Source organism: Photobacterium sp. NCIMB 13483 (genome assembly GCF_003025475.1).
GTDB lineage: Bacteria > Pseudomonadota > Gammaproteobacteria > Enterobacterales > Vibrionaceae > Photobacterium > Photobacterium piscicola.
Genome location: NZ_PYLV01000022.1, coordinates 1 through 57,671, shown reverse-complemented (window position 1 = coordinate 57,671; position 57,671 = coordinate 1). Strand labels below are relative to the sequence as shown.

General features: G+C 40.0%; 49 protein-coding genes and 10 tRNA genes (1 of these 59 running past the window's edge). 31 read left to right on the top strand and 28 right to left on the bottom strand.

The window, feature by feature from the left end:
• From C9I86_RS15640 to C9I86_RS15615, 6 genes are all read left to right on the top strand, one after another.
• A protein-coding gene (locus tag C9I86_RS15640) for an EAL domain-containing protein (RefSeq protein ID WP_107276880.1) crosses the window boundary here: on the top strand, positions 1 to 295 show its final stretch. Its footprint begins 941 nt before the window's first position; only the last 295 of its 1,236 coding nucleotides appear in the window; the start codon falls outside the window, past its left edge; its stop codon occupies positions 293 to 295.
• A 120-nt stretch (positions 296 to 415) separates the two neighbouring features.
• A complete protein-coding gene (gene pflA / locus C9I86_RS15635) occupies positions 416 to 1,156 on the top strand; it encodes a pyruvate formate lyase 1-activating protein (RefSeq protein WP_080158068.1) in 741 nt (246 codons plus the stop codon).
• A gap of 543 nt (positions 1,157 to 1,699) precedes the next feature.
• Entirely contained in the window at positions 1,700 to 3,454 is a 1,755-nt protein-coding gene (locus C9I86_RS15630) for a formate--tetrahydrofolate ligase (RefSeq protein ID WP_107276879.1), read from the top strand.
• A 336-nt stretch (positions 3,455 to 3,790) separates the two neighbouring features.
• Entirely contained in the window at positions 3,791 to 4,297 is a 507-nt protein-coding gene (locus C9I86_RS15625; protein WP_080158070.1) for a YfbU family protein, read from the top strand.
• Between the two features lie 279 nt (positions 4,298 to 4,576).
• Positions 4,577 to 6,961 (top strand): ATP-binding protein, encoded by a 2,385-nt coding sequence (locus C9I86_RS15620; protein ID WP_107276878.1) that lies wholly within the window; start codon positions 4,577 to 4,579, stop codon positions 6,959 to 6,961.
• Positions 6,951 to 8,231 carry a sigma-54 dependent transcriptional regulator gene (locus C9I86_RS15615; protein WP_080158072.1) on the top strand — a complete coding sequence of 427 codons (1,281 nt, stop codon included), beginning with the start codon at positions 6,951 to 6,953 and terminating at the stop codon, positions 8,229 to 8,231. Before C9I86_RS15620 ends, C9I86_RS15615 begins: the two co-directional genes overlap by 11 nt.
• Before the next feature lie 48 nt (positions 8,232 to 8,279).
• Here C9I86_RS15615 and C9I86_RS15610 read toward each other — a convergent pair whose 3' ends face one another.
• Together C9I86_RS15610 and C9I86_RS15605 are read right to left on the bottom strand one after the other, a co-directional pair.
• Positions 8,280 to 8,930, bottom strand: a complete 651-nt coding sequence (locus C9I86_RS15610; protein ID WP_080158073.1) for a DUF2057 family protein — start codon at positions 8,928 to 8,930, stop codon at positions 8,280 to 8,282.
• Between the two features lie 75 nt (positions 8,931 to 9,005).
• Positions 9,006 to 10,082 (bottom strand): porin, encoded by a 1,077-nt coding sequence (locus tag C9I86_RS15605; RefSeq protein WP_080158074.1) that lies wholly within the window; start codon positions 10,080 to 10,082, stop codon positions 9,006 to 9,008.
• 456 nt (positions 10,083 to 10,538) lie between these two features.
• Here C9I86_RS15605 and rlmA point away from each other — a divergent pair, with 456 nt between their 5' ends.
• From rlmA to C9I86_RS15590, 3 genes are all read left to right on the top strand, one after another.
• Complete coding sequence (gene rlmA, locus C9I86_RS15600; protein WP_107276877.1) at positions 10,539 to 11,369, top strand: 23S rRNA (guanine(745)-N(1))-methyltransferase; 831 nt, start codon at positions 10,539 to 10,541, stop codon at positions 11,367 to 11,369.
• A 90-nt stretch (positions 11,370 to 11,459) separates the two neighbouring features.
• Positions 11,460 to 12,416, top strand: coding sequence for a ChaN family lipoprotein (locus C9I86_RS15595; RefSeq protein ID WP_080158076.1), 957 nt, complete (start codon positions 11,460 to 11,462; stop codon positions 12,414 to 12,416).
• A gap of 394 nt (positions 12,417 to 12,810) precedes the next feature.
• Positions 12,811 to 13,119, top strand: a complete 309-nt coding sequence (locus C9I86_RS15590; RefSeq protein ID WP_080158077.1) for a DUF6172 family protein — start codon at positions 12,811 to 12,813, stop codon at positions 13,117 to 13,119.
• Positions 13,120 to 13,215: 96 nt separating this feature from the next.
• Here C9I86_RS15590 and yfbV read toward each other — a convergent pair whose 3' ends face one another.
• On the bottom strand, positions 13,216 to 13,665 hold the full coding sequence (gene yfbV / locus C9I86_RS15585) for a terminus macrodomain insulation protein YfbV (protein WP_045038210.1): 450 nt from the start codon (positions 13,663 to 13,665) through the stop codon (positions 13,216 to 13,218).
• Between the two features lie 336 nt (positions 13,666 to 14,001).
• Between yfbV and C9I86_RS15580 the strand changes: the two genes are divergently transcribed.
• The 4 genes from C9I86_RS15580 to C9I86_RS15565 all read left to right on the top strand — a co-directional run bounded on the left by C9I86_RS15580 (position 14,002) and on the right by C9I86_RS15565 (position 18,710).
• Positions 14,002 to 15,198, top strand: coding sequence for an acetate kinase (locus tag C9I86_RS15580; RefSeq protein ID WP_080158078.1), 1,197 nt, complete (start codon positions 14,002 to 14,004; stop codon positions 15,196 to 15,198).
• A 159-nt stretch (positions 15,199 to 15,357) separates the two neighbouring features.
• On the top strand, positions 15,358 to 17,505 hold the full coding sequence (gene pta / locus C9I86_RS15575; RefSeq protein WP_199190809.1) for a phosphate acetyltransferase: 2,148 nt from the start codon (positions 15,358 to 15,360) through the stop codon (positions 17,503 to 17,505).
• 137 nt (positions 17,506 to 17,642) lie between these two features.
• The gene (locus tag C9I86_RS15570; RefSeq protein WP_080158079.1) at positions 17,643 to 18,404 is read left to right on the top strand and encodes a sulfite exporter TauE/SafE family protein; all 762 of its coding nucleotides are present in this window, start codon (positions 17,643 to 17,645) and stop codon (positions 18,402 to 18,404) included.
• A 30-nt stretch (positions 18,405 to 18,434) separates the two neighbouring features.
• Positions 18,435 to 18,710: a SelT/SelW/SelH family protein gene (locus tag C9I86_RS15565; RefSeq protein ID WP_080158080.1), complete on the top strand. Its 276-nt coding sequence runs from the start codon at positions 18,435 to 18,437 to the stop codon at positions 18,708 to 18,710.
• A gap of 68 nt (positions 18,711 to 18,778) precedes the next feature.
• Here C9I86_RS15565 and yfcE read toward each other — a convergent pair whose 3' ends face one another.
• A complete protein-coding gene (gene yfcE, locus C9I86_RS15560; RefSeq protein WP_107276876.1) occupies positions 18,779 to 19,327 on the bottom strand; it encodes a phosphodiesterase in 549 nt (182 codons plus the stop codon).
• A 213-nt stretch (positions 19,328 to 19,540) separates the two neighbouring features.
• Here yfcE and C9I86_RS15555 point away from each other — a divergent pair, with 213 nt between their 5' ends.
• Positions 19,541 to 20,443: a TIGR01777 family oxidoreductase gene (locus tag C9I86_RS15555; RefSeq protein ID WP_107276875.1), complete on the top strand. Its 903-nt coding sequence runs from the start codon at positions 19,541 to 19,543 to the stop codon at positions 20,441 to 20,443.
• Between the two features lie 345 nt (positions 20,444 to 20,788).
• Here C9I86_RS15555 and C9I86_RS15550 read toward each other — a convergent pair whose 3' ends face one another.
• Entirely contained in the window at positions 20,789 to 23,296 is a 2,508-nt protein-coding gene (locus C9I86_RS15550) for an ABC transporter permease (protein WP_107276874.1), read from the bottom strand.
• Positions 23,289 to 24,011, bottom strand: coding sequence for an ABC transporter ATP-binding protein (locus C9I86_RS15545; RefSeq protein ID WP_107276873.1), 723 nt, complete (start codon positions 24,009 to 24,011; stop codon positions 23,289 to 23,291). Before C9I86_RS15545 ends, C9I86_RS15550 begins: the two co-directional genes overlap by 8 nt.
• Between C9I86_RS15545 and C9I86_RS15540 the strand changes: the two genes are divergently transcribed.
• The 3 genes from C9I86_RS15540 (at position 24,010) to C9I86_RS15530 (ending at position 26,736) form a co-directional block, all read left to right on the top strand.
• Positions 24,010 to 24,624, top strand: coding sequence for an arylesterase (locus tag C9I86_RS15540; protein WP_107276872.1), 615 nt, complete (start codon positions 24,010 to 24,012; stop codon positions 24,622 to 24,624). The genes C9I86_RS15545 and C9I86_RS15540 overlap by 2 nt on opposite strands.
• The gene (locus C9I86_RS15535; RefSeq protein ID WP_080158086.1) at positions 24,621 to 25,448 is read left to right on the top strand and encodes an SDR family oxidoreductase; all 828 of its coding nucleotides are present in this window, start codon (positions 24,621 to 24,623) and stop codon (positions 25,446 to 25,448) included. Before C9I86_RS15540 ends, C9I86_RS15535 begins: the two co-directional genes overlap by 4 nt.
• Positions 25,449 to 25,881: 433 nt before the next feature.
• Positions 25,882 to 26,736, top strand: coding sequence for a co-chaperone YbbN (locus C9I86_RS15530; RefSeq protein ID WP_080158087.1), 855 nt, complete (start codon positions 25,882 to 25,884; stop codon positions 26,734 to 26,736).
• Positions 26,737 to 26,810: 74 nt separating this feature from the next.
• Here the strand turns inward: C9I86_RS15530 and C9I86_RS15525 are convergent, their stop codons facing one another.
• Positions 26,811 to 27,221, bottom strand: coding sequence for an META domain-containing protein (locus tag C9I86_RS15525; protein WP_080158088.1), 411 nt, complete (start codon positions 27,219 to 27,221; stop codon positions 26,811 to 26,813).
• 145 nt (positions 27,222 to 27,366) lie between these two features.
• Positions 27,367 to 28,395, bottom strand: a complete 1,029-nt coding sequence (locus tag C9I86_RS15520) for an OmpA family protein (protein ID WP_107276871.1) — start codon at positions 28,393 to 28,395, stop codon at positions 27,367 to 27,369.
• Positions 28,396 to 29,104: 709 nt separating this feature from the next.
• Here C9I86_RS15520 and C9I86_RS15515 point away from each other — a divergent pair.
• Together C9I86_RS15515 and C9I86_RS15510 are read left to right on the top strand one after the other, a co-directional pair.
• Positions 29,105 to 29,770, top strand: coding sequence for a winged helix-turn-helix domain-containing protein (locus tag C9I86_RS15515; protein ID WP_080158090.1), 666 nt, complete (start codon positions 29,105 to 29,107; stop codon positions 29,768 to 29,770).
• Positions 29,757 to 30,194 (top strand): hypothetical protein, encoded by a 438-nt coding sequence (locus C9I86_RS15510; RefSeq protein ID WP_080158091.1) that lies wholly within the window; start codon positions 29,757 to 29,759, stop codon positions 30,192 to 30,194. Before C9I86_RS15515 ends, C9I86_RS15510 begins: the two co-directional genes overlap by 14 nt.
• 26 nt (positions 30,195 to 30,220) lie before the next feature.
• Here C9I86_RS15510 and cueR read toward each other — a convergent pair whose 3' ends face one another.
• Complete coding sequence (cueR, locus tag C9I86_RS15505; RefSeq protein ID WP_158258957.1) at positions 30,221 to 30,613, bottom strand: Cu(I)-responsive transcriptional regulator; 393 nt, start codon at positions 30,611 to 30,613, stop codon at positions 30,221 to 30,223.
• Positions 30,614 to 30,716: 103 nt separating this feature from the next.
• Here cueR and C9I86_RS15500 point away from each other — a divergent pair, with 103 nt between their 5' ends.
• Both C9I86_RS15500 and C9I86_RS15495 read left to right on the top strand, forming a co-directional pair.
• Positions 30,717 to 33,605 carry a cation transporter gene (locus tag C9I86_RS15500; protein ID WP_107276869.1) on the top strand — a complete coding sequence of 963 codons (2,889 nt, stop codon included), beginning with the start codon at positions 30,717 to 30,719 and terminating at the stop codon, positions 33,603 to 33,605.
• A gap of 199 nt (positions 33,606 to 33,804) precedes the next feature.
• Complete coding sequence (locus C9I86_RS15495) at positions 33,805 to 34,668, top strand: TraB/GumN family protein (protein ID WP_107276868.1); 864 nt, start codon at positions 33,805 to 33,807, stop codon at positions 34,666 to 34,668.
• Between the two features lie 323 nt (positions 34,669 to 34,991).
• Here the strand turns inward: C9I86_RS15495 and C9I86_RS15490 are convergent.
• The 8 genes from C9I86_RS15490 to C9I86_RS15455 form a co-directional block, all read right to left on the bottom strand.
• Positions 34,992 to 35,068 (bottom strand) — tRNA-Pro (locus C9I86_RS15490).
• Between the two features lie 244 nt (positions 35,069 to 35,312).
• Positions 35,313 to 35,388, bottom strand: a tRNA-His gene (locus tag C9I86_RS15485).
• Between the two features lie 9 nt (positions 35,389 to 35,397).
• Positions 35,398 to 35,474 (bottom strand) — tRNA-Pro (locus C9I86_RS15480).
• Between the two features lie 41 nt (positions 35,475 to 35,515).
• Positions 35,516 to 35,592: transfer RNA gene (locus C9I86_RS15475), tRNA-Pro, on the bottom strand.
• Positions 35,593 to 35,673: 81 nt separating this feature from the next.
• Positions 35,674 to 35,750, bottom strand: a tRNA-Pro gene (locus C9I86_RS15470).
• 135 nt (positions 35,751 to 35,885) lie between these two features.
• A tRNA-Pro gene (locus C9I86_RS15465) sits at positions 35,886 to 35,962 on the bottom strand.
• Positions 35,963 to 36,131: 169 nt separating this feature from the next.
• Positions 36,132 to 36,207, bottom strand: a tRNA-His gene (locus tag C9I86_RS15460).
• Between the two features lie 8 nt (positions 36,208 to 36,215).
• Positions 36,216 to 36,292, bottom strand: a tRNA-Pro gene (locus C9I86_RS15455).
• A 438-nt stretch (positions 36,293 to 36,730) separates the two neighbouring features.
• On the opposite strand from C9I86_RS15455, the gene smrA reads away from it, so the two are divergent.
• Both smrA and C9I86_RS15445 read left to right on the top strand, forming a co-directional pair.
• Positions 36,731 to 37,312: a DNA endonuclease SmrA gene (gene smrA, locus C9I86_RS15450; protein WP_080158094.1), complete on the top strand. Its 582-nt coding sequence runs from the start codon at positions 36,731 to 36,733 to the stop codon at positions 37,310 to 37,312.
• Positions 37,313 to 37,488: 176 nt separating this feature from the next.
• Positions 37,489 to 38,403: a DMT family transporter gene (locus C9I86_RS15445; protein WP_080158095.1), complete on the top strand. Its 915-nt coding sequence runs from the start codon at positions 37,489 to 37,491 to the stop codon at positions 38,401 to 38,403.
• A gap of 47 nt (positions 38,404 to 38,450) precedes the next feature.
• Here C9I86_RS15445 and C9I86_RS15440 read toward each other — a convergent pair whose 3' ends face one another.
• The 4 genes from C9I86_RS15440 to C9I86_RS15425 all read right to left on the bottom strand — a co-directional run bounded on the left by C9I86_RS15440 (position 38,451) and on the right by C9I86_RS15425 (position 43,151).
• Positions 38,451 to 39,065 (bottom strand): LysE family translocator, encoded by a 615-nt coding sequence (locus C9I86_RS15440; protein ID WP_080158096.1) that lies wholly within the window; start codon positions 39,063 to 39,065, stop codon positions 38,451 to 38,453.
• A 64-nt stretch (positions 39,066 to 39,129) separates the two neighbouring features.
• The gene (gene ybaK / locus C9I86_RS15435; protein WP_080158097.1) at positions 39,130 to 39,609 is read right to left on the bottom strand and encodes a Cys-tRNA(Pro) deacylase; all 480 of its coding nucleotides are present in this window, start codon (positions 39,607 to 39,609) and stop codon (positions 39,130 to 39,132) included.
• A gap of 199 nt (positions 39,610 to 39,808) precedes the next feature.
• On the bottom strand, positions 39,809 to 41,482 hold the full coding sequence (gene ushA, locus C9I86_RS15430) for a bifunctional UDP-sugar hydrolase/5'-nucleotidase UshA (RefSeq protein WP_080158170.1): 1,674 nt from the start codon (positions 41,480 to 41,482) through the stop codon (positions 39,809 to 39,811).
• Positions 41,483 to 41,792: 310 nt separating this feature from the next.
• Positions 41,793 to 43,151 carry a Na+/H+ antiporter NhaC family protein gene (locus C9I86_RS15425; RefSeq protein ID WP_107276867.1) on the bottom strand — a complete coding sequence of 453 codons (1,359 nt, stop codon included), beginning with the start codon at positions 43,149 to 43,151 and terminating at the stop codon, positions 41,793 to 41,795.
• A gap of 297 nt (positions 43,152 to 43,448) precedes the next feature.
• On the opposite strand from C9I86_RS15425, the gene C9I86_RS15420 reads away from it, so the two are divergent.
• Positions 43,449 to 45,332, top strand: a complete 1,884-nt coding sequence (locus C9I86_RS15420) for a methyl-accepting chemotaxis protein (RefSeq protein WP_107276866.1) — start codon at positions 43,449 to 43,451, stop codon at positions 45,330 to 45,332.
• A gap of 112 nt (positions 45,333 to 45,444) precedes the next feature.
• Here the strand turns inward: C9I86_RS15420 and C9I86_RS15415 are convergent, their stop codons facing one another.
• From C9I86_RS15415 to hemA, 7 genes are all read right to left on the bottom strand, one after another.
• Positions 45,445 to 46,704, bottom strand: a complete 1,260-nt coding sequence (locus tag C9I86_RS15415; protein WP_080158100.1) for an HAAAP family serine/threonine permease — start codon at positions 46,702 to 46,704, stop codon at positions 45,445 to 45,447.
• Positions 46,705 to 46,988: 284 nt separating this feature from the next.
• Positions 46,989 to 47,843 carry a 3-deoxy-8-phosphooctulonate synthase gene (gene kdsA / locus C9I86_RS15410; protein ID WP_199190808.1) on the bottom strand — a complete coding sequence of 285 codons (855 nt, stop codon included), beginning with the start codon at positions 47,841 to 47,843 and terminating at the stop codon, positions 46,989 to 46,991.
• 14 nt (positions 47,844 to 47,857) lie between these two features.
• Entirely contained in the window at positions 47,858 to 48,667 is an 810-nt protein-coding gene (locus C9I86_RS15405; protein WP_162841605.1) for a SirB1 family protein, read from the bottom strand.
• Between the two features lie 13 nt (positions 48,668 to 48,680).
• On the bottom strand, positions 48,681 to 49,061 hold the full coding sequence (locus C9I86_RS15400; RefSeq protein WP_080158172.1) for a SirB2 family protein: 381 nt from the start codon (positions 49,059 to 49,061) through the stop codon (positions 48,681 to 48,683).
• 5 nt (positions 49,062 to 49,066) lie between these two features.
• On the bottom strand, positions 49,067 to 49,921 hold the full coding sequence (gene prmC, locus C9I86_RS15395) for a peptide chain release factor N(5)-glutamine methyltransferase (RefSeq protein WP_107276865.1): 855 nt from the start codon (positions 49,919 to 49,921) through the stop codon (positions 49,067 to 49,069).
• Positions 49,921 to 51,009, bottom strand: a complete 1,089-nt coding sequence (prfA, locus tag C9I86_RS15390) for a peptide chain release factor 1 (RefSeq protein WP_080158103.1) — start codon at positions 51,007 to 51,009, stop codon at positions 49,921 to 49,923. The genes prmC and prfA overlap by 1 nt, the downstream gene beginning before the upstream one ends.
• A 45-nt stretch (positions 51,010 to 51,054) precedes the next feature.
• A complete protein-coding gene (gene hemA, locus C9I86_RS15385; protein WP_107276864.1) occupies positions 51,055 to 52,317 on the bottom strand; it encodes a glutamyl-tRNA reductase in 1,263 nt (420 codons plus the stop codon).
• A 214-nt stretch (positions 52,318 to 52,531) separates the two neighbouring features.
• Here hemA and lolB point away from each other — a divergent pair, with 214 nt between their 5' ends.
• From lolB to C9I86_RS15350, 7 genes are all read left to right on the top strand, one after another.
• On the top strand, positions 52,532 to 53,203 hold the full coding sequence (gene lolB / locus C9I86_RS15380; RefSeq protein ID WP_107276863.1) for a lipoprotein insertase outer membrane protein LolB: 672 nt from the start codon (positions 52,532 to 52,534) through the stop codon (positions 53,201 to 53,203).
• A 50-nt stretch (positions 53,204 to 53,253) separates the two neighbouring features.
• Positions 53,254 to 54,132 (top strand): 4-(cytidine 5'-diphospho)-2-C-methyl-D-erythritol kinase, encoded by an 879-nt coding sequence (gene ispE, locus C9I86_RS15375; RefSeq protein ID WP_080158106.1) that lies wholly within the window; start codon positions 53,254 to 53,256, stop codon positions 54,130 to 54,132.
• Positions 54,133 to 54,164: 32 nt separating this feature from the next.
• On the top strand, positions 54,165 to 55,112 hold the full coding sequence (locus C9I86_RS15370) for a ribose-phosphate pyrophosphokinase (protein ID WP_036793517.1): 948 nt from the start codon (positions 54,165 to 54,167) through the stop codon (positions 55,110 to 55,112).
• A gap of 248 nt (positions 55,113 to 55,360) precedes the next feature.
• Positions 55,361 to 55,951: an aminoacyl-tRNA hydrolase gene (gene pth / locus C9I86_RS15365; RefSeq protein ID WP_080158107.1), complete on the top strand. Its 591-nt coding sequence runs from the start codon at positions 55,361 to 55,363 to the stop codon at positions 55,949 to 55,951.
• A gap of 94 nt (positions 55,952 to 56,045) precedes the next feature.
• Positions 56,046 to 57,137: a redox-regulated ATPase YchF gene (ychF, locus tag C9I86_RS15360; RefSeq protein WP_080158108.1), complete on the top strand. Its 1,092-nt coding sequence runs from the start codon at positions 56,046 to 56,048 to the stop codon at positions 57,135 to 57,137.
• A 304-nt stretch (positions 57,138 to 57,441) separates the two neighbouring features.
• Positions 57,442 to 57,518 (top strand) — tRNA-Met (locus C9I86_RS15355).
• 50 nt (positions 57,519 to 57,568) lie between these two features.
• A tRNA-Leu gene (locus tag C9I86_RS15350) sits at positions 57,569 to 57,653 on the top strand.
• Positions 57,654 to 57,671 lie beyond the last annotated feature (18 nt).

Below are 57,671 nucleotides of genomic sequence, written 5' to 3'. Positions count from 1 at the left end.
CATTAGCTTTGTGCAAGCGATGCCAACAAATTACACCGCTAAAGTGATTATTGAGACTTGTTTATTATTAGCACATCGGCTTAATTTAACAGTGATAGCCGAAGGTGTTGAAGATATTACATTGTGGTTAAAGCTACAAAAAATGGATTGTGAACTCGCGCAAGGTTATTTTATTTCACCACCGTTACCTTTTAGCCAAATTCCAATTTGGCATGATCAATGGCAACAACGAAGCCAACAATTACTCAATAATTCAGCCTCCAAAGAGATACTAACTAAAACACAAGAGAGATGAATATCACCCACTCTTATCTGATCCATGCTAATGAGGGATCCTGAGTTTTTGCTATATTCACACCTCGTTTTGTAATAAAATAACATATAAATAAAACGCAGTATGCGGAGAAATAGAACAATGTCAGTAACAGGTCGTATTCACTCTTTCGAATCTTGCGGAACCGTCGATGGCCCAGGAATTCGGTTTATTGTATTTCTGCAAGGTTGCTTAATGCGTTGCCAATATTGCCACAATCGTGATACATGGGATACCCATGACGGTCGTGAAGCGACTATTGAAGAATTAATGCATGAAGCAAGATCATACCGTCACTTCATGAATGCTTCTGGTGGTGGTGTTACCGCCTCTGGTGGTGAAGCAATGCTACAACCAGAATTTGTCCGCGATTTCTTCCGTGCTGCACAAGCAGATGGAATTCATACTTGTCTTGATACCAATGGCTACATTCGTAAACATACCGATGTGGTTGATGAAGTATTAGATGCGACTGATCTTGTGATGCTTGATCTTAAACAGATGAATGATAGCGTTCACCAGAATTTGGTTGGTGTTTCCAATAAACGTGTGCTTGATTTTGCACGTTACCTACACCAGCGCGGTCAAAAGACATGGATCCGTTACGTAATTGTACCGGGCTACACTGATGATGAACAATCTGCACACCAATTAGGTGAGTTCATTAAAGACATGGATAATATCGAAAAAATTGAGCTGCTGCCCTACCACCAGCTTGGTGAGCACAAATGGGAAGCTCTTGGCTTTGAATACCCATTAACTGGGGTTAAGCCACCGAAAAAAGAGACAATGGAAAATATTAAAAACATTCTTGCAAGCTATGGTAAGAAAGTTATGTATTAAACAACTGTGTCATAGTTGTTAATACAAAAAAGAGCGGCTTATCTTTATCTCTAAGGAGTTAGATAAGTCGCTCTTTTCTATTTAAACTGAAAAGATAAAATAGTATTTATCGTGACAACGGTAAAATTGTGACAAGAAAAGAGATTAACAACACCATAATTAACAATGAGATTGGTACTGTATACTTCCACTTAGTTACAGGTTCTTGCATCATAACTTCCTTTGCTAAATTTACACCCTATTTGATCAGGGTCATTTTTATATGGCACATACTTTAAATGCAGAGCAAAAAACAACCAATAACTAATAATGAAATAATACATTCCATTATCAATGAAAACTAAAAACATCACCTCTTTATCTTCCACTAAATAGCAATAGCCCCTATAAAAAAACCATAAAAGGATATTTATCCATGATAAAATTATGGTATAAACCAAAAGCAAACGTTTGCGTTAATGCAAAAAGACAGATTTGCAGTTAAAAAAGCGTTCAATATCAGCATTAATATTACTCTATCTGCCTATGAGGAAATAAGCTCTCATGAAAAGTGACATCGAAATTTGCCGAGAAACGCGACTCACTCCCATTGATCGCATCGCCTTCAATGCCGGCATTGAAGCACAAGATCTTACGCCTCAAGGCAGCTTAAAAGCGAAAGTAAAACCCGCTATTTTAAAACGGTTAAGCAACAAACCTGAAGGTAAGCTCATTTTAGTAACGGCTATTACTCCAACCCCACTCGGTGAGGGTAAAACAGTAACAACCATTGGTTTAGCACAAGGGTTAGCTAAAATTAAGCGCTCAGTATTTGCCTGTATTCGCCAACCATCAATGGGGCCAGTATTTGGTATTAAAGGCGGAGCGGCAGGAGGCGGTTATAGCCAAGTAGCACCAATGGAAAAGCTCAACCTACACTTAACGGGGGATATTCATGCCGTAACCGCAGCGCATAATCTTGCAGCAGCAGCATTAGATGCTCGTCTATACCATGAATCACGCTTAGGCTACGACGGTTTTACTGCACATACGGATTTACCCGCCCTACGGATTGATATTAATAATATTAGCTGGAAGCGAGTAATGGATCATAATGATCGTGCGCTACGTATGATTACAGTTGGTCAAAATGAGCCAGGAAAAACCATTAATGGCCTTGAACGCCACGATGGATTTGATATATCTGCCGCTTCTGAATTAATGGCAATTTTAGCCCTTGCCACAGATTTAGCCGATATGCGTCAACGTATCGGAAAAATCGTGGTTGCTTATAACCTTGACGGTGAGCCTGTTACAACAGAAGATCTACACGTTGCAGGCGCAATGGCTGTCACTATGTGTGAAGCGATTGAACCGACGTTAATGCAAACCTTAGAAGGGGTGCCAACACTTATTCATGCCGGACCTTTTGCGAATATTGCTCACGGTAATTCTTCGATTATTGCCGATAAAATCGCATTAAAATTAAGTGAATTTACGGTGACTGAAGGCGGTTTTGGCTCTGATATGGGATTTGAAAAAGCCTGTAATATTAAAGCACAACAAGCACAGCGTGGTCCTGATTGCGCAGTCGTCGTTGCAACTTTGCGTGGCCTAAAAGCAAACTCAGGACTCTATGATTTACAGCCAGGGCAATCATTACCTGATAGTATTTTTGAACCGGATAGTACAGCTTTATTAGCTGGTTTTGAAAATTTACGTTGGCATATTAATAATGCCGCCAAATACGGTGTACCCGTTGTAGTGGCGATTAATCGTTTTCCACAAGATACTGATCAAGAACTTGAACAATTAAAACAACTGATTTTAACCACAACCTTTAATGTACATGTTGATGTTGCACTCAGTGAAGCTTTTGCCAAAGGTGGAAACGGTGCAGTTGAACTCGCCCATGCGGTGGTTAACGCTTGTAAAACACCAGCAAACTTCACACCACTGTATCGCTTGAATCAAACCATTGAAGAGAAATTAATGGCAGTGGCTGAAATTGGGTATGGCGCGAAAAATCTTGAGCTATCACCTTTAGCCACACAACAGTTAGCTAAGTTAAAAGCGCAAGGGTTTAATGATTTAGCGATCTGTATGGCAAAAACACCTTTATCTATTACTACAGATCCTCATATTAAAGGTGCACCAACAGATTTTACGGTTCCAGTAAGAGAGCTAAAATTATGTGCAGGAGCTGGGTTTATCTATGCTTTATGCGGTAATGTCATGACCATGCCTGGTTTACCTGAAAAACCTGCATTTATGAATCTTGATCTTGATGCTGATGGCAATATTATTGGCCTAAGCTAAAGTCATACCATTAAATACTCAGGTATCGGTGATCATCATGGTTACCGATACCCTGCCCCACATTGGCCACCAATTCAATTGCAATCCTATTTAACGATTAAGTAAACCTACAAAAATAGTGGTTTTTAATTAAAATCAATTAGATATGTTTTTTATCAACATATCAATTGGATAACATTCGTTAACAAAAAATAATCCTATTCGTGGTGTCAGATCATTTTATTTTACACTCAACCTGCTAATCTCACGCTCATAACAAATATTCCTTGTGCTCACTATCGCGATAAAATCACAACTGAGTGAGTGCAATCTATAAAAAATTTGAGGCTTACTACAATGGAAATGACTAACGCTCAACGTCTAATTCTATCGAATCAATATTACATCATGTCAAAACTTGCACCTGAAAATGCTGACAAATACCGTCGTTTACAAATGATCATTGAACGTGGTTACTGTTTACAGATGCGTGAGCTTAACAAAGACTTTGGTGAAGTTTCTGAAGATGAATGTAAACAAGTTCTTGAAATTATGGAAATGTACCATGCTCTACAAGAATCATTTAATTTAGAAGATTGCCGTTGTGATGGTGCTAAAGACATTGACCAGCGTCGACTACAATTTTTAGGCTTTGATGTAATTACTGAAGCTAAGTTAGTTAATTATGTTCGCTTTCTTACCAATGATGAAGGCCTATACCCACAGTTTCCTAAAAATGAACACCAGTTCAATAGTCATGTACCAATGCTAGACAAATACCTACGCATGCTGACTATTTGGCGCGCATGTCCACGCCATTACCACTTATCTTGCAGTGAAATCCAACAAATCATTACTGCATAAGTTTGATAAGCATTCACAATAAAACCGAGTTAATCAACTCGGTTTTTGTTTTTATTCTCATACAATGATAATAAAACACAAAACTGAAACGTGATCCATTGTTTAGGATAACACCACTCTCTCACACTAATAACAGCCGTTGTTTTGTTATAAAAACCATTAGTGATCATTTCTGTCGCTGACGTATAATTACGTCTACTTCTTCACGCTATTAATACGTAATCTAGCAAGGTTACATTTATTAGTAATATGCCATTTAAATTTGAATAGATAATAACAATGATTAGCTATGTAAAAAATAATACCATTGGTAATCGTCTGACCTCTGCCATTATATTAATGGCATTCTTAACGATCAGTGTCAGTGTTATTGCCGCATTAACATGGCAAAAATTAAGTCAACAAATAGGTACTATTGCTAATGATAATATGCCAACTTTACGATCAAGTTATCGTTTAGAGCGCAGTACGGCAGAATTACAAGCCGCATTAACAGCATTAGACATGAATACTAATCCGTTAAAGCATAAAGCGATTAAAAAAAATATTGTCTCTATTTTAACGGCGATTAGACAATCAATAGATAATATTTCAAGTTTATATTACTACCCCAAAATAAAATCGGGTCAGCAACTATTAGTTGCCAATATCGATAGCTATATCGCATTATTACAACAGCGAAATACCCAGCGATTAGCATTAAAACAAATAGAAAATACCATTAAATGGCTACATCAAGATTTAATTGATGAGTTACAACCACTGCGACTAGAAATCGAGTGGCAAATGATGCGATTACTGAATAGCCCTCAGAAATTACCGCAAGATCATGATACTAATATCAAAAATATCATGGCTGAGTTTTCTGTTATTCAAACCATTACCATCAATGTCAATGAATTACATCAACTGATAGAAGACAGCATTCTTCACCGTCAACATAATGACATCAATACCGCTTTTGATGCTATTGCTCAAAAAATATTACAACTCAATAAAATCAGTAAGCAATTAAATAATTACCCTTCGACAATTACATACCGTCAATTACAGCAAGAATTTACACAATTAGTGACACCTAATGGCCATCTTCAAAAGCTCTTAATCTTAGATAATATAAATAGTGTAAAGATCACTCAATCTCAGCGTGATATTCGAAATCAATTAACACAACAAGAAAATATAATTCAAACACTTGTGGGTCACGCTGATAATGCACTCGCAAAATTAAATGGCAAAACAAGACATTCGATCTGGATCAGTAATTTAGTTTTATTTGGTGTGGTATTTATTACCATTATTCTTAGTGTTATTTTATCAATTTATTTAGTGGGTCGTGGCGTAGTAAAACGCTTAAACCTTCTAGGTCAAGATTTACAAGCTATTGCCAATGGTAATCTCAACGCCCATATTCAAACAACGGGCGTTGATGAAATAGGTATTTTAGGGGATAACCTGCGCTACTTCTGCCAGCAGATGCAAGAAATACAAAACTCTAATGCGCTTAATCTCATCAATAATACGCAAGCCAGCATTATTACTTGTGATCTCAATGGTGCAGTTGAATCTGTAAACCCTCAAGCATTAAAACAATTAAATTTTTGTAATGTCACCAAAAAACATCAGGTTTGGGATCTATTTAATATCTCAACCCTAACCAAGCTACAACATTTATTTACTACCAATGGGCCATTAATGACCAATGGCGCTTATAACATGACCGTCAAATTAATTACCAAAAATGGTCAAAGCTTATATTTACGACTAGATTTCCGCACTTTTACTCAAGGCAATGATGACAAAGTTATTATTACAATGACGGATATCACCGAACAAGAAAATACTGCTCGCTGGCTTGAAAATACGGTGGCAGAGAAAACGCAATCATTAACTATTCGAAACCAACAACTGCGCGATGAGATTGAAGATCGTAAACGCATTGAAGGTGATTTAATTGAAACGCAAGATGAATTAATCCAAGCGGCAAAAATGGCCGTCGTAGGTCAAACGATGACATCACTTGCACATGAACTCAATCAACCATTGTCAGCAATTTCAACTCGAATATTTAGTGCAAAACTTGCACTTGATCATAAAAAATACGAAAATCTACCCACAAATCTGACAAAAATAGACGATCTTGTTACTCGAATGAGTAAACTGATCGTAAACTTTAGAAACTTTGCTAAAAAGCAATCAGCAACCAAGCCATTAAGCAAAGTGGATGTTCAAGATTCAATTAAACAAGCATTAATCTTGGTAGAAAGTCGCGCTAAAGTACAAAAAACAACAATGGTGAATACCATTGATCACCCTCTTTACGCACTTGCAGATCAAGTCCAGTTTGAACAAATTTTAGTTAATTTATTAGTTAATAGCTGTGATGCGGTTGCCCATTGTGAGCAACGAGAAATAACAATTATTCTACTAAATAGCCCATCGAATAAAATTCGGTTGGCTGTTTATGATAGTGGCGATGGTTTTGATGCCACGATCATTGACAAATTATTCATTCCCTTTACCACCACCAAAGATGTTGGGTTAGGCCTTGGGTTAAGTATTTGTGGTTCAATTATGACGCGACTAAAAGGTGAAATCTTCCTTGCTTCTAGTTTAACAGGTGGAGCAATGGTCGTACTGGAGTTAAATAAATATGATAAGTGATGATATTGAAGTATTGATTGTGGATGACGATCATGATGTTGTCGAAGCCTATCAAGAACTACTTGAAATAGCTGGATTTAAAGCGCAAACAGTGACAGATTCCACCTTGGTTTTAGGAATGTTAAAGCGTAATTGGCCCGGTGTTATCGTGTCGGATATGTATATGCCCGGCTTAGATGGCATGGAATTATTAGCCAAAATTCAACAGTATGATCATGAATTACCTGTAATTATTATTACAGGTCATGGTGATATTCCAATGGCTGTTGGTGCCTTGAAAAAAGGGGCGGTTGATTTCTTACAAAAACCATTACAGCCTAAAGAGTTAATTACGCTACTTGAAAAGTATTTACCTCAACGTCGCCAAATTATTGAACAACGTAACACCTTGCACACGACAACCGCAGAAGTATTATTGGGAGAAAGCCCACTCATCATTAAAATTCGCGAGCAGTTAAAAACTATCGCATTAACGACTAAAGATGTGTTAATTGAAGGTGAAAGTGGTACAGGTCGCCATACGGTTGCAAAATTACTTCATCAAAATAGCCAATTAAGTAATGGCCCTTTTGTTGAAGTCAATGCCGCAAATATTACTCGTACGCCGGATTTACAACGCAGCATGATTTCAGCTCGTAGTGGGTGCTTATGTTTATCGAACCCCCACCACATGCCCATTGAAACTCAACAGTGGTTGTGTCGTTTTTTACTTGAGCAAGAACGCCAAGGTAAAAAAGAAGTCCGCGTTATCGCTTTATTTGATGGTGATCCGACGGAATCTGTTGAAACTGAACAATTTTTACCTGAATTATTCTACTTTTTAAGTCAGGTACGATTTAACTTACCAACCTTGCGTCAACGTAGTAGTGATATCACGTTAATATTTAAACACTATATTAAGCAAAGTTGTAAGAAATTGAACAAAGCAATCCCCGCCATTGATAAAGCTTATCTGGCGATTTTAAATCGTTATGAATGGCCGGGAAATGTATTAGAACTTAAAAATGTGGCTGAATTATACGCCATAGGGATCGTCAAACTTGCAGGGCAAGAACGCTCAAAACCGTTAGATCAAATGAGTAGTCCACTTGATGATCTGGTTGATGGTTATGAAAAGCAAGTCATTGAAGATGCGTTATACCTCTTTTCAGGCCGTATCAATGAAGTGTCATCATACTTACAAATACCCCGTAAAAAATTGTATTTGAGAATGAAAAAACACGGTTTAGATAAAGCTGAATATAAAGTACGCTCAAACCAACCGCTATAAATCACAATCTATTCCCCAGAATTTGAACTATTCTGGGGAATTTTTTTATTATAATTCTAATGCCCACCGTATAAACTTCTTACGCTGTTCTTTATTTGCCTGTTGATATAGTTGTTGTAAGAGTTGATCCGTTTGTTGAGCCGTTAAATGCGTAGTATCAATCGATGTAACCGCAGTGCTTTTCGAATGTGACATCTGTTTATTTGTCACCATCGCTACGGGCACAACCGCTTCTCCCACCGACTCATTTAATAATTTATTGTAATCAGTAAATAATGGCGATCCCGTCATTGGAATAACTTTTTGCTCCAGCGCTAATTGAGAGCCATCGTCATTATATAACTTAAAATAAGGTTGCTTTGCGAAACGGTTAATTTCTTGCGGCGTATCTAATCGTGGTATTTTCACGGTTACTGTCGCTTGATCATCAAGCTTAAAACGCAATAAAACAGGTGACGAATTCACATATCCCATCGTCTGCCCTGTCGAGTGAGGATTTTCTGGACTATCAAATCGCACCAATAATTGCTGTTGCCCTGCGGGTAACGTCACCTGATGCTGAGTATTTTTTAAATAAACGGCTTTGGTTGCTAAAATTTCAACATTACTTGGTGTTTGTAAGTTTGTCTCTGCCCATGATGGTGCACTCATTGACGTAAATATAACGCCAGCAATAATTGCAGATGTTTTAATGTTCATTTATATCCCTCAACATAACTAAGCCAGCATTTTCTCTGCTGGCTTAATTGATACTTATTTATTTACGCAATAAGATTAGAACTCGTAACGTAAACCGACGTTGAAGTAATCTTCTTCAGGATTATTCCAGCCATTCCAATCGGTACCGACGATAGAGCCATCGCCTTTTTTACCATCACGGAACACATAACTACTGAATATTGATGAACGACTGGTTAACTTATACTGCGCTTCAAAGGTGGTATCTTTATATTCCGTTTCATCGCCGCCTTTGTTTTCAAGTGAACGGTAACCTGCACGCAATACCCAATCGGCAGTTAAATCATAAACAGCTGTTAATTCATATACTTTATCTGTGCTGTCACCACGACCATTATTAAAGGCTAATTGACCTTCAGAATACATCGCACCTAGCATCAAGTTATTGTAGTAATAACGCGTACCAGCCCCCCAGAAAGTATAGTCTTTAGCATCACTACTAATGGTGTTATCTGACTTATCATATTGATACGCAATTACAGGGGCTAATTTACCTGCATCACCAAAATCAAAGGTGTAACGTGCGGCAGCGTTGTAGCCAGTTTTTAAATTAGAAGTGCTGTTACCAAAAATATAGGCGGTAGAAACATCAAGATTACCAAACGTGTTTTGATATTGAAGAGTGCCATCTTGACGGAAAACTTGTGTTGCAGTGGAATCAACAGCGGAAACTTGTCGAGCAATCGTAACATCAGAGGCTGAGAATACATCCGCAATATCCGTAAGCATAATTAGACCAGAGGCAACCCGTCCTCCTGTTACCTTACCGTATTGTGATGCATCAATTCCGGCCCAAACATAACGTGCGGTCAGATCTTTACTATCCGGATTAAGGTTATTCGCATATTCAGCAGCATTAACTTGGTATTCAGCCCAACCGATAACAGAGACCGTATCGTTAACAGTTTGAGATCCACCCAAACCAAAACGGCCATCAAAATTACCATCAACACCAGATTGATCAGGATTATTATCACGATCGGTTAAGTTAAATCCTAAACGGCCATAAACATCAACATGAGAACCATCATCTGCTTCATAAACAGTGGCAGCCTGCGTGACACCAGCAACCAATAATGCGGGTAATACTACTGCTAATCTTGTTTTTTTCATTTTATAACGTCCTATTATTATTTCGTATGTCCGCCTTAACTGAAGTAATGCAAACAATACGACTACATTGCTGTAATAAAAAAATCAATATCGCTAATTAAAACTATGTCTGTGGTACAAAAATAATCTCTAAAGAAAACAATCTAACGCTGTTTTTCTCGATTATTTATTCACTTTTATGACTACAATAAGCAATAATCCTGAACAATTACTGAACAGTATTTTCTTATTTCACGATAAAAATTATTAATCAACAACTGTGAAATAGATCGTTTTTTAAACAACTTTTTTTGTGACGTGTCTGCTGGTCAAATAGATGATTTAAAGGTATATGAGGGAAATATGAATAATAAATAATGCTTATTCTATATAAAATAAATATAAAGCACGTGGGAGTAGTTCAAGCTATAAATTCCGATTACACTATGCAGCTGTTTTTCAGCTTTGGTCTATTACATGTCTTATCAATGCCCTTTATGTCACTTGCCCCTTAATGTCGATGCTAACAACACATCATCAACATCTTACCGTTGTAGCAATAATCATCAGTTTGATCAGGCAAAAGAAGGCTATGTAAATTTAATGCCTGTACATCATAAAAGTTCGAAAAACCCTGGTGACAATAAAGAAATGATGCAAGCACGACGCTTATTTCTTAACACTGAACATTATCAGCCACTACGCGATGCTGTTATGGCACAGTTACGTCAGTACTTACCGCAACAAGCTACAGAACTGCTTGATATTGGCTGTGGTGAAGGTTATTACACCTCTGAATTTGTTCAATTACACCAACAATTTCCGACTATCAACATTCATGGATTAGATATTTCTAAAGTTGCGGTTAAATATGCCGCCAAGCGTTACCATGATTGTGATTTCTGTGTGGCTTCTAGTCACCGCTTACCATTTGCCGATCACTTTTTTGATGGTGTCGTTCGTATTTATGCCCCATGTAAAGGTGAAGAGTTACATCGCGCGATTAAATCTGGTGGAATTCTTGTTGCAGTAACCCCTGCACCACGCCATCTATATCAACTAAAAGAATTAATTTATGACGGCGTTAACTTGCATGATGTGCCAGTAGAGAATATTGAAGGATTTGAGTTAGTCGTAGATCAACAATTGCATTACGACATGACATTAAGTGGTGAAGAAGCAACAGCACTAATGCAAATGACGCCTTTTGCATGGAAAACATCAGAACAAGTATGGCAACAACTGGCACAAGCCCAAAATTTCGAATGTGAAGCTGATTTTGCTATTCGTGTTTATCGTCGCCAATAGTTACAAATAGTGAGATTGATTATCATTTGATATTGATAATCAATCTCAAGTTGTCTATTATTTGCCGTTTATCCTCTCGGTATAACGACAATGAAGTCATTAATTTGTTTAGGTGTTGCAAGCTTATTAATTGGTTGCGCCTCTCCCCCGTCAGCCAATAACACTCTCGCCTCCACCAGCACCGCAACCACCATGTATGATTACACTATTGCAAGTCCTCAAGGTGAGCCTCTTTCCGTCGTTCAATTAGCACAAGCGCTACGTGACGCTGATATTATTTTAGTTGGTGAATGGCATAGCCACCCCGCAGCCCATCTTTTACAAGCTCAATTATTAGCAGCACTGTACCAACAAAATCCTAAAATCACCTTATCAATGGAACAATTTACACGTGACAACCAACTGATCCTTAATGATTATTTAGCTGGTAACATCGGTGAAAAAACATTAGTCAAAGAGGCCAATGCATGGCCTAACTATGACAGCGATTACCGCCCATTAGTTGAGTTTGCAAAACAAAATAACGTAGATGTTATTGCAGCAAATGCACCAAAATCAATTGTTCGTTGTGTTGGACGTCAAGGGCCGGAATATCTTAATAAGCTTCCCCCTAATGAACGATTATGGGCCGCGCGTTCATTAACACTAGCCACAGATGCTTATCAACAAACCTTTATTGCTTCGATGCACCATGGCGATGAAGCACAAACTAAACGTCAATTTGCGGCCCAAACGACATGGGATGACACCATGGCAGAAAGTATGGTTGATTATTTAAAACAACACCCACAACAACAAATCATTCATGTTGCTGGACGGTTTCATACTGCAGAAGGATTAGGTACTGCATCACGAATTCAAGCGCGAAACCCAAAGCTTAAAATAATGATGGTGACCCCAATTTCAAATCAAGTCACATTGCATGCGAACGCACCTGATTTCACTGTAAAAATGCAGCCTTTACCACAACGGTATGTACAAAAAGATAAAATGATGGCGGCAATGACTGCCATGGGGAAAAGAAATTCTGATTTAAAATGCTATTAATATAAGTCAATAAACACAATAGCAAACGCTAGATAAAGAAGAACCCCATCGGCGGCCAAGCAGTTGGGGTTCTAAGAGAGATAACAGCTATATCTCAAGTTACTGAGCAATTATACCTTAGTAACCTGTTTATTACCTGAATAATCATTCATTATCGAATAATATTCGCGCTATAATACGGTTATAGCATGACATTATAGTTACTGCATAATGTCATTTAAGTGTTCCTATACGAATAAGACCACAGTGGACAAGATTAGTTGCAAAAAAGAACGCGTTTACTGAATATTTTTTTATCGCACGAATTTCAGCCTTACCCCATCGCTACCCACGCCAATTTACAGTAAAATAAAACCAGAGCTCTTTTCTTTGAGCCAAATTAATTAGGAAAACAATGAAAAAAACATTTGCTTTAACTCATCCCAAGAAAGCGTCTGCGCGTGTTGTAGAAGCAATTAAACACGATGTAAAAAAATACATTCGTCGTGAGCGTAATAAAACATTACCTGCTGGTACTGATTTTTGGGATTTTGATTGCAAGTTTGGTCATACCGAGCAAGAAGCAAAAGTTATTCACGTAAAAGAAATCAACAAGTACATTGATGAAGCTGAAAAGCTAGAACTTCCATCATTATACTTAGAGATTCTGGCAAAGCCTGCAACACGTGCACCACGTCCAGATTTTGATTTCGACGAAGAATAATTGCTCATTAGCCATTATGTAATGTGCTATAGATCCAAACAAAAAAAGAGTCGCTAATGCGACTCTTTTTTATTACAACAAAACAAATGCTCTTGCTTAGAACCAACGATCTAATGCATGTCGATCTAATTGCTTGAATGCTCGATTTAATACATCCGCTAATTCTTGGTAGCGTGGCTGCGATTTTTTAGGCTGCATTGCATGCCCTTCACTAACAATCTTCTGATAAATTTCGCTATACCACTTCGCGAGTGATGGCGGCAAAGTCGTTTGACTGCGTTTCCCCAACCACCATAAGCCTTGTAATGGCATTGAAATAGCTAATAACGCAATCGCTATGGCTTGTGGCATTGCATCATAATTATGAAACGCCATTTGAGTAAGAATACTAATTGCAGCGACCGCAGGCATCACTTTTGTCGCAAATTGGGTGGCTTTAATATACCGATGCTCAGGAAAAACAGCCGCCAGCTCTTTGCGCATTGGCCATGTCGTCATGTAATGCTGACCATTCTGAAAGTGTTTCCACATTGTATGTTGAGCCATAATGCACCACTCATCAAAAAAAATTATAACATTTAAAAAAAATACACAACAAACTTGATTCAAATTAAAATATTCTAAAAATCTTTTTGTTATATTGCGTAACAATCGGTTATTCTAGACCAGCCTAGATGTAATTGTTGCTGTTAATGACCTTAACTGCAAGCTAGGCTCTGTCAAGGATGACCCAGAATTAGAGGTAACTCAATTCTATTTCTCAGGAAAGAGCGTGATTTTTCCCTCTAGTAAGACGTGTCATAAATATTCGTCTATTCTAGGGGTACTTTTTTATTCAAAAATGAATATCAACTTTCAGACAGATTATAGGTAGTCACTCTCATGTCTAAGCTGGTTTTAGTTCTAAACTGCGGTAGTTCATCTCTTAAGTTCGCAATCATTGATCCAGTATCAGGTGAAGAACATCTTTCAGGTCTAGCAGAATGTCTAGGCCTTCCTGAAGCTCGTATCAAGTGGAAACTTGATGGTAAGCACGAAGCACAACTAGGTGACGGCGCTGCTCACGAAGAAGCTCTAGCATTCATGGTTGATACTATTCTTGCTTCTAAGCCAGAACTTAAAGAATCTCTAGGCGCTATCGGTCACCGTATCGTACACGGTGGCGAGCAGTTCTCTGCATCAGCACTGATCGACGATGTTGTTCTTCAAGGTATCGTAGATGCGTCTGATTTCGCACCTCTACACAACCCTGCACACGTTGTTGGTATCGAAGCTGCTAAGCATAACTTCGCTGGCCTGAAGAACGTTGCTGTATTTGACACTGCTTTCCACCAGACTATGCCTGAAGAAGCATTCCTATACGCTATCCCTTACAACCTATACAAAGAAAACGGTATCCGTCGTTACGGCGCACACGGTACTTCTCACCGTTTCATCGCTCGTGAAACAGCGATCCTTCTTGACAAGCCTCTTGATGAACTAAACATCATCAACTGTCACCTAGGTAACGGCGCATCTGTATGTGCAATCAAAGGCGGTAAATCTGTAGATATTTCTATGGGTCTAACGCCTCTTGAAGGTCTAGTAATGGGTACTCGTTGTGGTGACCTTGACCCAGCAGTTATGTTCCACCTACACGATCGTCTAGGTATGAGCGTTGCTGAAATCAATACTATGTTCACTAAAGAGTCTGGCCTACTAGGTCTTACTGGTGTGACTTCTGACTGTCGTTTCGTTGAAGAGAACTACGGCGTTAAAGAAGAAGCAACTCGCGCAATGAACGTATTCTGTCACCGTCTTGCTAAGTACGTAGCTAGCTACGCAGCAACAATGGACGGTCGTCTAGACGCAATCGTATTCACAGGCGGCATCGGTGAGAACTCTGCACCAATCCGTGAAGAAGTACTTAAGCGTCTAGCTATCTTCGGTATCGAAGTAGACAGCGAAGCTAACCTTAAAGCTCGTTTCGGCGGCGAAGGTGTTATCACTACTGCAAACAGCCGCATTCCTGCAATGGTTGTTTCTACTAACGAAGAATTAGTAATCGCAGAAGATACAGCGCTTCTAGCTGAAATCTAATCTTACGATTATTAAAACGGCTGACTTTTTGTCAGCCGTTTTTTCATGGCATTTTGTCATATTTTACTGTGGTGCTGCTCTATGATTATTCTACTTAAATACTAAGTCGAATTGTTATTGAACAGTGCTGTATCGATTCAATAGTCAGAGGAATCTATAGTGTCTCGTACTATTATGCTTATCCCAGTTGGCGCTGGTGTTGGTCTAACAAGCGTTAGTCTTGGTGTGCTTCGTGCAATGGAACGCAAAGGCGTTCGTGTTTCATTCTTCAAGCCTATCGCGCAACCACGTCAAGGTGGCGACCAGCCTGATCTAACAACAACGATCATCCGTGCTAACAGCGATATGCAAATCGCTGAGTCATTCTCAATGGCAAGCGCAGAAGAACTTATTCGTAACGATCAAACTGACGTTCTTCTAGAAGACATCGTTGCTCGCTTTAAAGCAGCAACAGCAGATGCTGACGTAACGCTAATCGAAGGTCTAGTTGCTACTCGTAAGCACCCTTTTGCAAACCAAATTAACTTTGAAATTGCAAAAACACTAGATGCAGAAATCGTATTCGTTGTCTCTCCTGGCACTGATAACCCAGCGCAACTTAAAGAGCGTATCGAAGTAGCATGTTCTAACTTCGGCGGCATCAAGAACAAGCAAATCTCTGGTGTTATCGTTAATAAACTTAACGCACCAGTTGATGCTGAAGGCCGTACTCGCCCAGATCTTTCTGAGATTTTTGACGATGTTGAAGGCACTGTTCCTTCAAACGTTGAAATCATGCAAGTGTTCAACTCTAGCCCTATCCGTGTACTTGGTTGTGCACCTTGGAGCGCAGAGCTAATCGCTACTCGTGCAACAGATATTGCTCAGCACCTAAATGCTGACATCATCAATGCAGGCGATCTAGAAACACGTCGTATTAAGAGCATCACTTTCTGTGCACGTTCTATCCCTAATATGGTTGAGCACTTCCGTCCAGGTTCACTACTTGTGACGTCTGCTGACCGTCCTGACGTTATCGTTGCTGCATGTCTTGCTGCAATGAACGGCGTTGAGCTAGGTGCACTTCTACTAACAGGTGGTTACGACCTACCTAAACCTGTTATGGATCTATGTGAGCGCGCATTCGCAACAGGTCTTCCTGTTATGACGGCACAAGGTAACACTTGGCAGACATCGCTTAACCTACAGAGCTTCACTTTAGAAGTTCCTGCAGACGATAAAGAGCGTGTTGAGTTTGTTAACGAGTACATGGCAAGCCACATCGACGGTAACTGGATTGAATCTCTAACTGAAGGTTCAAACCGTGAGCGTCGTCTAAGCCCACCAGCATTCCGTTACCAGTTAACTGAACTTGCTCGTAAAGCAGCTAAGCGTATCGTTCTTCCTGAAGGTGATGAGCCACGTACAGTTAAAGCTGCGGCTATCTGTGCTGAGCGCGGTATCGCTGAATGTGTGCTTCTAGGTAACCCTGAAGAAATTCGTCGCGTTGCTGAGCAACAAGGCGTGGTTCTTGGTGCTGGCGTAACGATCATCAACTCTGATGAAGTACGTGAAAACTACGTTGCTCGTTTAGTTGAGCTACGTGGCGCGAAAGGTATGACTGACGTTGTAGCGCGTGAGAAACTACAAGATTCAGTATTCCTAGGCACAATGATGCTTGAGAATGGCGAAGTTGACGGTCTAGTGTCTGGTGCAGTTCACACAACTGCAAACACTATCGTTCCTCCATTCCAAATCATCAAGACTGCACCTGATGCGTCTATCGTATCATCTGTATTCTTCATGCTACTACCTGACCAAGTATTGGTTTACGGTGACTGTGCGATCAACCCAGATCCAACAGCAGAGCAACTTGCTGAAATCGCTATCCAATCTGCAGATTCTGCAAAAGCATTTGGTATCGACCCTCGCGTTGCTATGATCTCATACTCTACTGGTACTTCTGGTAAAGGCGCAGACGTAGATAAAGTACGTGAAGCAACTAAACTTGCTCAAGAGAAACGTCCGGATCTAGTGATCGACGGTCCTCTACAGTACGATGCTGCAATCATGGAAAACGTAGCGGCTTCTAAAGCGCCTAACTCTCCAGTAGCAGGTAAAGCAACTGTATTTGTATTCCCAGACCTAAACACGGGTAACACAACTTACAAAGCGGTACAGCGCTCTGCAGATCTAGTCTCTATCGGTCCAATGCTTCAGGGCATGCGTAAGCCAGTTAACGACCTTTCTCGTGGCGCACTAGTAGACGATATCGTTTACACAGTTGCACTAACTGCGATTCAGGCAGAACAAGCTAACGCTAAGTAAGTTCTTTTTTCTTACTTAAAAAACTGTTCTAACGCCCCTGCACAATAATTTTGTGCAGGGGCGTTTTTTATTGCTGGCAACAGCGGATTTAAGCCTTTATGCTAATTGTCTACTTAGGTTAAGGATGACCCAATAGCATGGATGTGCTCAATACCTTAGGGCTTTTTATCGGCTCTTTAGTTTCAAATACCCTCGCTTCACTTTCTGGTGGTGGCGCTGGTTTAATTCAATTCCCATTACTTCTTTTTCTTGGTTTACCGTTTGGTATTGCCCTTGCTACCCATAAAGTTGCCAGTGTTGCTTTAGGTATTGGTGCTACCGTTAATCATCTCCGTAATGGCAACTTACCGTGGAAACTAACCCTCTACGTGATTAGCGTTGGCGCTATTGGCGTCATTATTGGGGCAAATCTCATTCTCGCCATCCCCGTTAAATTTGCCGAAGCCGCTTTAGGTGCATTGATCATTAGCCTAGGTATTTATTCTGTTACTACTAAAGATCTTGGCCAAACATCCACACCACAACGTCGGCATAGTTTAGGATTTATTATTGGCGCTATTATTTTATTTATTATCGGCATGATTAACGGCTCACTGACCGCGGGGAGTGGTTTATTTGTCACTATGTTCTTAGTGCGATGGTTTGGATTTGACTATAAACAAGCTGTCGCCATCACTTTAGTCAGCGTTGGATTATTTTGGAATGCCATCGGTGCCATTGCTATCTACCAAGCGGGGGCAACCATTTACTGGCCGTGGCTACCAGTATTATTGATTGGATCGTTACTCGGTGGCTATCTTGGTGCTCACCTTGCCCATCAACGTAGTAATCAGTTAATTAAACGTTGCTTTGAAAGCTTAACCTTTGTGATTGGTTTTAAATTATTACTCGACCTTTAATAATAACCATCGCCTCAAACAGGAATTAACATGAATAAAGCCACCATCGATATTTATTATTGTCGTCAGTGTAATTGGATGCTGCGAGCAACATGGATGACACAAGAATTACTGCATACCTTCAGTGAAGAAATCACTTCCATTAGCCTTCATCCTGATACCGGTGGACGTTTTGAAATTTTTTGTAATAAACAGCTTATTTGGGAACGTAAAGTCGATGGCGGCTTTCCTGATGCAAAACAACTTAAACAACGGATTCGTGATGAGATAGATCCCGAACGTGATTTAGGTCATATCGATAGATAATCTTGCTTTCAACAAAAAAGCGCATGCTCGATAGCTCAAGCATGCGCTTTTTATTAATGGCTAAGATGCTAATTAAGCACTGTTTGTGCCAATACCTCACCCTCAAAACTAATCACAGATAGCTGATTACCGTCTAATAAACCGTAGCTTGCAGGTAAACCGTTACGAGGAATAGCAACGGAGCCAGGATTAAAGGCGTAGTAATCCGATTTTAATTCAGCAACAGGAATATGCGTGTGGCCAGATACAATCACATCACCATTCATCAACGGTGGATGCTTATCGGCATTATAAATATGACCATGAGTTAAAAATAACCGTCGACCATCAGCTAACATCACCAAGTTATAATCTGCCATCATTGGAAAATCTAACAGCATTTGATCAACGTCGCTGTCGCAATTACCTCTTACCGCAGTAATTCGATCTGCATACTGATTTAATAATTCAGCCACTTTGATCGGATCGTACCCTTCAGGTAACGCATTGCGAGGCCCATGATTAAGAATATCACCTAATAAAATAAGATACTTAGCCCCACTTTTTTCAAAAGCAGCAATGGCTTTTTGAGCAGCAACGAAACTACCGTGAATATCTGATGCAAAAAATAATTTCATGATTAAGCTCGACCAAAAAATCGTAAATATATTGATTCAGTCTACGTGAGCCGCAATAAAAATACTATTATCACAATCAAGCCATAATGTGATCAGCCAGTATCACTTATACTGTGAAAGTAATTGGCAATAATAATATTCATTGCAGCACAAACTTGTTTACAGCATCAGTTAATTTAATATAGTACATCGATAACCGCGAGGAATAACACTATGAAAATCTTAGTGACGGGCGCGACAGGGCTCATCGGTAAAGCACTGCTTCCCCATTTAAATCATGATGAAATTACGGTTATTAGCCGTGATCCCGCTCGCGCTTATCAACAATTAGGTCATCATATTAACGCGCTTGATTTACTTGAGTCATTACCTAGCCTTGATCAATTCGATGCTGTTATTAATCTTGCGGGTGAACCAATCATTGGCAAGCGTTGGAGTGCTCAACAAAAACATGTTATTGAAGACAGCCGCTGGAATATCACCCAACAACTGGTTGATAAAATAAAAGCCAGTGATAACCCTCCTCATACATTTATTAGTGGCTCGGCTGTTGGTATCTACGGTAATCAACACGATCAAATCATTGATGAAACATTTAATATTACACCTAATAATACTGATTTTTCCCAGCAAGTTTGCTCTCAGTGGGAACAAATAGCCCTTGAAGCACAATCTGATAAAACGCGTGTATGCTTATTAAGAACGGGGATCGTACTTGCTAAACAAGGCGGTGCATTGGCGAAAATGTTATTACCTTATCAATTTGGCGTTGGTGGCCCTATTGGTAGTGGTCAGCAATATTTCCCATGGATCCAACTACAAGATATGGTGCGAGGAATTTTATTTTTACTTAATAATAATGATGCTCAAGGTCCGTATAATATGACCGCTCCCAACCCGGTCACTAATCGTGTTTTCAGTTCTACCCTTGCCAACACCTTACATCGCCCACATTTATTGTTTACCCCTGCTTGGGTATTAAAATGTGCCCTTGGAGAGTCTTCACAACTGCTATTAGACGGTCAACGCGCATTACCGAACAAATTACTGGTTGCAGGGTTTAACTTTACCTTCCCTGATATTGAGCAAGCGTTAAAGCAGACGTTGGGGGATTAATTAAGTGTATTTGCACAATAAAAGCAGACTAGAATAACAGCCCTGTAGAGTAATAACCCTGTAATAAATTCATCAGATATTAGGCCTAAAGATCTTGCTATAATTATCCCCACCCAATAACATGTATAATAAATACAACATTGGAGTTTGTTATGTTAGATCTCACCAATCTTACTGTTATTAAATCTCTTATATTTTTAACTATTGAATCTATCGCTTTAATTTTAATGGTTTCACTACCTATTTTATTAACATCAGCACTGATCATTAAAAATATTCGATCTTTTTTTAATCCAAACAAATAATGATCTGGCTATAGTTAAAATATAGATAACGTTGGCTTAATCATCGTAACGGTAACAACAATTTATTAATCTGCGACCATGACACCAAATACACCAACCCAATAGCCAGCACAGGTAAGCCTAACCACATTAGCGGATGTAAATTAAACGACAGTTCAAACCCTTTAACCACCAGCAAACCGACCACAAACTCTGCGCCTATCGCAGCAATCATACCGGCTAACACAGCAATAATGCCGTACTCAAACCACAGAGTAGCGGCAATACGCTTTCGGCTGGCACCTAAAGTTCGGTATAACTGAATTTCGGTTTGGCGCTCTGAAATACTCAACCGCAACAACGTCATGATCAACAGTAAGCCGCTGACAACACCTAGCCCAGCTAACACAGTCAACGACCAACTCACTTGCGCCAACAAGCCTTGAATACGGGTTGCCATCATTCGTAAATCAAGCACACTCACAGTAGGATATTGACTAGCTAACGTATTTAATAATCCATTTTGTTGCTTGCCAACCCGAAAACTGACTAATCCCGTTGCAGGAAATGACTGCAACACATCTGGCGTAAAAATAAAGTAAAAATTGGGCTTCATATTGCGCCATTCAACATGTCGAATGCTGTTAACGGTGGCGTTAAATTCCAACCCGCCAACGGTAAATACCAACTTATCACCCAACTGAATATTCAATCGTTTGGCAATTCCAGATTCAACTGAAACACCGTCCGCTTTACCCCATTGCCCTTTGGTAACCACATTATGGCTTGGTAGTGTTTTCGCCCACGTAAAATTAAGTTCACGCTTTAAAGCAGGATCAACACTTTCATCATCTGCCTTTCGATTTAGCTCATTACTTATCTCAGTATTATTTTCAGCTTGATCAGTTACTGCTTTATTTGATGTAGCGTAAAAACGTTGATCGTTAATTGCGACTAACCGACCTCGCGTTACTGGATAGCCTTGCGAACGGGTTAGATTAGCTTTATCTAAATCGGCTAAATAGCTTTGCTGTTGCTCAGGGGCGATATTGAGTGCAAACACATTCGGCGCATTCACAGGTAGGGTATTTTGCCAATCCGCGAGTAATTCATTACGTAATAATCCAATCACCGCCAATAACATTAATGAGCAAGTTAACGCCACCAGTTGAGTCGCAGTTTTGGTTTTACTGCGATTCACACGGCTTAACGCTAAACTATAAGCTGCGCCTAATTTCACTCGTTGTAATAACGCGATAGCAGTCACACCAATACCCGCTAAAACCAACAACAACCCCACGATACCTAACAGGGTTAACCACACTAAAAAATTAGTGCCAATCCACACGATAGCCGCTAACACAGGAGGCAATAACAGTAACCATGCCAAACGACTAGAAGTGGGGGCTATTGTCGATACTTGTACTGAATTGATCGCGGAGGTTTGAACTAACCGTGACAGCGGGATCCCTAACGCTGGTAGTGCAATTAACAATGCCAACAATAAACTGATCGCAAAAGGCGCAATTCCCATCGCTGGTAGCTGATCGGGTAATAAGTTTTGCAGGGGATAACGCAGCAACCACTCAAGTCCTAATCCGAGCGTTAAACCAATAATGATCGCAACCACAAACACGAGGCCGATCTGAGTTAATAGCCAGCGCCATAAAAAACCTTGGGTCGCACCAAGACTTTTCATCATCGCCACCGCCGTCTTACGCGTTGCCGCATAGTGTTGGCAAGTTAGCACTAACGTGGCAGCAGCCATTAATACCACCAGCACCAATGTGAGCGATAAATATTGCCGCGCACGTTCAATAAAATCACCACTGCGTCCAGCATCATTTTCAGTTAGCCACCGTTGGCTTGGAGTTAAGATTAATAGCTGACGAATATCATCTAATACTTGATTGGAACCAGAGAAATAATAACGATAGCTGATGCGACTGCCGGGCTGCACACCACCGACAGCTTCAATATCTTGTTGATGAATAAACACCGTCGGCATTTGGCTAAACGGATTAAACGATAATTCAGGATCTTGGGTAATACGGCCACTAACGGTTAACTCAGCATCACCCAGCATTAGTACATCACCAATTTTCACGTTTAACAGCGAGAATAAACGCTCAGTTAGCCATAATTGCTGCGGTTTTACATGGTGTTCTAATAACGCGGTATCTGCACTTTGTAAGTTAAGTTCACCCCGTAATGGAAAGCCTGAGTCGACAGCTTTAACACTCACCAACTGCATGCCGTTATCACTAAATGCCATAGTACCAAAACGGATTTGCTGAGCGACTTTTACCGCATCGGTTGATAATGCTTTAAGCTGCGAAAGATCAATCGGCTGTGAAGAAACAAGCACACTATCAGCCGTTAATGCAGATCGTCCTTGATCAACAATGATCGCTTCTACTCGGCTCACTAATGCTGATAACGCAAACACACACGCGATAATTAAACTCAACGCTAAAGTGACTAACCATAATTGACCTTGGCGAATTTCACGCCATGCCCAACGCACAATAAATGTTCGATTATTAGCAGCAACAGCAGTATTAAACATCGCGATCGTCCTTATTTAATGGCTCATTATCAGTCCTATTTTGCACTTGATTTAATATGCCATTATCTAATCGCAGTACTCGATCGCACCGTGCGGCTAAGGCATCATCATGAGTCACTAATATCAGGGTAGTACCGTTGTCTCGATTAAGCTCAAACAATAACTCAATCACCATTGCAGCCGTTTGTTGATCTAAATTTCCTGTTGGCTCATCGGCAAACAAAATTTTAGGGTTGGTCATAAACGCGCGTGCTAATGCTACCCGTTGTTGCTCGCCACCTGATAATTGGCTCGGTATATGAGTCTCTCGTCCTTGTAAACCAACAACAGCTAATAGTTGTTTAGCACGTTCAATATCGATCGCTTTATTTTGAATCAAACATGGCAGAGTAACGTTTTCTAACGCATTTAAGGTCGGCAATAATAAGAAGTTTTGAAACACAAACCCAATCGATTCACTGCGCAGCTGTGCCCGTTGTTCATCATCTAAGCGCGTTAGATTATGACCTAATAGTTCAATCTCACCGGCAGTTGGCACATCTAACCCTGCCAGCAACGTCATTAGGGTCGATTTTCCTGCGCCTGATACACCCACTAACGCAATTGACTCGCCTTGCTCGACCTCAAGCGAAACATCCTGCAAAATGGTCATTGGCGACAAGGCTGTCGTAACCTGTTTAGAAACAGCGTGTGCTTTTATTACGGAGATTGACATGATACGAATCCTTTCATTATTAATGCTGTTATTTTCATCGACAGCATTTAGTCAAACGCTATTAGTCTTGGGTGATAGCTTAAGTGCGGGTTATCAAATGCCAACCAATAAAAGCTGGCCTGTACTACTACCTGAAATATTAGCCCAACAATCCCAACCAACGACAATTATCAATGCCAGTATCTCAGGCGATACCAGTGGTAATGGGTTAGCACGACTGCCGCAACTGCTTAAGCAATACCAACCTGACATAGTATTAATCGAATTAGGTGCAAACGATGGTTTACGCGGTTTTGCTCCTAAAATACTACGCAATAATCTCGATCAGATGATCACTTTAATTAAAGAAATGGGATCACAGCCGTTATTAATGCAAATCGAAATTCCACCTAATTATGGTAAGCGTTATAACATGTTATTTCGTAATACTTACCCAGAGTTAAGCCAATCATTGAACGTACCACTGTTGCCTTTTTTCCTTATTGACATCATTGTTAAACCTCAACTGATGATGAAAGATGGTCTTCATCCAACAGCGGAAGCACAACCGCTTATCGCCCAATTTATGGCAAAGCAACTTCAACCGTATCTCAATCAGGAAAGTTCACAATGACGACTTCTATCTTAATTACTGGCTGTAGTTCTGGTATTGGCTACTACTGCGCCGCCGAGCTCAATAAATTAGGCTATAACGTCATCGCCAGTTGTCGCCAACAACGCGATGTAGAACGATTAAATAGCCAAGGTATTCCTTGTATTCAACTGGATCTTCGTTGTTCTGAATCGATTGATCGCGGATTAAAACAAGCATTAGTTTTAGCAAATGGTCAACTAGATGTGTTATTTAACAATGCGGCTTATGGCCAACCAGGAGCATTAGAAGATTTATCTACAGAGGCATTGCGCGCTCAGTTTGAAACTAACTTCTTTGGCTGGCATCAACTAACTCGTGCAGTAATCCCGTTGATGCTACAACAAGGCCACGGCAAAATTATTCAAAACAGTTCAGTATTAGGTTTAGTTGCGATGAAATACCGCGGCGCCTATAACGCCAGTAAATTTGCCATTGAAGGTTATACTGATACGCTTCGATTAGAATTAGCGAACACCCCCATAAAAATTGCCTTAATAGAACCGGGACCTATTGAAAGTCATTTTCGTCAAAATGCTAAATCTCAATTTGAACAACACATTGATATTAATCATTCTCGTCATCATGATGCTTATCAACAAACATTACATAGATTAGGCACGACAACCCCAAATAATAAGTTCACTTTAAGCCCCGATGCCGTCTTTAAGCAAGTGTTGGCTATAATTAACAGTAAGCGCCCAAAAGCACGTTACTATGTTACTCAACCAACATATATTTTTGGCTTTCTTCGTCGTATATTACCGACAAAATGGTTAGATAAACTGCTAATAAAGAGTAATTAATTAAATATAAGCCATAATAACAAGGTTTATTATGGCTGATTTTAATTTATTGAATTCAGATAAAATGGTGACAAAAACAACAATCAAAAAATAAACAAAGAAAAATACATCACATTTCCGTGCTTAAAGTTAAACAAATAACCTTTATACCAACATTCTTCTCTATCAATGACAAAATCTATAATAACGTCATATTAGTGTCACAATAAAACGCTACAGTAAGCGCAAGTCAAAAAACTTATGTCATTAAAAATTGTCTTATCTGAGGTGTAGTATGTCGTTGCGCCAAATTAATCTTATCTGTCTCTGTATCACACTCGCGGTTATGCTTACCTTTAATAATTAATGTCATTTAATGCTCTTTTCTTGATTCGTCTCGATTCATCCCCATATATTTGATATAGCCTTTCAAATAGCCAACGGATATCAGCACATGTATCAAAATGTCGCTCTTGAATTAAACGAACAGAATCTTCAGCAAATCATCGATCAATCAATACAAACACCGGTGGTGATCAGTTTTTGGGCGCCTTCAATGCCAGAAACGCTAGAAGTAAATGCAATCCTTGAAAAAATTGCCCGTGAATACCAAGGACAATTTACGCTAGCAACGGTGAACTGTGAGACTCAACAGATGGTTGCTTCTCAATTTGGTGTACGTGGATTACCTACTGTCGCCCTATTTAAAGGGGGCCAACCTACTGATGGCTCAGCGGGTCCACAAACAGAACAAAGTTTACGTGAAATGCTAACCCGTCATTTACCAACCCCCGAAGAATTACAACTGCAACACGCATTAGCGTTAGTAAAAAGTGAAGATTACAATCAAGCACTCGCATTACTACGTCAGTTAGCACAAAAATTTCCTAAAAATAGTGTGATTGAGCTGGCGATTGCTGAATGCTTAGTGGCTGCGGGATTATTTGATGAAGCAGAGTTAATTCTTGAAACCATTCCGATGCAAGATCAAGATGCACAATATAAAGGACTACTTGCCAAGCTTGAATTACATAAACAAGCGGGTAACTCGCCTGAAATACAATTATTAGAAGAAAAATTAGCGGCAAACCCAAGTGATGCCAATATTGCTTTTGAGCTTGCGGTTCAATACAGCCAAGTAAACCGTAATGAAGAAGCATTAGCACTCTTATTAAATATTCTTCGTAGCGATCTTAATTTTGCTGACGGTAATGCTAAAAAGACCATGATGGATATTTTAGCGGCACTCGGACAAGGCAACCCGATTGCAGGAACTTATCGTCGTCAACTGTATTCTTTACTATATTAAGTGATAGACCAATAAAAAGGCCCGTCAGCGTCATGCTTACGGGCCTTTTTTATTCAGCAAATTAAACCTAACTGCTAACGTGCATTCGTTTTTTCAAACACTAAAAATTTATTGCCTGAGTCAACAACCAAAGTATTATTAATAACTTCAATACTGGTCGCACTACGTAATACATTCAACATATTTTCTTCCTGAGTAACAAGTTCAGGTAAGCAAATTCTACGGGTGACACTAGGTAAAGTAAAACTACCATCAGCCGCAATTAGGCGTCCTTTAAATTGATTACAACCTGTAAAACCAGACACTTTCATATCAGCATTAATATCTAATTTAGGTTTATGCTTTGTTACACCAGGGATACATACGCCCCCCTTTAGTGTCCATTCCCCTACAAGTTGAGTTGATTTATTCAGTTGTTGATTAGAAAAACAACCTGTCAATGAAATGGCTAATAGTATTAATAAACAAAATTTACTTTTTTTCATCATCGCTCTATAACTCAATCTTAATCTCAATAGACTGCTTTTTCATTTAGAAACAAGCTATTGAGATAACAATCGCATAAAACAATGCCGATGATCTCTCATCGGCATTAATATTCAAACTATACAGTCTGTACTATCGTCTTAATTACTTAAGGATGATTTGTACTGAACGCTGAACGTAGTTAGTGCTGTCAGCTGAGTTAGTTTGGATTGGGTTGCTGTTAGCTACGTGAGAAACAGTTAGGCGAGATGCGCTAATACCGTTTGCTTCTAGGAAGCTAGCAACGTTCGCTGCACGTTCTGCAGAGATTTTTTCGTTGATTGCTTGGCTACCAACTTTATCAGTACGGCCGATAATTTGAGCGTTAACTTCTGGGTTAGCTTGCATAGTTGCAACAACTTCGCCTAGGTTGTAACGGCCGTAGTCGTTTAACTTAGTTTGACCATTTTGGTATGGAAGAACGTAAGAAGAACGAGTTGGGATTTGTGCTTCAACAGCAACTTCTTTAACAACTTCTACAGTGTTTGTAACAACTGCTGGTGTAGCAGGTTGACCAAACTTGTATGTCATACCCCAGTACGCTTGAGTTAGATCAGCGTGACCTTGTGAAGTACGTAGGTTTTGGTAGTAATCAGCACCGATTTGAGTAGATAGTGCGTGAGTGATCTGGTAAGACAGACCTAAACCACCAGTTGCTGAGAAGCTATCAGAATGCATGTGGAATGCATTGTCAGCAAAATTCTTGTCATTTGCATAGATGTAAGTACCACCTACTTTAGCAAATGCAGATAGTTTCTGTGTAAGAGGTAGATTACCTTTAATACCTACAGTTGCAAGATTTAGGTCAGAGTTACCTAGGTCATGCATGAAGTCGTAGCTAGCGTATACGCCAACATATTGGTTGAAGTCGTAACCAGCATCTAGTTTAGCACTTGGAGCGCTAGTTTGACCGTTGAATACGCCTGAATCTGCGCTACCAACATAACCCATACCTAGTGCACCACCAACCCAGAAACCGTGGCCTTGACCAGCGTACCAGTGACCAGTTGCAGCTGATTGACTTAGAGCAGTGTTATTTGTAGCCGTTGCAGGTGCATCAGCAGCCATTGCAGATGTAGCAACGCCTAGAGATAAAGCTGCTACTACAGCTAGAGATAGAGATTTCAATTTCATGTTTAACTCCATTGGTTAAATGCTTTAAAACTTTCTAATTGTCTGTCCATATAAGTGCGTACTATCTATTTTTTTAAGCGTGTATCGCAGGACAGTCTTTGTTAGGAACCCCACCATTTTGTGACTGAGTTGGCATTAAGGCAAATAATAAAAAATGATGTTCACAATTAATTGTTGTTTTTTCACACGCGTCAAAAAAATGACTTCTGAAAAATAAATCTTTCAGAAATAATTTAGATAAATGAAAATAACGTTTTTTTTAAACGATTTAATTCATATAAAAAAAGATAAAAATAATACAAAAACCCAATATAACCACTAATAAACAATACGTTATATACAAAATATCACATAAGCATCACTTGAAAAAAAATATGAAAAACATACTTTTTTATACTATAGATAATGTGATAAATAATCATATGGCGCTATTTAAGATGCCAATTATCCTTTATCATCTCTTCCATAAATATTTTTTTTTGTTAGCATTTGCTTTGAAAATAAAGATCCGAGATGTGTAATGGACTTTTTCATGGTCGAAATAGAAGAACTAACTCCCTTGTTACGCTTTTATCTCTACCAAAAAATGATGATTTTATGTCGCTATAAAAACCAGGCGCTTCGATACTGAAAGCAATAACAATAAAAAGCAGTAGTCATATAAAACATACGCTGCGCAAAACAGATACTAAGATAGGTAGTTAGAGCCATGATCATATATAAATACGGTAAGGATGTTTTTGAACCGCAAAAAAGCGCTTATACCAACCAAGAAGCCACCACTAAACTAAGTGCTAGCGAAACAAAAATCCTCCAATTTTTAATTGATAACAGTGGCGAAATTATCAGTAGAGAAAAACTACTTGAAATTGGTTGGCCAGATAAGGTTGTGGTACCAAACTCATTGAATGTTGCTATTGCTAACTTACGCAAAGCATTTAAGAGCAAAAATGAAATTATCATTACGATTAAAGGTGCGGGTTTTACTATCGCGAATAACACTTTTATTCAGCAACAGTTTCAACCTGAAGTTGTTATCGATAATGAGCAACATCAAACAGAACAATTACAACCAGCCGATAACCTTACTGAAAATAATGCGGCAGGTACTGAAACAAATAACACTAAAACACCGTCAAAGAACAACGCATTTCCTACCATGGCAAAAATAGGTTATAGCGTTTGTTTAACGGTTATGTTTGCTTGGATTATGCTTTGGGCTAGTAGTTGGCAATCACCGCCTTGTGTTACCGTTAATAATCAAAAGATTTGTGGTAATATTGAATTGCTCAATCTACAAAAGTTGCCACAAAACTTGAGTGGTAAAAATACGGTTTACATTGATACCACTGGAAAAATGTATGAAAAAATTTAAATATATTGTCATAGCATTATTACTTCTAATGCTATACCCCGTTATTAACGGTATGGGGTGTGACTTTAACTATAAATACGTAAATTCCAATCACGAACAATTTGGCAGCTGTAAATTCGGCCAATACACATTAATTGACTATCCTAATCCTAAACAAGATAACGGCTACACGGTATTAAAAGGACTCTATTTTTATGCCTTTGGTAATGCGGCAGTATTAGTCGTTGATACAGAAGATCACACGAAAAAAATCACCGATGCTGCAATTGAAAGCCTCAATTGGACTCATGAACGTTTTTGGCATCAATTTAATCTCAAACGATTAGATAAAAATACAATGGTCAGCTATAGCTCATCACCTAAAAAAGCACTACATGTCATTCCTTATGATGGTACCTTATCTATGACAGATAGTGGTCACTAACAAACTAACGGCTAAATAATCATTATTTAGCCGTTTTTCGTTAGGCTTTCCAAAATCGGGCAATGCGCACTTTTGTCTCCCGGACACTGATCCGTTAATGCTGCCAATGTTAATTTAATTTGCTTTAACTCTTCAATTTTATGATCAATTTCTATCAATTTTTGCAGTGCTTTTTGCTTAACATCTCGACTATGACGATCTGGATTTGTCGATAAAGCCAATAACTGCTGGCATTCCTCTAATGAAAAACCAATCATTCGTGAACGTTTAATTAATAACAATTCAGCAATGTGACTTTCATTATAATAACGGTAACCATTGGAGCCACGAGGCGCAGCACTGATCACCCCTTTACTTTCATAAAAACGAATCGTTTTTGCCGTCAATCCTGTTTGTTTAGCGACATCACTGATACTCATCATCACTTATTCCCTCTATATAGTTAAACAACTCTTGACATTATAGTTACTGGAAGGATTATGCTAGGTACATTATTTCATCTAAGCATAAAAAGGCGAGCACATGAATACAATAACTCTTCCTCTTGCCAATGTAAGTTGTATGCATTGCGTCAATAAAATTCGTGATGCTATCAGCCTATTACCTAACATCCAACTCATTGATATAGATACTGAACAACTAACAGTATCTGTAGACAGCTCTTTACCTAATTTGTTCGATGCTATTTCAGCATTAGGCTACCAAGTCGGCTTCCATTATCAATTGCCTCTTACAGGGTTATCTTGTGGACGCTGTGTGGCAAAAATAGAACAAGCCTTAACCGCACGTCATGACATTGCACACTTTAATATTACTAAACAGTTAGCAGATGTTTATGGTGCAATCAGTGAGCAAGCACTAACAAACATAATTGTCGAATTAGGCTATCAAGTCGTAACACATTCAGCGGCACAACATTATGATTTCACATTAAATGGCCTTTCTTGTGGTAAATGTGTGGCTAAATTAACCACAGCATTAACTCAAGACAATATTGAAATTATTACACTAGATAAAAATGCACTCAGTGTAATAACGTCATTAACTGCTGACGATATTATCGCCATTGTGACCACAACCGGCTATCAAGCAACATTACATACTGATATTGAACCAATAACTGAGACCGATACAGTGATCGCCCCTGAGCCTGAGCCTATTATCGCACCTCAAGACAATGCAACTCAATTACTGCTATCAGGATTAACTTGTGCCAGTTGTGTTGCATCAGTAGAGAAAGCCATTAAAGCGGTTGATGGGGTTAGTAATGTTAACGTTAACCTTGCTGAGCGTACGGCTTTAATTTACGGCCAAGCACCGTTACAAGCAATTATACAGGCTATTGAAAGTGCAGGTTATGGCGCAGAAGAGAGTGAAGATGACCAAACCCGCCGAATTCGTCAACAACAGCAAAATCAACAAACATTTAAAACCCATATCCGTAATGCTACAGCCTCTCTTGCATTAGGTGTGCCGTTAATGGCATGGGGGATATTTGGCGGAAGTATGGTGATTAACTCGACGACCAGCCAGATAAGTTGGGGCATTATCGGTTTGATCACTTTGGCGTTATTAGTTACAGCAGGTAAAGACTTCTATATCAATAGTTGGAAAGCTTTCCTACATCACCGTGCCACCATGGATACCCTTGTTGCGCTAGGTACAGGTGCTGCATGGCTATTTTCAATGACAGTTGTTCTTGCTCCTAATTTATTCCCATTGGCTGCTCGTCACGTGTATTTTGAAGCATCAGCAATGATAATTGGTCTAATCACTATTGGCCATGCATTAGAAGCGCGTGCTCGTAGTCGTACATCAAAAGCGTTAGAACGTTTAATCGATCTTCAACCTCAAACCGCAATTGTGGTTGAAAATGGTCAAGAAATAGAACGTCCTCTAAGTGCCGTTATTGCAGGAATGACATTACGTTTAAAACCTGGGGCCAAAGTTGCAGTTGATGGTCTTGTTATTGAAGGAACAAGCTATCTTGACGAATCAATGCTGACAGGAGAGCCTCTTGCGGTGCATAAAAAAGCGGGGGATCACGTTCGCGCAGGGACAATTAATCAGCAAGGCAGTTTACTTTTTAAAGCAGAACATATTGGCAGTGACACCATGCTAGCACGTATTATTCAATTAGTCCGCCAAGCACAAAGCAGTAAACCCGCACTGGCACGCTTAGCTGATACTATCTCAAGTGTCTTTGTACCAAGTGTTATGATCATTGCCATAATAACCGCCATGGCTTGGTATTATTTTGGTCCACAACCCGCATCTGTATATATGCTTGTTGCCGCAACAACGGTACTTATTATTGCCTGTCCATGTGCATTAGGCTTAGCAACACCAATGTCAGTAACCGTTGGTGTTGGCCGTGCAGCAGAGCTGGGTATTCTTATTAAAGATGCCGAAGCAATGCAACAAGCCGCAAGTATTGATACCGTGGTATTAGATAAAACAGGTACTTTAACTGAAGGTAAACCACAAGTTGTTGATTATAAAATTTATAATACACTAACTCGTGAGCAGCTAATTCAATTGGCTGCAAGCTTAGAGCAAGGTTCTGAGCACCCACTTGCCAATGCTATTGTTAAATCAGCACAGCAACAACAGTTACAATTGTACCCACACAGTGACTTCATGACGTATTCAGGATTGGGTGTTTCCGGCACAGTAGATCAACACCAACTACTGTTAGGTAATGCTAAATTCATGGTTCAAAATGCTATTACGATTACCCATGCTGAAATGGATTTTGATTTCATCGCTAATCAAGGTGCAACACCTGTCTATCTTGCACAGAATGGTGCTTTAGCTGGCATTATTGGTATTAGTGATCCATTACGTAAAGATTCATTGTCCGCTGTTAAACGGATGCAAAAAATGGGTCTTAAAGTCGTTATGTTAACAGGTGACAGTGTTAAAACTGCCAAAGTTATTGCCAATAAACTCGGTATCACTGACGTCGTTGCTGAAGTATTACCAGATGGTAAAGCGGCACAAATCACCTTATTACAACAACAAGGTCGACGCGTAGTTATGGTGGGTGATGGTATTAATGATGCGCCAGCTTTAGCATTGGCTGAAGTTGGTATTGCAATGGGTAGTGGTACTGATGTTGCGATTGAAAGTGCGCAATTTACCTTAATGCGCCATTCACTACACGGTGTTGCTGATGCATTAGAGTTATCAAAAGCAACACTACGAAATATCAAAGAAAATTTATTTGGTGCCTTTGTTTACAATACATTAGGCATTCCAATTGCTGCTGGTGTGTTATTTCCTCTTACAGGAACACTGCTTAGCCCTGTTATTGCAGGTGCAGCAATGGCGTTATCATCCATTACAGTAGTAAGTAATGCTAACCGGTTACGTTTATTTAAGCCAAGCCGACAAGATCAGGAGAAATAATATGTGTTTATTATTAGGCGTTGCCGCAATTGGGTTTATTGTCTGGTGGTTCTGGCTTAATCCACGTTCTCGTAATTCAAAATAATACGAGTCCAATAATTGGATAATCATATTAAGGCTACTTCGGTAGCCTTTTTTGATCTCGTTTTCTATCAATCTTTGGTATAACTTAATCAATGTTTCTTAATCGGTGGTACGCATGTTCAAATCTCTCTTATCAAAGGCATTATTAGTGCTGCCTTTTATTGCTCAACCTATACTTGCCGACCCTATTGTATGGAAAATTTATGACCAACAACGTGAATTTTATGTCCTAGGCTCAATTCATGCGGGTAAAGAGGCAATGTTCCCTCTGCCTGATATATTTCTTGAGCAATGGCAACAAGCTGATGCCTTAATTGTAGAAGCTAATATACTACAACAATCACCAGTTACGCCCACACTATCCCCGCCCTTTACGCACCAAGCATTACCTGAACCAGTCCTCAAAAAATTAAAAAAAATCACGACTACATTGAACATTCCATTTGAAGCATTATTGCAACAACCACCGTGGTTAACGGCCGTAACGCTACAGTTAGCTCTAGCTAATAAGCTCGACCTTAAATCAGACTATGGTATTGATTATGTATTGTTGCAGCGTGCTCAACAGCAACATCTTCCTATTCTAGAATTAGAAAGTGTTAGCCAGCAATTCAATATGCTTGAAAACCTGCCTGAGAATGGTGCACCAATGCTGATAGAAACCATCAATGAATGGGATAGAACCCAGTCATCATTACGTTGTTTGGTTAAAGTATGGCAACATGGAGACAGTGAAAAACTTGAGCAACTTTTCCAAGAGAGCCAAATTGATCCAACTACTGATGATGCTTTAATTTTTGATCGTAACAAACGTTGGGCTGAAACACTTGCACATACCGCCCCCTATCAATCAGGAAAATTTATGATTGTGGTTGGTGCCTTTCATTTAATTGGCGATCAAGGACTGCCTAATCTAATGAAACAGCAAGGCTTTAAGGTTGAGAAAATCACCTCAAGTACAGAAGCCAATTGCAACTAAAGTGGGATTTCTTAATAGTGGTCGGTGAAGAGCTAGATTCTAATATCAGGGAACCCCCGCCCCTCAGGTCCACCACACCTAACATCAGAGATGCGCTACCAAACTGCGCTATTCACCACTTTCTACAGGCGAAAAAAAACCTGAATCTTTCGATTCAGGTTTCTTAATAGGGGTCGGTGAAGAGCCAAGGTTCTAATTTCGGTGAACCCCCGACCCTCTGGTCCGCTACACCTAACATCAGAGATGCGCTACCAAACTGCACTATTCACCACTTTCTACAGGCGAAAAAAAACCTGAATCTTTCGATTCAGGTTTCTTAATGGTGGTCGGTGAAGAGGGATTCGAACCCCCGACCCTCTGGTCCCAAACCAGATGCGCTACCAAACTGCGCTATTCACCGACTTAATTCTTTTCTAGGAACGCTACTAGAAGGGTCAACCCTCTGGTCCGCTATTCCTAACATCAGAGATGCGCTATCAAACTGCGCTATTCACCGACTAATTCTTTTCTAGGAACGCTGCTAGAAGGGTCAACCCTCTGGTCCGCTATTCCTAACATCAGAGATGCGCTATAAAACTGCGCTATTCACCGACAATGTTTAGGCTTACAAGGCCAAGGTCTCTAACAAAAGATAACCTGAATAATGGGGTGGCTAACGAGGCTTGAACTCGCGACAACCGGAATCACAATCCGGGACTCTACCAACTGAGCTATAGCCACCATTGTAAGTGGTCGGTGAAGAGGGATTCGAACCCCCGACCCTCTGGTCCCAAACCAGATGCGCTACCAAACTGCGCTATTCACCGACAATAATAATGGTTTTAACAAACCACTACTTTTTAAATAGTGGTCGGTGAAGAGGGATTCGAACCCCCGACCCTCTGGTCCCAAACCAGATGCGCTACCAAACTGCGCTATTCACCGACTAATTCTTTTCGAGAAGCGTTATTAACTAACATATTCTCTGATAATAATGGTTTTAACAAACCACTACTTTTTAAATAGTGGTCGGTGAAGAGGGATTCGAACCCCCGACCCTCTGGTCCCAAACCAGATGCGCTACCAAACTGCGCTATTCACCGACTTAATTCTTTTCTAGGAACGCTACTAGAAGGGTCAACCCTCTGGTCCGCTATTCCCAACATCAGAGATGCGCTATCAAACTGCGCTATCCACCGACAATAATAATGGTTTAACAAACCACTACTTTTAAATAGTGGTCGGTGAAGAGGGATTCGAACCCCCGACCCTCTGGTCCCAAACCAGATGCGCTACCAAACTGCGCTATTCACCGACTAATTCTTTTCTAGGAACGCTGCTAGAAGGGTTAACCCTCTGGTCCGCTATTCCTAACATCAGAGATGCGCTATCAGACTGCGCTATTCACCGACTTAATTCTGTATGCTTGTAAACAAGCGGGCTTTAAAAGCCAAATGCTGACTGGAGATCAACATCTTATAATATGGGGTGGCTAACGAGGCTTGAACTCGCGACAACCGGAATCACAATCCGGGACTCTACCAACTGAGCTATAGCCACCATTGTAGTGGTCGGTGAAGAGGGATTCGAACCCCCGACCCTCTGGTCCCAAACCAGATGCGCTACCAAACTGCGCTATTCACCGACTAATTTTTATTAAGAATGCAGCTAGAAGATCAACCATCTGGTCCGCTATTCTTAACATCAGAGATGCACTATCAAACTGTGCTATTCACCGACTTTTCAACGCGCTATGCGTTGTTGAGGTCGCTTATAATACTCGCCATTTTTATTTTAGCAACCCCTATACGGTATTTTTTTTGTAACTAAAAAATATGCTTACTAATCCAGCTATTTTAAGAGGTAACAATGACTTATTCTGTATAAAATACAATCAACTATCCACTTTTGCAGTAATTCCAAAGTCTTAATGATAAATATCATTACATGACATAGTTGATATTAAATGAATTTAAGTGCTTAAACCCTTAAATAACTACCTTTATCTTTCTTAATATATTCACTTTTGTTTCAATTAAGCGCAGGTATACTAAAATTATTGCTTAATTATAGTGAGCCTATTATGTCTAATAATGAATTAGATCTCTTTAAAGAGATGATGGCCGATGTAGCGCCGATAAAACAAGATACAATTTTAATCCAACAAAAATACCAAGTGTCTGAAGCTCAACTTGCTCGACGTCTTGCGGCACAAACACTAGCAAATGGTAATATTGATTATCTCTCGCTTGATAACGCTAATATGGTCAAACCTGATGACATGATTGAGTTTAAACGTGATGGGGTTCAATTAGCTGTATTTAAGAAAATGCGACAAGGTAAATATGACATTCATGCCCGTCTAGATCTTCATAAAAAGACCTTATCTCAAGCTCGAGATGAAATACTGGCTTTTTTAAAACAATCTCAACGTTTAGATATTCGTACGGTTATGATTGTTCATGGCAAAGGAGAACGAAGTAATCCTCCTGCATTAATGAAAAGTTTTGTCACCACTTGGCTAGAACAAATTTCTGATGTGCTTTGTTTTCACTCCGCATTGCGCCAGCATGGTGGAACGGGAGCGCTTTACGTAATGATCAAGAAAAGTGCAGAAAAGAAACAACAAACCCGCGATCGACATCTAAACCATCGAGACGCCTAACAAAACATAACCAAAACCAATAATTAATAAATTACTGATAAAAAAAGCAAATATCGCCACTTCGATAAAAAAGACACCCTTAGCCAAAGAGTAAGATAAATATATCCTAGGGTTAAATTGTTTTGAATTTAATTATCATACAATTTAAGTAAAGTCGCCGCCCTAGGAGATTATTCATGAATTCAGAAATACGCCCAATGCTGTTAATGCTAGTGTCTACATTTAGCTTATCAGTAACAGGATTGTTAGCTAAATGGCTAACCCACAGCTTTGACCCTGCATGGCTATGTTTTTTTCGCCTTTTATTCCCTGCGATTCTGGCCTTTTGGTTAATGGTGATCACCCAATGGTCACAACCCAATAAACAAGCGTGGAGTGGTTTAATCGTTCGCGGTATTTGTATTACAGGTAGCCAACTTTGTTTTCTTGCCTCAATTAAACACCTTAGCCTTGTTGAAGCCGTTGTTTTATTTGGTACCAGTCCTTTATTTGTTCCAATTTTAGAACGTATCTTTTTTAAAACACCGATCAAGCGCCTAATTATTATTAATTTAGGTATTACGTTTACTGGCTTACTTTTTATTGCGGGTAACCTGGAACAAATGAAATTTGGTGGTAGTTTATTATTAGGTTTAGCGGGCGGTATTTTTAATGCTGGCTCACAAGTGGCGATGTACCGATCAAGTAAAAGTAACCTAACACCTTTAGGGGTAAGTGCTTGGAGCTTTATCATTGCCTCAATATTTTTAGTACCATTCTTGATGTTCTCACCAATGACTACGGCGGTAGAGTGGCACACATTAACGGGTTGGCAGCATCCTTTATTATTACTCTTGCTATTTATGGCGGTATGTACGGTTAATACACAAGTGTTCCGCGCCAAAGCTTACCAACTTGCAGAATCAGGTTCACAATTAGCACCGATTATTTTTACTAATTTAATTTTCTCAGCAATTTGGCAATTCATGTTCTTTAATCACCCAATGTCATGGAACAAAATTGTGGGAGTTAGCTTAATTATATTAGCGACACTCTTAAATACTTTTGTACCCATTTGGTTACGTAACAAAAGATACCAGCCTAATTGTTAATATAAAATAGCCGAACTCAGTTCGGCTATTTTGATGTTTTGGTATAATTAAGCTAACCACACCACACGTAATGCTAATCCCAGTAAAACTATCCCTGACAGACGATCGATCATTTGTGCTTTTGTTCTTAACACTGTGAGAACGCGTGGATAAGATAAAATACTCGCAATTAATGTATACCATAATCCATCTACCAATAGTGGTGTGGCAACAATAATTACTTTTGATGAAACTTCATTACCTACCGCGACAAATTGACTAAACAGCGCTAAAAAAAATAACGCTAATTTAGGATTAAATAACGAGATCATCACCCCATCACGCGCAGCTTCAAGCAATGAGCTTGATTGTCCCTGTGCTAATTTTGCAGCAACACCGCCTTTAGAACGTAATGCATTAAGTCCTAAATAAGCTAAATACCCAGCACCAACATAACTGACACTGGTAAATAATAGGGGTGATTGATGCAGAACGACCGCTAACCCAAGTAAGGTAAGTAATGCGTAACATCCCACACCACAAGCATGAGCCCACGCACAAACAATGCCATGCCAACGTCCACCGGATAGGCTATGTTTGGCCACTACCGCTAAACTGGGTCCCGGTGACATCGCACCTAATAGACAAATGAGTAATAAAGAAAGCCAAATAGTAATAGTCATTGCTAATCTCCTTTTATCAATGAATATATCGGGATTCTTTATTACCCCAATGCGTTGTTATTGGTTAATCTTGTTTTGCGATAAGTGCAAAATGACCACTGGTTAATGCCACTAAATCTTTCGCAGCTAATTCTATTTCCAAACCACGACGCCCGGCACTAACACAAATAGTCTCAAACTGCTCTGCGCTACTATCAACAAACGTCGGCAAGCGTTTTTTCTGTCCTAGCGGACTAATACCACCCACAATATAGCCTGTCACTTTTTCGGCTAATTTAGGATCTGCCATTTCTGCTTTTTTACCACCAGCGGCTTTAGCGGCTGCCTTTAGATCTAACATCCCTGCGACAGGAACCACTGCCACAGCCAAGTTTTTAGGATCACCATTTAATGCAAATAATAGTGTTTTAAAAACTCGATGAGGATCTAACCCTAAAATTTCCGCAGCTTCATGACCAAAGTTATTATTAGCAGGATCATGTTCGTATTGATGAACTTGAAATTCAATTTTATTTTTTTTTGCTAATTTAATTGCAGGTGTCATAACATTTTCTCTTACAACTTGATTAATCAAACAGTTGTAATTAGCTCCCCTTTTATTCACATCATATCCATCAAAGAAGCTAACCACATCTGTTTACCAAAACAGAACTATATACCGAGATATATTTTTTAAAAAGTATAAAAAAAAAGGCGCTGAAAATTCAGCGCCGTAAAAAATAGATTTAGATAATAGTCATCACTTATTTATAAATAATCTCACCTTTTGGTGCATATTTATTAACGTCAATTGGACTATTATTTTGTAAAAATTCTTTTAAAACTTCTGCATCAACAAATCCGGTATTGACATAACCTGAGTGATGACTAACTTTTGGATAACCATCGCCACCCGCAGCATTAAAACTTGGTACAGTAAAACGGTAAGTCTTATTCATTAATAATGGCTGACCACCAATCTTCACATCACTCACTTGCCCCTTAGCAACCGTCATACTAATGCCATAAAATTGCGCGTAAGCACCTGAATCAATAGGCTTAGTTGCGACAACATTTAAATAGTCTAAAACTTCTTTTCCTGACATATCAATATAAGACACAATATTGCCAAAAGGTTGTACTGTCAGCACATCTTTATAGGTAATGTCACCAGCATTAATTGAATCACGTACACCACCGGAATTCATCACCGCAAAATCAGCTTTCGCACGTTGCATGTGTGAAGCAGCAATTAAGCGACCTAAATTAGTCTGCTTAAAACGCACCACATTACGATCACCTTCTAACTTACCGTTAGACTCTGCAATTTTAACCGTTAGTTGTTCTTGACCTTTTTCTTGAAATGGCGTTAAAAACGATAGTACTTCTGGATTTTGTTGAATTTCATTTTGAATAAACACCCGTTTTTGAGTGCCATCTTCTAATTTGATTTTTTTCTTTAAATTCACAGGAATTAAATCATAACTAATTAGATTTAATTCACCATTTTGAAATTCAAAATCAGCACGCCCAACGTATTTTCCCCATTCATGAGCTTGGACTATCCATGTACCATTTTGTTGATCAGGCGTACATTTATCACCTGGCTTAAAGTTGTTATTGGTTTTATTTGGCCCTTCCATACAAACAGGTTCTTGTGAGTGGCCACCAACAATCATATCAAGATCGCCATCATCCACATAACGCGCCAATGCAACATCACCAGGCGCATTAATACCGCGTTGACCATCTTCATAGTGACCCATATGAGTCGCAGCAATGATAACGTCTGGCTTTTCATTTTGTTCAAGCTCAGCGATCACACGCTTAGCTTCAGCTTTTGGATCTCGAAATTCAATAGCACCGATATATTCTGGATTACCAATTTTTGCAGTATCTTCAGTCGTTAATCCAATAACCGCGATTTTGATCCCTTGTTGTTCAAAAATCTGATATGGCTTAAATAAACGTTCACCCGTTTTTTTATCGTAAATATTAGCTGATAACATCGGGAATTTAGCCCATTGTTGCTGTTTACGTAAAACATCAAGTGGGTTATCAAATTCATGGTTACCTAATGCCATCGCATCATAACCTAACATGTTCATGCCTTTAAAATCAGGCTCTGCATCTTGTAAATCTGATTCTGGCACGCCAGTATTAATATCACCACCTGAAAGCAATAATGTAGTGCCACCTTCAGCTTTTACCTCTGCACGAATATTATCTAACAACGTTTTACGTGCCGCCATTCCATACTCACCATTTTGGTTTTGCCAAAAACGGCCATGGTTATCATTAGTATGCAAAATAGTAATGCGATAGGTTTTATCTGCATTCCATTTTGTCGCAGTATCAGCTGTCGATGTCGCACACCCAGACAGTACAGCAAGTAGCGCAGCAGTTAATGCAGTTTTAGCAAATAGACGTTGTTTCATGTTATCCACCTTAACGATTTTAATCATCGATGCCATCATTTTGGATAGCAAAAAACAACTAAAATTGATGCAAAAATAATCGTGTTATTTGATTAAATAGTAATAATAAATAACAGCTTAAAAATAATTGCGCTCAGTGTAAGTGAATCAAAAATAACCACGTCTATAGCGTCACTATTTTGCAATCAAGATCACTGTTACAACATTCAAAACCAATAGTGGATCACAAACCATAAAAAAAGCTCGGACACTGCCGAGCTTTTTTAAAAAATATTGAGCAAATTTAGCCTCTAAAATTTGTCATTTAAGCCTAAAATACTTTTTCAAATTTAGTCGCTGAACGGCGAATAAAAATAGCAACCAACGCTGAAATGGCTAAAAAGAAACAATAGTAAGAATGAGACACTATTTCTAATGGTGATAACTTAAATACCGAACCTAACAATAGGGCTTGCGCACCATAAGGTAACACCCCTTGTATTACACAAGAGAAAATATCCAACAGGCTCGCAGAACGACGTGGAGTAACGCCATTTTCTTTGGCAAGCTCACGAGCTACACCACCAGACACAATAATTGCTACGGTATTATTTGCAGTACAACAGTTAGTTAAACTGACTAAGCTCGCAATGCCTAACTCACTTGCGCGTGAATTTTCTGAAAGACTATGCTTTGAACTAAACTTACCAATTACACGACTAATCAGTTGGGTTAAAAATGCTAAGCCACCTTGCTGACGCATTAATTCACTCACACCACCAATCAACATTGAAAGTAAGAAAATTTCCTGCATGTTGCCAAAACCACTATAAATATCTTTACCAAATGTAGTTAGGCTATAACTATCAATCGAGAATAAGCCAACACCACCAGCAAGCACAATGCCCAAACTCAGCACAACGAATACGTTCACCCCAGAAACAGCAAGGATTAAAATGGTGACATAAGGTAAGACCTTAAGCCATTCAATAGGGTTAGCAGCAGGTAGGGTCGTCACTGAGCTACTGAAAGCAAACAACACCATCGTCACTATCGCTGCGGGTAAGGCGATCTTAATATTTTCACGAAACTTATCTTTCATCTGACAACCTTGAGAACGGGTTGCAGCAATCGTCGTATCTGAAATAATCGATAAATTATCACCAAACATTGCACCACTAAGAACAACACCAGCCGTTAATGCTACATCCATTCCAGCCGCTTGAGCGATACCTAATGCCACAGGTGCCACTGCAGCAATAGTGCCCATAGACGTACCCATTGAGGTAGCAATAAACGCTGAAATAACAAAAATACCCGGTAAAATCATACTCGCAGGCAATATTGCCATACCTAAGTTTACCGTTGCATCAACACCACCAGAAGCCTTAGCAACCGCCGCAAAAGCACCCGCTAATAAATAAATCATGCACATTGCAATAATATCGCTATGACCAACGCCACGGATAAATTGTTCTATTGCTTTATTTAATTTTTCTTTGCTCAGCAAAATAGCCACTATTACGGCAGGTAATGCCGCAACGGGTGAAGGCAATTGATAAAATGCGAAGTCGACACCTTGATAAGTAAGGTAACTACCGACACCGATAAATAAGGATAAAAAGATCCCCAATGGCAGCAATGCCAATGCTGAAGGTGTAATTGCTGCTGGTTTAGTTGTGTTTGACATGCTGATAATGAATATCTATTTTAGAATTTCCCTTAGGTTAATGGGATGTGTCATCACTGTCAACATCTAGACGTCTAAACATCCATATGCGCAATAATAACTCTCCGTAAAAAACCGTCAAAAAAACATTTACGCCAATATTTTGACTGTATTCCCCGTCATTAGCGCCAATAAAAAGTCATAAAATATCAACATCTTACCCCATTTAAAATAAAATATTTAATCATAACTGAATCAATTGTAATGCCAGTTAGAATTTGCTCTCATAGGGTATATTTTTACTCATGAGATGAACTAATGCAGTTTTCACTCAAACAAAAACTGATCATTGCTAGCGTATCTGCGGTGATAATAATGGCAACAGCATTAACATGGTTGGCTGCCAAGCAACTCGATAATGAGACTCACGCCAGTACCTCAGAGCGTGCTCATAGTATTGCCTCTACAGCAACAATAGGTATTGCCGACTGGATGAATATTCGCCGTGCAATTACACAATCATTCGATAAATATTATGATCAACCCAATAATGTGATGTTTTTAGAGCAAGCACGTAAAAGCGGTGGCTTTGATGATATTTATTTTGGTGCCGTAGATGGCGCCATGGAGCGATCACATCCTGAACGTAATCGTGCTGACTACGATCCACGTACTCGACCTTGGTATCGCGATGCACAAACAGCAGGCAAACAAATCATTACCACCGCTTATAAAGATGCGATTACTAATGCTTTATTAGTCACGATAGCTCAGCCATTACAAGCTAAAGGCCAAATGGTGGGCGTTGTGGGTGCTGATGTTCTCATCGATCAATTAATCAATGATGTTATTAGCCTTGATGTTGGTGATAATGCTTTTGCCATGCTGATTAATAAACAAGATGGCACTTTTCTCGCTCACCCGAATAAGCAACTATTACTCAAACCATTAGCGCAATACAGTAACCAATTAACATTAGCCAATATTGAACAGCAGGTTGCAACGAACAAATCCCAAAGCTTAACCATAAATGGCCACCAGAAAGTATTCTATTTTTCTAACGTACCGAATACTGACTGGATTTTAGCGTTAGAAATGGATCGAGCAACAGAAGAAGCCAATTACTATTCAGCGTTACAGCAGTTAATTATTACTGCAATCGTTATTACACTATTAGTGATCGCCGCCTTAACAGTATTAGTTAATTTCCTCTTTCGCGATCTTAATCGAGTATCAGCAGCCTTAGCAGAAATTGCGAGTGGTGAAGGTGATTTAACCCGTCGTCTTGAACCTCATAGCAATGATGAAGTGGGTCAACTAGCACATAACTTCAACTTATTTGTGAGTAACCTCCATAGCATGCTGACGCGTTTAAGTCTCGTATCTAGCACCTTAAACCAACAGTCACATATTACAGCTTCTCAAGCAGAAGAACGCAGTACTCGTATTCAATTTCAACAAGATGAAATTAATATGGTGGCGACGGCAATTAATGAGATGGCAGCCGCTACCCATGAAATTGCGTCAAATGCAGAAAATACGGCCCGCACCTCAGAAGAAACGGTGATTGCTTCAGGCCATGGCAGCGTCCAAGTTAACCAAAGCCAACAATCAATCGCGAGTCTTGCCCAAGAAGTAGAAACGGCAACGGGTGTGATCAGCGCATTAAACAGCCATGCACAAAGTATTAATACAATTCTTTCTACAATTCAAGGTATTGCAGAGCAAACCAACTTATTAGCCCTGAATGCAGCTATCGAAGCGGCACGTGCGGGTGAACAAGGACGAGGATTTGCTGTTGTTGCTGATGAAGTTAGAGTATTGAGTCAACGTACCCATGCTTCCACTCAAGAAATTCAGCAGATGATCGAAACGCTGCAGCAAACCACCAGCCAAGCGGTGGGAATCATGGATGATAGCCGTCATTTAGCAGAAACCAGTGTTGATGATGCTAATTCGGCCTCTGCAAGCTTGTCTCAAATCACGACAGCTGTAAATAATATCAGTGATATGGCAACACAAATTGCTTCTGCGGCAGAAGAACAATCATCGGTGACATCTGAAATTACTCGTAACACTGAGGGAATTCGTGATGTATCAAATGAATTAGCAATAGAAGCTAATGAAGCAGCAAAACAAGCTGCTGAGTTATCAACATTGTCACATGAACTGCAACAAGAAATTAATCGATTTAAACTGTAATTATTCGCTATCCAGTTAATGACCAACAATAAAGGCTTGCCTACCCTGCTGCTAGTTGAAACTAGAAACAGAGTAGCAAGCCTTTATTTTTATGCTTTAGGTCGCTACCATTTTACTTAACCATATTAAATACAATCGCACCAACCGCTAAACACCCCATCAATAAGATGAAATACGTGCTTATTTTGCCGCGATAGATTTTTAAGCTTTCAATGTGATATACCGCCAGCATAGGCATTAAAAATAGAATCATCGCAATCACTGGCCCAGACAGCGCTTCCATCATACCTAAAATACTTGGGTTCATTACCGCTGCAAACCAAATGCTGATAAACATCACAACAATGCCGATCTTATCAATGGTCTTTAATGATAAAGAAGTCTGCTTAGCAACTAAGCCATTAAAACTCTCACGAGCCCCCATGAAATGCCCTAAGAACGATGATGTAATTGCAATAAAAGCAATTAATGGCCCTAAAATCATAATAAAAGGGCTGTCTTCAACATTCGCTAAATACGATAACACTGACACATTATCCACTTTCGCTTGCTGAAGTTGTGCTGGCGTTAAGCTCAGTACACATGAAAAAACAAAAAACAGTACAAACGCAATTAACATCACTGACGTACGTTTTAGAATTGTTTCTGATTTGGTATGTGCTTGTTTACCATATTGACGGCGCTGAGCATTAACAAAACCGGAGACCACTGGCGTATAGCTAAAAGCAAAGACAACCACGGGAACAGCTAACCATAACGACGCACTCAAATCACCAATGCTTTGATGAAAGCTAAAATCAGGCATATGCCAACTTGGGATCAAATAAATTGAAATGCCCGCTAAAATAAGTGCCAAAGGGTAAACAATCATACTAAATACTCGTAGCATGGTTTTTTCACCTGCAAGCATAATAGCGATCATACCAAACACTAACCCACCGGATAGCAAAACGCGTGACGGTGGAGCCATATTAAGTTGGTGCACCATAAAGCTATCAACCGTATTGGTTAAGCCGACACCGTATATAAGTAATATAGGAAAGATAGACAGAAAATAAAGCAGTGAGATTAAGCGTCCATAACGCTGGCCGAAATGCTCTTCAACCACATCAGTAAAATCTGCATCTTTTTGGGTAGATGATAAAACAAACCGAGCCAACCCGCGATGAGCCCAAAATGTCATAGGCCCTGCCAATAATGCCATGATCACTAATGACCAAAAACCACCAGAACCAATATTAATCGGCAAAAATAAAATGCCAGCACCAACGGAGGTCCCAAATAAGCTTAACATCCAACTGGTGTCATGCTTAGTCCAACGAGACGAAACGGTTGCGGCTTCAGATGCGGAAAGATCTTGTGATATTGACACGGTAACTCACTACGACTTAATAAAACTGGCCATCAGTATGAAACGAGCATCGACAAGACTCAAAAAAAGAGTGACACAGATCACCCTAAAATAACAGAGTTCAATATCCTACAGTCACTAATAAAGTAACAATAAGCAACATATTAAACTGCTTTTATGGTTAAATTTTAGAATAAACAACCAAAATTTTCAATTAAACAATTTTTTCAACATCGCGTGATTTTTACACAAAAAAACCCTATGAACAGAATTCATAGGGCCAAAAAGCTATCTCTAATAGATAATTAGTTCACTTCGATTGGTGCAAAACTTTTAATTAAATCATCTAATTGTTTAATTTGCGCAAGGAAAGGCTCAAGCTTATCAAGTGGGAAAGCAGATGGACCATCACAACGTGCAGAATCTGGCGTTGGGTGTGCTTCCATAAATAAACCAGCAATACCTGTCGCGATACCTGAACGCGCAAGATCAATGGTTTGCTCACGACGACCACCTGACGCAGCGCCTAGAGGATCGCGACATTGAAGTGCGTGCGTTACATCAAAAATAATTGGACTACCTTTTGATGCTTTTTTCATTACATCAAAGCCTAACATATCAACCACAAGGTTATCATAACCATGCAATACGCCACGCTCACATAGAATCACATTGTGGTTATCACACTCAGCAAACTTCTCGACAATGTTACCTACTTGACCAGGACTCATAAACTGTGGTTTTTTCACATTGATCACGGCACCTGTTTTTGCCATTGCTTCAACAAGATCAGTCTGGCGAGCAAGAAAAGCAGGTAGCTGAATCACATCAACTACATCAGCAACAACTTGTGCTTGTTCTTTTTCATGAATATCAGTAATGATTTTCACACCAAAAGTGTCTTTTAGTTCTTGGAAGATTTTTAAACCTTCTTCTAAGCCAGGACCACGGTACGAATGTACAGATGAGCGGTTAGCTTTATCAAAAGACGCTTTAAATACGAAAGGAATACCCAATTTGTTGGTTACTTCTACGTAGTGCTCACAAATTTCCATCGCTAAATCACGCGACTCTAGCACATTCATACCACCAAAAAGGACGAATGGCTTATCGTTAGCAACATCAATATCACCAACACGAACAATTTTTTGTTGCATCATATTTATCTTCTCATCTAGTGCAAGGTAAGAGGCTCTTCATATAGAGCATCAACTTGAAGTTTAAGTAAATCAGCAGCAGGATCTTCAGGGCATTGCTCAATAAAATAAGAATAATCTACCGCAGCCGCATGAAGACAATCAAGTTGCTGGTAAATATAGCCCCGATCACGAATTTCGTGTGGATCGCCTGGATTTAATACGAGTGCTAAATCACTGCAACGTAACGCATCAGTAAATTGTTCTTCTCGTAATAACGCACTTTTCATTACCGTTAACCAGCGCGATAAAATAACGTTATTTTGTTGTTCATCAAGATACTCAGATTTAAATTCAGCAAAAGGACCACGATGACCAATCAACCAACTCCGTAAAATATGGGTGCTAACAAATTCACCATCAAAAGGATTGATGTATTGAATATCATCTTTCGACCACACAACTTTCAATAAAAATTGAGTTGGAAAACCAACGTTTTCAACAGGTAATTCTAGCTGCTTAGCCAGATACAACAAAATTGCCCCTAAACTAACTGGGATCCCTTTGCGTCGTTCTAATACTTTATCTAAAAATGCATTTTCTGATGAGAAATACTGCTGAAGATCGCCTTGAAATCCCCACTCACGATAAAACAGTCGTAATAACCCATCTAAACGTAAACGAGGGTTAACCTCCCCCATTAGCATTTGTTCAGCTTCTTGTGCTAACTGTGTCAAGCGCAGCTGTACCCATGTTGTTGGGAAATCAGCCTCGACTTCAGCCATGAAAGCAATCGCGCCATCAACCAACGGCATCTGATTAAGCTCTTGTTCATTAAATGGCATCATGATTTTACCTGCATTAGCCTAAGATAGGTGTTTTAGTGATCGCTAATTGTGCCGCTAGCACTAGCCAGCCAATTGCGCCTAAAAAGGCAAACGTCTTAAAGACTTTATTCTTTCCATGATGAAGAGTGAAATAACCTAATGCTATATAAGCAAGAACACAGGTTAATTTTTCTGTTAGCCAGCCATTACCAGCGGTAAAAGGCATAAAGCCAGTAATAAAAATTAATGCCACACCAGACGCTAACATGATCGTATCAATGATATGGGGAGTAATCTTAAAGAATTTTTTCTGTATCATTGATGAGTTTGCCATCACCATTATATAGCGTGCGACAAACAATAAGACACTTAACGCAATTGCAGTAAGGTGGATGTGTTTCATTGCCATATACATCATTGTTAATGATCTCCTTGCCAGCAACCCATCGTAACACGATCGAGCCCAGCATAATCCTGACATGTTGATACCTGCACATAGCCTAATTGCTCAAGAATCATTCGAACGGCTGCGCCTTGTTCAAAACCATGTTCCATGAGTAACCAACCGTCAGGTAATAAATATTGGCGTCCATATTGGCTAATAATACGAATATCAGCGAGTCCGTTATCACTAGCGACTAACGCACTTTTAGGTTCAAAGCGTACATCACCTTCAATCAGATGTGGATCCGCTTCATCTATATAAGGCGGATTACTGACAATGACGGCAAATTGAGGCTGTTGTTCAAGTGGGGAATACCAACTACCGCATAAAAAACGGCTATTGGTAATATCTAATCTGTGGCTATTTTCAGTGGCTAATGCGACGGCTTCGGGGCGTAAATCAATTCCAGTAACGGCAATATCCGCTCGTTCAGATGCGATAGCTAAGGCTATGGCGCCTGTTCCGGTCCCTAAATCTAGTACCTGACATTGATGCGTTGGAATTTTCTCTAACGCGAGTTCAACCAATCTTTCAGTATCAGGACGGGGAATTAATGTCGACGGAGCCACTTTTAATGACAATGACCAAAACTCACGTTCGCCGACAATATAAGCAATCGGCTCACCCGCTATTCGACGGGCTAATAACGCTGAAAACATGTCAAATTGCGTATCATCAAGCTGCTTTTCAGGCCATGTTAACAAATAACTACGCGGTTTATCTAATACATAACATAGCAATACAGCACTGTCTAATTGCGGGCTATTTGAGCCCGCAATCGCAAGTTGTGCACTGGTCTGTTGTAATAGACATTCAATGCTACGTGACATTAGTTTTGCTCAGCCATCGCAGCAAGCTGATCGGCTTGGTATTCAGTAAATACAGGTTGGATCAAGGCGTCTAAGTCACCTTCCATCACTTCATTTAAACGGTAAAGTGTTAGCGTAATACGGTGATCAGAAACACGACCTTGTGGGTAGTTATAAGTACGAATACGGTCAGAACGATCACCTGAGCCTAACAAGTTACGACGAGTACTTGCTTCTGCTTCATGACGACGTTCCTCTTCCGCTTTAATAATACGCGCAGCAAGAACAGACATTGCTTTCGCTTTGTTCTTATGTTGTGAACGTTCATCTTGACACTCAACCACAATACCTGTTGGTAAGTGAGTAATACGAATTGCAGAATCGGTGGTGTTAACGTGCTGACCACCTGCGCCAGATGAACGGAAAGTATCGATTCTTAAATCTCCTGCATTAATATCAGGAATTTCAGCTTCTGGAATTTCAGGTAAAATTGCGATAGTACAAGCAGAGGTATGTACACGGCCTTGAGATTCAGTTGCTGGTACACGTTGTACACGGTGGCCGCCTGACTCAAATTTTAATACGCCATAAGCGCCATCGCCGTTTACTTTAGCAATCATCTCTTTGTAACCGCCTTGCTCTGAACGGTTTTCATTGATGATCTCCATACGCCAGCCGCGACGCTCAGCATATTTACTGTACATACGGAACAAGTCACCCGCGAAAATACCTGCTTCATCGCCACCAGCACCTGCGCGAATTTCAACGAAACAGTTACGATCATCATTAGGATCTTTAGGAATCAATAATAGTTGTAACTCATCCGCTAAACGTTCAATTTCAGCTTTCGCGTCTTTGATTTCTTCTAGTGCCATTTCGCGCATTTCAGCGTCATCTTCTTGCGCCATTTCTTCAGCGGCTTCAAGATCATCTTTCGCTTGTTGGTACGCTTGGAAACACTTGGTCACTTCTTCAAGCTGAGAATACTCTTTTGATAGTGCGCGGAATCGGTTTTGATCACTAAGAACACCGGGATCACCCAGTAAATGTTGAACTTCTTCGTAACGTTCAACCAGCGTTTCTAATTTAACTAAAATTGATTGCTTCATAATCTTCTAATTAGGGTGCGGAGTGAAGGCCTAGGCCATCAACTACTAATCGTTATAGGAATCCAGCCCAAGTGCTTCACGGATCACAACCAATTTGTCAGATTCACCATCTTTGGCGACCTGTTGCATGGCTTTCGTCGGGGCATGGATAAGCTTATTGGTTAATTTATTACTCAATTCTACCAAGGCTCTTTCAGGATCGGTGCCATTGGCGATTGCTTGTAAGCTGCGTTGTAACAGCTCATTTTTTATTGCTTCGGCATATTGGCGATAATCACGAATACTATCCACCGCTTCCAGTGAACGTAGCCACTGTAAAAAGGCAATACTTTCTTCAGCAATTATCGCCTCAGCTTGAATCGCAGCCACTTTACGTTGCTCACGATTTTTCTCGACAATCGAATGCAGATCATCAACAGAATATAAATAGACGTCATTAAGATCGCCCACCTGTGGTTCAATATCACGTGGTACGGCGATATCAACAAAGAGCATTGGCTGATTGCGACGTTGCTTCAACGCGACTTCGACCATGCCTTTACCGACAATAGGTAATGGGCTTGCCGTTGAGCTAATCACAATATCAGCACAATGAAGGTGATTGGGAATATCTTCTAAACCAATCACTTCAGCACCAAATTCTCGCGCTAGATTAGCAGCACGCTCACGGGTTCTATTGGCAACAATTAAACGGTTACAGCCTTGTTCAACTGCATGACGAGCAACCAACTCAATGGTCTCTCCTGCTCCGATGAGCAACATCGTCACACCTGATAAAGCTTCAAAAATTTGTCTAGCCAACGAACATGCAGCATAGGCGACAGACACCGCATTGCCACCGATATCGGTTTCAGTGCGTACTCGCTTTGCGACAGTAAACGTTTTTTGAAACAATTTTTCTAAGGTACCAACCACAGTTCCATTGTCTTTTGATTCCGAATAAGACTGCTTCACCTGTCCTAGGATTTGCGGTTCGCCTAATACTAACGAATCTAAGCCACACGCCACACGCATTAAATGTCGCGCCGCAGCTTGTTGTTCATGAAAATACAGGCTTGGCATCAATTCTTCGGCTGTGATCTGATGAAATTTGGTCAACCAGTCAATAATCACACCCGGTCCTGACTGTGATAATTCACAGTAAACTTCGGTACGGTTGCATGTCGATACAATAACCGCACTTGATACCTCAGGATGGTTTTTAAGCTCCTGCAGTGCCAAAGACAGTTTTTCAGGAGAAAAAGCTACCTTCTCACGCAAATCAACAGAAGCTGTTTTGTGGTTGATTCCTAATGCAAGCAAGGTCATGGAAACAGTATACCCACTTTGGCAGTGAAAAAATCTAAGGTGCAGATTTTACTTGATGCCATGTCGTAATAAAAGGCAACAGACGTAATCAATCCATAATGACACCATTTTTATCGTTTTTTAGCCACCTTCTTAGCTTCGTTAAGGGGTATAATTTGGCATTCGATTAAATTATCGCTATTGTTTTGACTCATTTTGATAGAGATCCCCTACGATGATATTGCGTAATCTTGTTAAAAATATCACTTTCACGTCGGTAACCCCGCCACTCAAAAATGTGGTTACAGCACATCAAAAAAAATGGCTTAGTGCACTTTTCGCTTTATCGCTATCACTGCTTGCAGGTTGTGCCCAGCAACCGACAGTAACGCATAAAGCCGATTGGCCCCTCCATCAAGCCCAATTAAAACAACTCACCAATTATCATGCTCAAGGTGTCTTTGGTTATATTAGCCCACAACAACGGGTGACGCTGTCCTTTAATTGGCAAAACCAACCTGATGATTATCAACTTATTTTAACCAAAATGTATAAAACGATCCTTAAGTTGGATGCTCGTCCTAATGCGGTAACGCTGACCGATCCAGATGGTAAAACCTACCATGGAACCAATGCTGCACAACTCGTACAACAGCTCACAGGCATTAGCTTACCACTCCAACAAATGCAAGATTGGCTAATCGGTTTACCCACAGGGGCCGATCATTACCTACTCAATAAAAATGACCAAGTCGCCTTTTTAACCAAAAAAATAGCGGGTCGAACTTGGGAGATGCATTACAGTACTTATGACAATACTCAAGTCCCCTCACTGCCAACACTAATGACCTTAAGGCAAGGAAATTTAACCATAAAAATAAAAGTCTCCCAATGGAAAACAGCGTAATAACCTTGGTTTATTCATATTTTAAATTTACGTAATAATGAGTTATTTTCATGAACCACAACGCCAAATTTGATATTGCCACTCAGTGGCCAGCACCTGCAAAACTTAACCTTTTTCTTTATATTACAGGTCAGCGAGACAACGGTTATCATGACTTGCAAACATTATTTCAGTTTGTTGATTATGGCGACACATTAACCATAACAGCCCGTCAAGATAGTGAAATAACCCTAACACCCACCATTACAGGTGTTGCCACCGAAGATAATTTAATTTATCGCGCAGCCATTGCTTTGCGCCAAGCCGCGCAAGTAAATTTTGGAGCAGAGATTCACATTGATAAAATTTTGCCTATGGGTGGCGGTTTAGGTGGTGGTTCATCCAATGCCGCAACAACCTTAGTCGCATTGAATTTTTTATGGCAAACACACCTCTCCGTTGATGAACTTGCCGCTATCGGCTTAAAACTAGGGGCTGATGTGCCTGTTTTTGTTCGAGGTCATAGTGCATTCGCAGAAGGAATTGGTGAAAAATTACAACCTGCATTACCACAAGAAAAATGGTACCTCATCGCTAAACCCGATATTAGCATCGCAACTGCTGAAATTTTCAACCATCCGCAACTACCACGTAATACAAAAAAACGCAGCTTAGATGCCCTGTTACGTGGGGTTTACGAAAACGATTGCGAAAAAATTGTAAGAAGTCTTAATCCCGAGGTTGATCAGGCGCTTTCATGGCTGTTAGAATATGCACCGTCAAGATTAACTGGTACTGGCGCTTGTGTGTTTGCTGAATGTGACTCCGAGCAAAATGCCAATGATATTTTGAATAATTTACCTGACTGGCTCCAAGGATTTGTCGCAAAAGGTGTTAACGTATCTCCTTTGATGACAACGCTAGCCACATATTCTATGGATTGTCAGTAATTACAACTTGGACGCAACCTGAGGTTTACACCGTGCCTGATATGAAGCTGTTTGCTGGTAACGCTACACCAGAACTAGCCCAACGCATCGCTGATCGTCTTTATATTTCATTAGGAGACGCAACGGTTGACCGTTTCTCCGATGGTGAAGTATGTGTGCAAATTAATGAAAACGTGCGTGGTAGCGACGTATTCATTATTCAATCAACTTGTGCACCAACTAACGACAACCTAATGGAACTGGTTGTTATGATCGATGCATTACGTCGTGCTTCTGCAGGTCGTATTACTGCTGTGATTCCATACTTCGGTTATGCGCGTCAAGATCGTCGTGTACGTTCTGCTCGTGTACCAATCACTGCCAAAGTTGTTGCTGACTTCCTTTCTAATGTAGGTGTTGACCGCGTACTAACGGTTGATCTACACGCTGAACAAATCCAAGGTTTCTTCGACGTTCCTGTCGATAACGTATTTGGTAGCCCTGTGCTGCTAGAAGATATGTTAGCGAAAGACCTACAAGATCCAGTGGTTGTTTCTCCTGATATCGGTGGTGTTGTACGTGCGCGCGCGATTGCAAAACTATTAGATGATACTGATATTGCTATCATCGATAAGCGTCGTCCACGTGCTAACGTTTCTCAAGTTATGCACCTAATCGGTGATGTTGAAGGTCGCGATTGTATTATCGTTGATGACATGATCGATACTGGCGGTACATTATGTAAAGCGGCTGAAGCACTAAAAGAACGCGGTGCTAAACGTGTATTTGCATACGCGACCCACCCTGTATTCTCGGGTAGTGCGCTACAAAACATCACTGAATCTGTCATTGATGAAATCATTGTGACTGACTCAATTCCACTAACAAAAGAAATTGCTGCAACAGGTAAAGTATCAGTACTTACGCTGTCAGGCATGCTAGCTGAAGCGATTCGTCGTATCAGCAACGAAGAATCAATTTCTGCGATGTTTGAGCACTAATCACGTTCGATTAGAATGAGATTTATCTCAGCTAAATTCTTAGCTAAATAAAAACCAACGCCTCGCTTTTGCGGGGCGTTTTATTTTTTATTGACTGCTGAAAAACCCGATCACCGCAGAGTCGTATCAATTTCACTTGATTTAGTATAATATAGCGCGCGTTTTGAACCCGACTATTGCTCGGTTTAACCATTACAGTGGTCATCACAAAACGCTATCACTACTGCTATATGACAAGAGAGACAAGCGTGAGTAATAATATTCGGTTACTTGTCGGCCTGGCAAACCCTGGCCAAGAGTATGCACAAACCCGCCATAATGCTGGTGCATGGGTCGTTGAAGAACTAGCTCGAGTCCATAACGTTACCCTACGTCAAGATCCAAAATATTTTGGTCTAACAGGCAGGATCACAACTAATGGTCAAGATCTTCGCTTGTTGATCCCAACCACATTCATGAATTTATCGGGTAAGTCTGTTGCTGCGCTTGCTAATTTTTTCCAAATTAAACCGGAAGAAATTTTAGTGGCGCATGATGAACTTGACTTACCTCCTGGTGTTGCCAAGTTTAAAAAAGGCGGTGGTCACGGTGGTCATAATGGCCTACGTGATATCATTAGCAAAATGGGCAATAACAAAGATTTCTATCGTCTAAGGATTGCCATTGGCCACCCTGGCGATAAAAATAAAGTCGCTGGTTATGTGCTAGGAAAGGCACCGGCCAAAGATCAAGAACTTATTAATGCAGCCGTTGACGAATCAGTGCGCTGTATTGATGTGCTTCTAAAAGACGGCCTCAGTAAGGCACAAAATCGTCTTCATTCATTCAAGGCAGAATAGCACACTGATAACAGTACTGTTTTGTCGTTATAGACTCACCATTGAGTACTATAGTTGAGTTGTTACAGAATAATCACCAAAAGGGTTACAAGCCATGGGTTTTAAATGCGGTATCGTAGGTCTACCAAACGTTGGTAAGTCAACACTGTTCAATGCCTTAACAAAAGCAGGCATCGAGGCAGCTAACTTCCCATTCTGTACTATCGAGCCAAACACAGGTGTTGTACCTGTGCCAGATCCTCGCATGGATGCATTAGCAGTATTCGTTAAACCAGAACGTATTCTGCCAACCACAATGGAATTTGTAGACATCGCAGGCCTTGTTGCTGGCGCATCTAAAGGTGAAGGTCTTGGTAACAAGTTCTTAGCTAACATTCGTGAAACTGATGCTATTGGTCACGTTGTTCGTTGTTTTGAAAATGAGAACATCGTTCACGTTGCTGGCCGTATTGACCCTCTTGAAGATATCGATATCATCAACCTTGAATTAGCAATGGCTGACCTTGATACCTGTGAGCGCGCTATTTTCCGTGTCGCTAAGCGAGCTAAAGGCGGTGATAACGATGCTAAAACTGAGATCAAAGTACTAGAAAAAATGCTGCCAATATTAACTGACGGCGAAATGCTACGTTCAATGGAACTAAGCAAAGAAGAAAAAGCAGCAGTAGATTACCTGCACTTCTTAACGCTAAAGCCAACCATGTACATTGCTAACGTTAATGATGACGGTTTTGAAAATAACCCATTCCTAGACAAAGTTATTGAGCGTGCTGCAACAGAAAACGCGATTGTTGTGCCTATCTGTGCGGCAATGGAATCTGAAATCGCAGAACTTGACGATGAAGATCGTGAAGAGTTCTTGGCTGACATGGGTATCGAAGAACCTGGTCTTAACCGTGTTATTCGTTCTGGTTATGAACTACTATCACTACAAACCTACTTCACGGCTGGTGTTAAAGAAGTGCGTGCTTGGACTATCCCTGTTGGCGCTACTGCACCAAAAGCTGCGGGTGTTATCCACACAGACTTTGAAAAAGGTTTTATTCGTGCTGAAGTTATCGGCTACGATGATTACATCGAATGCGGCGGCGAATCAGCAGCAAAAGATGCGGGTAAATGGCGTCTAGAAGGTAAAGATTACATCGTTAAAGATGGTGATGTAGTACATTTCCGCTTCAATGTATAATCGTTTCTATTCAATTATTATTGATATAACGATGAATTGATGAATAAGCCAGCATTATGCTGGCTTATTTTTTATCACCTCAAGCCTAAAAATAAATCAGCGCTAGGTCACAATTTTAATTATTGTTAGCTGACAATTCATATATCAGTTTGTGATTCGCCCAGTTCGCCCAAATAACCGACGAACAAACGAATTTTCGCTGTTTTTCAAAAAAAACTATTGACGGTTTTAGCTGGTATGAGCATAATGCGCCCCGTTCCCAACGAAGCGGCTCACTAAGAGCAGTGGCTGTTGGAAGCAAAATGGCTACGTAGCTCAGTTGGTTAGAGCACATCACTCATAATGATGGGGTCACAGGTTCGAATCCCGTCGTAGCCACCATTTCAATTTTATTATAAGATTGAAAGTCAATGCTTGTTCATTGATAAAATGCGGAAGTGGCGGAATTGGTAGACGCACTAGATTTAGGTTCTAGCGCCGTAAGGTGTGAGAGTTCAAGTCTCTCCTTCCGCACCATTCTCTCAATAGAGTTGA

Bases quoted from the DNA above. Each gene is read 5' to 3' on its own strand.
- pflA (WP_080158068.1), top strand. From the start codon at position 416: ATGTCAGTAACAGGTCGTATTCACTCTTTCGAATCTTGCGGAACCGTC.
- C9I86_RS15630 (WP_107276879.1), top strand. From the start codon at position 1,700: ATGAAAAGTGACATCGAAATTTGCCGAGAAACGCGACTCACTCCCATT.
- C9I86_RS15625 (WP_080158070.1), top strand. From the start codon at position 3,791: ATGGAAATGACTAACGCTCAACGTCTAATTCTATCGAATCAATATTAC.
- C9I86_RS15620 (WP_107276878.1), top strand. From the start codon at position 4,577: ATGATTAGCTATGTAAAAAATAATACCATTGGTAATCGTCTGACCTCT.
- C9I86_RS15615 (WP_080158072.1), top strand. From the start codon at position 6,951: ATGATAAGTGATGATATTGAAGTATTGATTGTGGATGACGATCATGAT.
- C9I86_RS15610 (WP_080158073.1), bottom strand. From the start codon at position 8,930: ATGAACATTAAAACATCTGCAATTATTGCTGGCGTTATATTTACGTCA.
- C9I86_RS15605 (WP_080158074.1), bottom strand. From the start codon at position 10,082: ATGAAAAAAACAAGATTAGCAGTAGTATTACCCGCATTATTGGTTGCT.
- rlmA (WP_107276877.1), top strand. From the start codon at position 10,539: ATGTCTTATCAATGCCCTTTATGTCACTTGCCCCTTAATGTCGATGCT.
- C9I86_RS15595 (WP_080158076.1), top strand. From the start codon at position 11,460: ATGAAGTCATTAATTTGTTTAGGTGTTGCAAGCTTATTAATTGGTTGC.
- C9I86_RS15590 (WP_080158077.1), top strand. From the start codon at position 12,811: ATGAAAAAAACATTTGCTTTAACTCATCCCAAGAAAGCGTCTGCGCGT.
- yfbV (WP_045038210.1), bottom strand. From the start codon at position 13,665: ATGGCTCAACATACAATGTGGAAACACTTTCAGAATGGTCAGCATTAC.
- C9I86_RS15580 (WP_080158078.1), top strand. From the start codon at position 14,002: ATGTCTAAGCTGGTTTTAGTTCTAAACTGCGGTAGTTCATCTCTTAAG.
- C9I86_RS15570 (WP_080158079.1), top strand. From the start codon at position 17,643: ATGGATGTGCTCAATACCTTAGGGCTTTTTATCGGCTCTTTAGTTTCA.
- C9I86_RS15565 (WP_080158080.1), top strand. From the start codon at position 18,435: ATGAATAAAGCCACCATCGATATTTATTATTGTCGTCAGTGTAATTGG.
- yfcE (WP_107276876.1), bottom strand. From the start codon at position 19,327: ATGAAATTATTTTTTGCATCAGATATTCACGGTAGTTTCGTTGCTGCT.
- C9I86_RS15555 (WP_107276875.1), top strand. From the start codon at position 19,541: ATGAAAATCTTAGTGACGGGCGCGACAGGGCTCATCGGTAAAGCACTG.
- C9I86_RS15550 (WP_107276874.1), bottom strand. From the start codon at position 23,296: ATGTTTAATACTGCTGTTGCTGCTAATAATCGAACATTTATTGTGCGT.
- C9I86_RS15540 (WP_107276872.1), top strand. From the start codon at position 24,010: ATGATACGAATCCTTTCATTATTAATGCTGTTATTTTCATCGACAGCA.
- C9I86_RS15545 (WP_107276873.1), bottom strand. From the start codon at position 24,011: ATGTCAATCTCCGTAATAAAAGCACACGCTGTTTCTAAACAGGTTACG.
- C9I86_RS15535 (WP_080158086.1), top strand. From the start codon at position 24,621: ATGACGACTTCTATCTTAATTACTGGCTGTAGTTCTGGTATTGGCTAC.
- C9I86_RS15530 (WP_080158087.1), top strand. From the start codon at position 25,882: ATGTATCAAAATGTCGCTCTTGAATTAAACGAACAGAATCTTCAGCAA.
- C9I86_RS15525 (WP_080158088.1), bottom strand. From the start codon at position 27,221: ATGAAAAAAAGTAAATTTTGTTTATTAATACTATTAGCCATTTCATTG.
- C9I86_RS15520 (WP_107276871.1), bottom strand. From the start codon at position 28,395: ATGAAATTGAAATCTCTATCTCTAGCTGTAGTAGCAGCTTTATCTCTA.
- C9I86_RS15515 (WP_080158090.1), top strand. From the start codon at position 29,105: ATGATCATATATAAATACGGTAAGGATGTTTTTGAACCGCAAAAAAGC.
- C9I86_RS15510 (WP_080158091.1), top strand. From the start codon at position 29,757: ATGAAAAAATTTAAATATATTGTCATAGCATTATTACTTCTAATGCTA.
- cueR (WP_158258957.1), bottom strand. From the start codon at position 30,613: ATGAGTATCAGTGATGTCGCTAAACAAACAGGATTGACGGCAAAAACG.
- C9I86_RS15500 (WP_107276869.1), top strand. From the start codon at position 30,717: ATGAATACAATAACTCTTCCTCTTGCCAATGTAAGTTGTATGCATTGC.
- C9I86_RS15495 (WP_107276868.1), top strand. From the start codon at position 33,805: ATGTTCAAATCTCTCTTATCAAAGGCATTATTAGTGCTGCCTTTTATT.
- smrA (WP_080158094.1), top strand. From the start codon at position 36,731: ATGTCTAATAATGAATTAGATCTCTTTAAAGAGATGATGGCCGATGTA.
- C9I86_RS15445 (WP_080158095.1), top strand. From the start codon at position 37,489: ATGAATTCAGAAATACGCCCAATGCTGTTAATGCTAGTGTCTACATTT.
- C9I86_RS15440 (WP_080158096.1), bottom strand. From the start codon at position 39,065: ATGACTATTACTATTTGGCTTTCTTTATTACTCATTTGTCTATTAGGT.
- ybaK (WP_080158097.1), bottom strand. From the start codon at position 39,609: ATGACACCTGCAATTAAATTAGCAAAAAAAAATAAAATTGAATTTCAA.
- ushA (WP_080158170.1), bottom strand. From the start codon at position 41,482: ATGAAACAACGTCTATTTGCTAAAACTGCATTAACTGCTGCGCTACTT.
- C9I86_RS15425 (WP_107276867.1), bottom strand. From the start codon at position 43,151: ATGTCAAACACAACTAAACCAGCAGCAATTACACCTTCAGCATTGGCA.
- C9I86_RS15420 (WP_107276866.1), top strand. From the start codon at position 43,449: ATGCAGTTTTCACTCAAACAAAAACTGATCATTGCTAGCGTATCTGCG.
- kdsA (WP_199190808.1), bottom strand. From the start codon at position 47,843: ATGATGCAACAAAAAATTGTTCGTGTTGGTGATATTGATGTTGCTAAC.
- C9I86_RS15405 (WP_162841605.1), bottom strand. From the start codon at position 48,667: ATGATGCCATTTAATGAACAAGAGCTTAATCAGATGCCGTTGGTTGAT.
- C9I86_RS15400 (WP_080158172.1), bottom strand. From the start codon at position 49,061: ATGTATATGGCAATGAAACACATCCACCTTACTGCAATTGCGTTAAGT.
- prmC (WP_107276865.1), bottom strand. From the start codon at position 49,921: ATGTCACGTAGCATTGAATGTCTATTACAACAGACCAGTGCACAACTT.
- prfA (WP_080158103.1), bottom strand. From the start codon at position 51,009: ATGAAGCAATCAATTTTAGTTAAATTAGAAACGCTGGTTGAACGTTAC.
- hemA (WP_107276864.1), bottom strand. From the start codon at position 52,317: ATGACCTTGCTTGCATTAGGAATCAACCACAAAACAGCTTCTGTTGAT.
- lolB (WP_107276863.1), top strand. From the start codon at position 52,532: ATGATATTGCGTAATCTTGTTAAAAATATCACTTTCACGTCGGTAACC.
- ispE (WP_080158106.1), top strand. From the start codon at position 53,254: ATGAACCACAACGCCAAATTTGATATTGCCACTCAGTGGCCAGCACCT.
- ychF (WP_080158108.1), top strand. From the start codon at position 56,046: ATGGGTTTTAAATGCGGTATCGTAGGTCTACCAAACGTTGGTAAGTCA.